The 56,445-nt window shown below is 64.2% G+C and carries 55 protein-coding genes and 1 pseudogene (1 of these 56 only partly in view); 29 read left to right on the top strand and 27 right to left on the bottom strand.

Annotated elements, in window-relative coordinates:
* From NKH06_RS28185 to NKH06_RS28145, 9 genes are all read left to right on the top strand, one after another.
* Positions 1-242: the final stretch of a polyamine ABC transporter substrate-binding protein gene (locus tag NKH06_RS28185; protein ID WP_023811192.1), read on the top strand. It extends 823 nt beyond the left edge of the window; the window shows 242 of its 1,065 coding nt (coding positions 824-1,065); the start codon falls outside the window, past its left edge; the stop codon is at positions 240-242.
* Positions 243-560: 318 nt separating this feature from the next.
* Positions 561-1,403, top strand: a complete 843-nt coding sequence (locus NKH06_RS28180) for an ABC transporter permease (RefSeq protein WP_128304146.1) — start codon at positions 561-563, stop codon at positions 1,401-1,403.
* The gene (locus tag NKH06_RS28175) at positions 1,396-2,190 is read left to right on the top strand and encodes an ABC transporter permease (protein ID WP_352894743.1); all 795 of its coding nucleotides are present in this window, start codon (positions 1,396-1,398) and stop codon (positions 2,188-2,190) included. The genes NKH06_RS28180 and NKH06_RS28175 overlap by 8 nt, the downstream gene beginning before the upstream one ends.
* On the top strand, positions 2,187-3,260 hold the full coding sequence (locus NKH06_RS28170) for an ABC transporter ATP-binding protein (RefSeq protein WP_352894742.1): 1,074 nt from the start codon (positions 2,187-2,189) through the stop codon (positions 3,258-3,260). The genes NKH06_RS28175 and NKH06_RS28170 overlap by 4 nt, the downstream gene beginning before the upstream one ends.
* 12 nt (positions 3,261-3,272) lie before the next feature.
* Positions 3,273-4,547 (top strand): glycosyltransferase, encoded by a 1,275-nt coding sequence (locus NKH06_RS28165; protein WP_352442116.1) that lies wholly within the window; start codon positions 3,273-3,275, stop codon positions 4,545-4,547.
* 231 nt (positions 4,548-4,778) lie between these two features.
* On the top strand, positions 4,779-5,129 hold the full coding sequence (locus NKH06_RS28160; protein ID WP_352442115.1) for a cupin domain-containing protein: 351 nt from the start codon (positions 4,779-4,781) through the stop codon (positions 5,127-5,129).
* Positions 5,130-5,179: 50 nt separating this feature from the next.
* Complete coding sequence (locus tag NKH06_RS28155) at positions 5,180-5,488, top strand: cupin domain-containing protein (protein WP_352894740.1); 309 nt, start codon at positions 5,180-5,182, stop codon at positions 5,486-5,488.
* Between the two features lie 23 nt (positions 5,489-5,511).
* Positions 5,512-5,856 (top strand): cupin domain-containing protein, encoded by a 345-nt coding sequence (locus NKH06_RS28150; protein WP_136618026.1) that lies wholly within the window; start codon positions 5,512-5,514, stop codon positions 5,854-5,856.
* A gap of 20 nt (positions 5,857-5,876) precedes the next feature.
* Positions 5,877-7,385 (top strand): aldehyde dehydrogenase family protein, encoded by a 1,509-nt coding sequence (locus NKH06_RS28145; RefSeq protein ID WP_352894738.1) that lies wholly within the window; start codon positions 5,877-5,879, stop codon positions 7,383-7,385.
* 119 nt (positions 7,386-7,504) lie between these two features.
* Here the strand turns inward: NKH06_RS28145 and NKH06_RS28140 are convergent, their stop codons facing one another.
* The 6 genes from NKH06_RS28140 to NKH06_RS28115 all read right to left on the bottom strand — a co-directional run bounded on the left by NKH06_RS28140 (position 7,505) and on the right by NKH06_RS28115 (position 13,372).
* Positions 7,505-8,269 carry a hypothetical protein gene (locus NKH06_RS28140; RefSeq protein ID WP_352894737.1) on the bottom strand — a complete coding sequence of 255 codons (765 nt, stop codon included), beginning with the start codon at positions 8,267-8,269 and terminating at the stop codon, positions 7,505-7,507.
* Positions 8,270-8,570: 301 nt separating this feature from the next.
* Positions 8,571-9,332: an SDR family NAD(P)-dependent oxidoreductase gene (locus NKH06_RS28135; protein WP_352555545.1), complete on the bottom strand. Its 762-nt coding sequence runs from the start codon at positions 9,330-9,332 to the stop codon at positions 8,571-8,573.
* Positions 9,333-9,342: 10 nt separating this feature from the next.
* On the bottom strand, positions 9,343-10,155 hold the full coding sequence (locus NKH06_RS28130) for an ABC transporter permease (RefSeq protein ID WP_128304128.1): 813 nt from the start codon (positions 10,153-10,155) through the stop codon (positions 9,343-9,345).
* The gene (locus tag NKH06_RS28125; RefSeq protein ID WP_352750666.1) at positions 10,155-11,018 is read right to left on the bottom strand and encodes an ABC transporter permease; all 864 of its coding nucleotides are present in this window, start codon (positions 11,016-11,018) and stop codon (positions 10,155-10,157) included. The genes NKH06_RS28130 and NKH06_RS28125 overlap by 1 nt, the downstream gene beginning before the upstream one ends.
* A gap of 73 nt (positions 11,019-11,091) precedes the next feature.
* Positions 11,092-12,255 (bottom strand): ABC transporter substrate-binding protein, encoded by a 1,164-nt coding sequence (locus NKH06_RS28120; protein WP_127296590.1) that lies wholly within the window; start codon positions 12,253-12,255, stop codon positions 11,092-11,094.
* The gene (locus tag NKH06_RS28115) at positions 12,236-13,372 is read right to left on the bottom strand and encodes an ABC transporter ATP-binding protein (protein WP_127296589.1); all 1,137 of its coding nucleotides are present in this window, start codon (positions 13,370-13,372) and stop codon (positions 12,236-12,238) included. Before NKH06_RS28115 ends, NKH06_RS28120 begins: the two co-directional genes overlap by 20 nt.
* A 114-nt stretch (positions 13,373-13,486) precedes the next feature.
* Here NKH06_RS28115 and NKH06_RS28110 point away from each other — a divergent pair, with 114 nt between their 5' ends.
* Positions 13,487-14,302 carry a helix-turn-helix transcriptional regulator gene (locus tag NKH06_RS28110; RefSeq protein ID WP_352555538.1) on the top strand — a complete coding sequence of 272 codons (816 nt, stop codon included), beginning with the start codon at positions 13,487-13,489 and terminating at the stop codon, positions 14,300-14,302.
* Here the strand turns inward: NKH06_RS28110 and NKH06_RS28105 are convergent.
* The 9 genes from NKH06_RS28105 to NKH06_RS28065 all read right to left on the bottom strand — a co-directional run bounded on the left by NKH06_RS28105 (position 14,299) and on the right by NKH06_RS28065 (position 25,429).
* A complete protein-coding gene (locus NKH06_RS28105; protein WP_352894736.1) occupies positions 14,299-16,365 on the bottom strand; it encodes a 3-hydroxyacyl-CoA dehydrogenase NAD-binding domain-containing protein in 2,067 nt (688 codons plus the stop codon). The genes NKH06_RS28110 and NKH06_RS28105 overlap by 4 nt on opposite strands.
* A 337-nt stretch (positions 16,366-16,702) precedes the next feature.
* Complete coding sequence (locus tag NKH06_RS28100; protein WP_352864664.1) at positions 16,703-17,650, bottom strand: ABC transporter permease; 948 nt, start codon at positions 17,648-17,650, stop codon at positions 16,703-16,705.
* A 3-nt stretch (positions 17,651-17,653) separates the two neighbouring features.
* Positions 17,654-18,634 (bottom strand): ABC transporter permease, encoded by a 981-nt coding sequence (locus tag NKH06_RS28095; RefSeq protein WP_352864662.1) that lies wholly within the window; start codon positions 18,632-18,634, stop codon positions 17,654-17,656.
* 1 nt (position 18,635) lies between these two features.
* The gene (locus tag NKH06_RS28090; protein WP_352864659.1) at positions 18,636-20,105 is read right to left on the bottom strand and encodes a sugar ABC transporter ATP-binding protein; all 1,470 of its coding nucleotides are present in this window, start codon (positions 20,103-20,105) and stop codon (positions 18,636-18,638) included.
* Between the two features lie 49 nt (positions 20,106-20,154).
* On the bottom strand, positions 20,155-21,168 hold the full coding sequence (locus tag NKH06_RS28085) for an ABC transporter substrate-binding protein (protein ID WP_352442103.1): 1,014 nt from the start codon (positions 21,166-21,168) through the stop codon (positions 20,155-20,157).
* A 90-nt stretch (positions 21,169-21,258) separates the two neighbouring features.
* Positions 21,259-22,152: an SMP-30/gluconolactonase/LRE family protein gene (locus NKH06_RS28080; protein ID WP_352894734.1), complete on the bottom strand. Its 894-nt coding sequence runs from the start codon at positions 22,150-22,152 to the stop codon at positions 21,259-21,261.
* Positions 22,153-22,343: 191 nt separating this feature from the next.
* On the bottom strand, positions 22,344-23,312 hold the full coding sequence (locus NKH06_RS28075) for a YihY/virulence factor BrkB family protein (RefSeq protein ID WP_352750674.1): 969 nt from the start codon (positions 23,310-23,312) through the stop codon (positions 22,344-22,346).
* Positions 23,313-23,426: 114 nt separating this feature from the next.
* Positions 23,427-24,149 carry a response regulator transcription factor gene (locus NKH06_RS28070; RefSeq protein WP_127318792.1) on the bottom strand — a complete coding sequence of 241 codons (723 nt, stop codon included), beginning with the start codon at positions 24,147-24,149 and terminating at the stop codon, positions 23,427-23,429.
* Positions 24,149-25,429: a sensor histidine kinase gene (locus NKH06_RS28065; protein WP_352797720.1), complete on the bottom strand. Its 1,281-nt coding sequence runs from the start codon at positions 25,427-25,429 to the stop codon at positions 24,149-24,151. The genes NKH06_RS28070 and NKH06_RS28065 overlap by 1 nt, the downstream gene beginning before the upstream one ends.
* A 401-nt stretch (positions 25,430-25,830) precedes the next feature.
* Here NKH06_RS28065 and NKH06_RS28060 point away from each other — a divergent pair.
* From NKH06_RS28060 to NKH06_RS28025, 8 genes and pseudogenes are all read left to right on the top strand, one after another.
* Positions 25,831-28,248: pseudogene (locus NKH06_RS28060) on the top strand (glucan 1,4-alpha-glucosidase).
* A 49-nt stretch (positions 28,249-28,297) separates the two neighbouring features.
* Positions 28,298-29,311 (top strand): phosphogluconate dehydrogenase (NAD(+)-dependent, decarboxylating), encoded by a 1,014-nt coding sequence (gene gnd, locus NKH06_RS28055; protein ID WP_352894732.1) that lies wholly within the window; start codon positions 28,298-28,300, stop codon positions 29,309-29,311.
* A 22-nt stretch (positions 29,312-29,333) separates the two neighbouring features.
* A complete protein-coding gene (gene zwf, locus NKH06_RS28050) occupies positions 29,334-30,710 on the top strand; it encodes a glucose-6-phosphate dehydrogenase (protein WP_023811218.1) in 1,377 nt (458 codons plus the stop codon).
* A gap of 12 nt (positions 30,711-30,722) precedes the next feature.
* Positions 30,723-31,442 carry an ROK family protein gene (locus NKH06_RS28045; RefSeq protein ID WP_352894731.1) on the top strand — a complete coding sequence of 240 codons (720 nt, stop codon included), beginning with the start codon at positions 30,723-30,725 and terminating at the stop codon, positions 31,440-31,442.
* Positions 31,443-31,657: 215 nt separating this feature from the next.
* Positions 31,658-32,119 (top strand): Ros/MucR family transcriptional regulator, encoded by a 462-nt coding sequence (locus NKH06_RS28040; RefSeq protein WP_023811220.1) that lies wholly within the window; start codon positions 31,658-31,660, stop codon positions 32,117-32,119.
* Between the two features lie 180 nt (positions 32,120-32,299).
* A complete protein-coding gene (locus tag NKH06_RS28035) occupies positions 32,300-33,400 on the top strand; it encodes an aminotransferase class I/II-fold pyridoxal phosphate-dependent enzyme (RefSeq protein WP_352894729.1) in 1,101 nt (366 codons plus the stop codon).
* Positions 33,401-33,562: 162 nt separating this feature from the next.
* The gene (locus NKH06_RS28030) at positions 33,563-34,801 is read left to right on the top strand and encodes an MFS transporter (RefSeq protein ID WP_352894727.1); all 1,239 of its coding nucleotides are present in this window, start codon (positions 33,563-33,565) and stop codon (positions 34,799-34,801) included.
* Between the two features lie 49 nt (positions 34,802-34,850).
* Positions 34,851-35,066 carry an NIPSNAP family protein gene (locus NKH06_RS28025; protein WP_352894725.1) on the top strand — a complete coding sequence of 72 codons (216 nt, stop codon included), beginning with the start codon at positions 34,851-34,853 and terminating at the stop codon, positions 35,064-35,066.
* A gap of 96 nt (positions 35,067-35,162) precedes the next feature.
* Here NKH06_RS28025 and NKH06_RS28020 read toward each other — a convergent pair whose 3' ends face one another.
* The 6 genes from NKH06_RS28020 to hemC all read right to left on the bottom strand — a co-directional run bounded on the left by NKH06_RS28020 (position 35,163) and on the right by hemC (position 41,255).
* Positions 35,163-35,879 (bottom strand): glutamine amidotransferase, encoded by a 717-nt coding sequence (locus NKH06_RS28020; protein WP_128304138.1) that lies wholly within the window; start codon positions 35,877-35,879, stop codon positions 35,163-35,165.
* A gap of 14 nt (positions 35,880-35,893) precedes the next feature.
* Entirely contained in the window at positions 35,894-36,373 is a 480-nt protein-coding gene (locus NKH06_RS28015) for a tellurite resistance TerB family protein (protein ID WP_127268697.1), read from the bottom strand.
* 36 nt (positions 36,374-36,409) lie between these two features.
* The gene (locus NKH06_RS28010; protein ID WP_352442094.1) at positions 36,410-38,014 is read right to left on the bottom strand and encodes a heme biosynthesis protein HemY; all 1,605 of its coding nucleotides are present in this window, start codon (positions 38,012-38,014) and stop codon (positions 36,410-36,412) included.
* 10 nt (positions 38,015-38,024) lie between these two features.
* Positions 38,025-39,500 carry a COG4223 family protein gene (locus NKH06_RS28005; RefSeq protein WP_352797735.1) on the bottom strand — a complete coding sequence of 492 codons (1,476 nt, stop codon included), beginning with the start codon at positions 39,498-39,500 and terminating at the stop codon, positions 38,025-38,027.
* Between the two features lie 110 nt (positions 39,501-39,610).
* Positions 39,611-40,327 carry a uroporphyrinogen-III synthase gene (locus NKH06_RS28000; protein WP_352894723.1) on the bottom strand — a complete coding sequence of 239 codons (717 nt, stop codon included), beginning with the start codon at positions 40,325-40,327 and terminating at the stop codon, positions 39,611-39,613.
* Position 40,328: 1 nt separating this feature from the next.
* Positions 40,329-41,255 (bottom strand): hydroxymethylbilane synthase, encoded by a 927-nt coding sequence (gene hemC, locus NKH06_RS27995; protein ID WP_352797740.1) that lies wholly within the window; start codon positions 41,253-41,255, stop codon positions 40,329-40,331.
* 101 nt (positions 41,256-41,356) lie between these two features.
* Here hemC and tsaD point away from each other — a divergent pair, with 101 nt between their 5' ends.
* Genes tsaD through NKH06_RS27965 form a run of 6 tightly spaced genes read left to right on the top strand, consistent with a single transcriptional unit; the run spans position 41,357 to position 45,373 of the window.
* Positions 41,357-42,442, top strand: a complete 1,086-nt coding sequence (tsaD, locus tag NKH06_RS27990) for a tRNA (adenosine(37)-N6)-threonylcarbamoyltransferase complex transferase subunit TsaD (protein ID WP_196815327.1) — start codon at positions 41,357-41,359, stop codon at positions 42,440-42,442.
* A complete protein-coding gene (locus NKH06_RS27985; protein WP_352555151.1) occupies positions 42,439-43,458 on the top strand; it encodes an NAD(P)H-dependent glycerol-3-phosphate dehydrogenase in 1,020 nt (339 codons plus the stop codon). The genes tsaD and NKH06_RS27985 overlap by 4 nt, the downstream gene beginning before the upstream one ends.
* 36 nt (positions 43,459-43,494) lie before the next feature.
* Entirely contained in the window at positions 43,495-43,791 is a 297-nt protein-coding gene (locus NKH06_RS27980) for a YciI-like protein (RefSeq protein WP_127296565.1), read from the top strand.
* Between the two features lie 36 nt (positions 43,792-43,827).
* The gene (locus tag NKH06_RS27975) at positions 43,828-44,253 is read left to right on the top strand and encodes an EVE domain-containing protein (RefSeq protein WP_352797744.1); all 426 of its coding nucleotides are present in this window, start codon (positions 43,828-43,830) and stop codon (positions 44,251-44,253) included.
* Positions 44,208-44,906, top strand: coding sequence for a class I SAM-dependent methyltransferase (locus NKH06_RS27970; RefSeq protein WP_352797747.1), 699 nt, complete (start codon positions 44,208-44,210; stop codon positions 44,904-44,906). Before NKH06_RS27975 ends, NKH06_RS27970 begins: the two co-directional genes overlap by 46 nt.
* 50 nt (positions 44,907-44,956) lie before the next feature.
* Positions 44,957-45,373: a DUF1761 domain-containing protein gene (locus NKH06_RS27965; protein WP_352612990.1), complete on the top strand. Its 417-nt coding sequence runs from the start codon at positions 44,957-44,959 to the stop codon at positions 45,371-45,373.
* Between the two features lie 120 nt (positions 45,374-45,493).
* Here NKH06_RS27965 and gcvA read toward each other — a convergent pair whose 3' ends face one another.
* Positions 45,494-46,429, bottom strand: a complete 936-nt coding sequence (gene gcvA / locus NKH06_RS27960) for a transcriptional regulator GcvA (protein WP_023811236.1) — start codon at positions 46,427-46,429, stop codon at positions 45,494-45,496.
* 131 nt (positions 46,430-46,560) lie between these two features.
* Between gcvA and NKH06_RS27955 the strand changes: the two genes are divergently transcribed.
* The gene (locus NKH06_RS27955) at positions 46,561-46,827 is read left to right on the top strand and encodes a hypothetical protein (protein WP_023811237.1); all 267 of its coding nucleotides are present in this window, start codon (positions 46,561-46,563) and stop codon (positions 46,825-46,827) included.
* Positions 46,828-46,899: 72 nt separating this feature from the next.
* Here NKH06_RS27955 and NKH06_RS27950 read toward each other — a convergent pair whose 3' ends face one another.
* Positions 46,900-47,436 carry a L,D-transpeptidase family protein gene (locus NKH06_RS27950; RefSeq protein ID WP_206638052.1) on the bottom strand — a complete coding sequence of 179 codons (537 nt, stop codon included), beginning with the start codon at positions 47,434-47,436 and terminating at the stop codon, positions 46,900-46,902.
* Positions 47,437-47,580: 144 nt separating this feature from the next.
* Here NKH06_RS27950 and NKH06_RS27945 point away from each other — a divergent pair, with 144 nt between their 5' ends.
* The 4 genes from NKH06_RS27945 to NKH06_RS27930 all read left to right on the top strand — a co-directional run bounded on the left by NKH06_RS27945 (position 47,581) and on the right by NKH06_RS27930 (position 51,079).
* A complete protein-coding gene (locus tag NKH06_RS27945; protein WP_013528898.1) occupies positions 47,581-48,264 on the top strand; it encodes a response regulator transcription factor in 684 nt (227 codons plus the stop codon).
* Positions 48,265-48,384: 120 nt separating this feature from the next.
* Positions 48,385-48,840, top strand: a complete 456-nt coding sequence (locus NKH06_RS27940) for a cyclic nucleotide-binding domain-containing protein (RefSeq protein ID WP_023811239.1) — start codon at positions 48,385-48,387, stop codon at positions 48,838-48,840.
* A gap of 254 nt (positions 48,841-49,094) precedes the next feature.
* Complete coding sequence (locus tag NKH06_RS27935; protein WP_352894720.1) at positions 49,095-50,177, top strand: glycosyltransferase family 9 protein; 1,083 nt, start codon at positions 49,095-49,097, stop codon at positions 50,175-50,177.
* A 122-nt stretch (positions 50,178-50,299) separates the two neighbouring features.
* Complete coding sequence (locus NKH06_RS27930) at positions 50,300-51,079, top strand: DUF8692 domain-containing protein (RefSeq protein WP_164892947.1); 780 nt, start codon at positions 50,300-50,302, stop codon at positions 51,077-51,079.
* Between the two features lie 29 nt (positions 51,080-51,108).
* Here the strand turns inward: NKH06_RS27930 and NKH06_RS27925 are convergent, their stop codons facing one another.
* From NKH06_RS27925 to NKH06_RS27910, 4 genes are all read right to left on the bottom strand, one after another.
* Complete coding sequence (locus NKH06_RS27925; protein ID WP_128304241.1) at positions 51,109-51,915, bottom strand: exodeoxyribonuclease III; 807 nt, start codon at positions 51,913-51,915, stop codon at positions 51,109-51,111.
* A gap of 235 nt (positions 51,916-52,150) precedes the next feature.
* Complete coding sequence (locus NKH06_RS27920) at positions 52,151-52,834, bottom strand: outer-membrane lipoprotein carrier protein LolA (protein WP_128304317.1); 684 nt, start codon at positions 52,832-52,834, stop codon at positions 52,151-52,153.
* 151 nt (positions 52,835-52,985) lie between these two features.
* Positions 52,986-55,655 (bottom strand): DNA translocase FtsK, encoded by a 2,670-nt coding sequence (locus tag NKH06_RS27915; RefSeq protein ID WP_352772631.1) that lies wholly within the window; start codon positions 55,653-55,655, stop codon positions 52,986-52,988.
* Between the two features lie 261 nt (positions 55,656-55,916).
* Entirely contained in the window at positions 55,917-56,192 is a 276-nt protein-coding gene (locus NKH06_RS27910) for a hypothetical protein (protein WP_013528891.1), read from the bottom strand.
* Between the last annotated feature and the right edge of the window lie 253 nt (positions 56,193-56,445).

Here is a 56,445-nt window from a genome sequence, read left to right as displayed (position 1 = left end):
CCGCCTTCCAGTTCATCAACTTCATGCTCGACGCCAAGAACCACGCCTGGGCAGCGCAGAACATCGACTACAAGGTGCCGAACAAGCCGGCCATGGAAAGCCTGCCTGCCGATTTCCTGGCCAAATTCCCCAACATGGCGATGCCGGTGGCCGACCTCGTCAAGTTCGAGCAATTGCGTGACGTCGGCGACGCCCAGCGCGACTATTCGAAGATCGTCAGCGAGATCAAGGCGGCGCAGTAGGGACTGTTCCAGCAGCATCTTGGAATCAAGCTTGCGTTCCGTGTCGCCCCCCTCTGGCCTGCCGGCCATCTCCCCCTCAAGGGGGGAGATTGGCTGTGGCATTGCTTTCGCCAATCTTCGATTTTTCAAAGTAAGCGAAAGGTTGGAACTGCCGATCTCCTCCCTTGAAGGGGGTGAGAAGTGGTCCGCGCAACGGACGGAAAGCCAATTGCTTGGCTTTCCGAACGACGAACGCCCGAAGCGAAAGCGAAAGGCCGGGTCCGGCAGGGCAGAGGGGGGCACTTCGTGAAGCACCTACCCTCTCGCTCCTCCTTGCTGATGGCCCCGGCGCTGGTCTGGCTGACCGCACTGATGGTGGTGCCGTGCGCGCTGGTGCTGGCGCTCGCCTTCTTCCGGCGCGGTATCTATGGCGGCATCGAATACACCTTTACGCTGGAGAATTTCGGGCTGGTCTTCGACCCGCTCTATGCCGGCATCTTCCTCAACTCGGCGCGCATCGCCGGCACCGCGACGCTGATCGCGGTGGTGATCGGCTACGCCGCCGCCTATGCGATATCAGCGGCACCCCGCCGGCTGCAGCCGGTGTTCCTGTTCTTCGCCGTGTTGCCCTTCTGGTCCAACTACCTGATCCGCACCTATGCCTGGATCGTGCTGCTCAACCGCGAAGGATTGATCACCCAGTTGCTGCGCTGGTTCGGCTACACCGGCGAGCCACCGTCGATGCTCTACACCGAAGGCGCCGTTATCGCCGGCCTGATCTACAACTATTTGCCCTTTGTCATCCTCGCCTGCTACGCGCCACTGTCTCGCCTCAACCCGGAACTCGCCGAGGCCTCGCGCGACCTCGGCGCCTCCGCCATGACCACATTCCGCCGTGTCATCCTGCCGCTGACCGTGCCCGGCATTGCTGCCGGCGCGGTGTTCGTCTTCGTGCTGTCGATCGGCAATTTCGTCACGCCCGCGCTGCTCGGCGGCGGCCGCTTCCAGATGATCGGCAACCTCGTCTACGACCAGTTCCTGACCGCCAACGACTGGCCGTTCGGCGCCGCGCTCGCGATGGCGCTGATCGCAATCATGCTTCTGGTGCTGATGGCGCAGGCGCTCGCCGCCAATCGCGCCTCGGGGCACACCGCGCAAGCCGGCGGAGGCACCGATGGCTGAGCGATCCCCAGCGACGCGGCGTATGCTCTGGCTCGTGCTCAGCCTCGTCTTCGCTTTCCTTTACATCCCGATCGCCGTGCTGGTGACGCTGTCCTTCAACGAAGGCGGCCTGCCGACGGCATGGTCGGGCTTTTCGCTGAAATGGTATGCCTCGCTGGCCGGCAATTCGGCGATCCTGTCCGCTGCGCTCAACACGCTGATCGTGGCGCTGGTCTCGACCGCGATCGCCACTCTGCTCGGCACGCTGCTGGCGATCGGCATCGAGATGCGCCGGCAATATGGCAAGGGACTCGAAGCGCTGATCTTCGCACCGATGATCATTCCCGACATCGTCCTGGCGATCGCGCTGCTTTCGTTCTTCTCCATGCTCAACCTGACCATGGGCCTGCACACCATCATCCTCGCCCATGTCGTCTTCAACCTTGCCTTTGTCTGCTCGGTGGTGCGCGCCAGGCTGAAGAGTTTTGATTGGTCGATCGTCGAGGCTTCCGCCGATCTCGGCGCCTCCGCGCTCACCACCTTCAGGCGGGTGACATTGCCGGTCATCGCGCCGGCGGTGATCGCAGGCGCGCTGCTCGCCTTCACGCTCTCGGTCGACGAGTTCATCATCGCCTTCTTCACCGCAGGTGCCGGCCGCGCTTCGACAACGCTGCCGATGCAGATCTACGCCATGATACGCTTTGGCATCACGCCGGAGATCAATGCGCTGGCGACCATCGTCATGGCGGTCTCGATCACCGCACTGACGCTGTCGCAGCGGCTCAACCGTGGGATCATAGGCCAATGAGCGAACCCCGCACGCTTCTGGCCATCGATCATGTGTCGAAAAATTTCGGCCGGGTAACCGCCGTCGATGGCATCTCGCTCGACATCCGCGAGAATGAGTTCTTCGCGCTGCTCGGCCCGTCGGGCTGCGGCAAGACCACGCTGCTGCGCATGCTGGCCGGCTTCGAGACGCCCAATGACGGACGCATCCTGCTCGACGGTCGCGACATTGCCAAAACCCCGCCCAACAAGCGGCCGGTCAATCTGATGTTCCAGTCCTATGCGCTGTTTCCACATATGAGCGTCCGCGCCAATGTCTCCTACGGCCTGGAGATGGAGCGTTTGCCAGCGGCCGAGATTCGCGTGCGCGTCGATGCCATCCTCGCCACCACGGAGCTTGTCGCCTTTGCCGACCGCAAGCCGGAGCAATTGTCGGGCGGCCAGAAGCAGCGCGTCGCGCTGGCGCGCGCCCTGGTCAAGCGGCCGCGGCTGCTGCTGCTCGACGAGCCGCTTGGAGCGCTCGACAAGAAGCTGCGCGGCGCCATGCAGCTGGAATTGAAGCGCCTGCAGCATGAGGTCGGCATCACCTTCGTCATCGTCACCCACGACCAGGAAGAATCGCTTGTGATGGCCGACCGCATGGCGGTGCTCAAGGACGGCAAGCTGCTGCAATGCGACACGCCGCACGCGATCTATGAGCATCCGGCCGACCGTTTCGTCGCCGACTTCATCGGCGTGATGAATTTTGTGCCGGGCAAGGCCGCCACCGATGGGGTTGTCGCCGCGAATGGCGCGCGAATATCCGGCAAGGTTCCAGCAACGCTCTCGCCCGGCGCATCCGCTGTCGCTTCGGTGCGGCCGGAGCGCATCCGGCTGTTCCCGGAGGCTCAGACCGCCAACCGCACCACCGGCACGGTCGAGGCGCTGGCCTATCAGGGGCTCGACCTGCAGCTGCATGTCCGCACACCCCTGTCGCCAAAGCCGTTCCTGGTGCGCGTCACCGCTGATGCCGCCGACCGCCGGCCGGTCGCGTCGGGAGATCAGGTCGAACTCGGCTGGGACGCCGCCGATGTCAGAGTTTTCGCAGAATAAAGGAGAGGCCTGATGGCGCAGAAGACGATCGCGTTTTTTCCAGAAGCAGCTTATGGCCCGGCGCTCAATTCCGTCGGCATCGCCCAGGCGGTCGAGGCACGCGGCCACAAAGCGGTGTTCCTGTCAGATCCCGGCTTCGTCGACGTCTACAAGGGCTACGGCTTCGAGGCCCATCCGGTGAACCTGTCCGAGCCGATGCCGCCAGAGCAGATGGCCAAATTCTGGGAGGATTTCATCAACGGCCACATCCCCAACTTCCGCAAATCGCCCTACGACCAGGTCGACAATTACGTCAAGGATTGCTGGACGGCGATCGTCGACAGCGCCAAATGGGCGCAGAAGGATCTGCCGCACGTTCTCTCAGCCATCAAGCCGGATGTGATCTGCGTCGACAACGTCATCCTGTTCCCGGCTATCAAGCAGTACGGCAAGCCGTGGGTGCGGGTCATTTCCTGCTCGGAAAACGAAATCGAGGACGAGGACATCCCGCCGCATCTCTCCGGCTGCGGCGAAAACGACCATGCCGGGCATCAGCGCTACCGCGACCATTTCAACGCGGTGATCGAGCCGATCCATGAGGACTTCAACGCCTTCCTGACTGCCAACAACGAGGCGTCCTATCCGATCGGCCAGTTCTTTGAGGCCTCGCCCCATCTGAACCTGCTGCTCTATCCCGAAGCGGCAAAGTTCAAGCGCCGCCATCCACTCGACCCGGCCAAGTTTCAGTACCTGGAAGGCTGCGTGCGGCAGGAGAAGCCTTACACGGTGCCGACCTTCGCTGAAAATAACGACGGGCCGCTGCTCTATGTCTCCTTCGGCAGTCTCGGCGCCGGCGATGTCGAGCTGCTGAAGCGCATCATCGCGACGCTGGGCATGACGCGCTACCGGGCGCTGGTCAATGTCGGCGGCTACAAAGACCAGTACACGGACGTGCCCGGCAATGTCATCGTCGAGAGCTGGTTCCCGCAGCCTTCGGTCATCCCGCAGGTCGACGCTGTTATTCACCACGGCGGCAACAACTCGTTCACAGAGTGCCTCTATTTCGGCAAGTCGGCGATCATCATGCCCTATGTCTGGGACGGTCACGATAACGCCACCCGCGTCGAGGAGACCGGCCACGGCTTCGGCATGCCGCGCTACGACTGGACCGATGCCGAGCTGGTTGCCATGATCGAGGCCTGTCTGACCGACCCGAAGATGAAGGCAAAGCTGGCCAAGACATCGGCACAGATGCAGGGGCAGAATGGGCCGGAAAAGGCGGCGGGTTTGTTGGAGGCGCTGCTGTGATTGAAGTCGTTGATACGCCGAGCCTGAGCACCCCCCTCTGGCCTGCCGGCCATCTCCCCCGCAAGGGGGGAGATTGGCAGCTTCGCCACAGGGTCTCACTCTGCAATCCCGGTGATTGGCGAAAGTCGAGACGACATCCGATCTCCACCCCTGCGGGGGAGATGGCCGGCAGGCCAGAGGGGGTGCCCTGGCGCAGCATATGAATAGCAACCATCGCGCAGAAGCCTCCGCATGACCTCCTCCGCACCACACCTCCACCACGCCTCCACCCGAACCGATCTCGTCGACTGGGGCGCCCAACCCGACGCATTGTCAGGCACTTCGCACTCGACCGGCAGGCTCGTGCACAAGGGCCCGAACAACCAGCCGGAATCCGGCATTTGGGTGTGCACGCCGGGGCGCTGGCGCCTCAATATCCCGCGCGACGAATTGTGCCATTTCGTCACCGGCCGCGCGACCTACCGGTCAGATGTCGGTGAGCTGATAGAAATCTCCGCCGGGACTGTGGTCATGTTCCCGGCTGGCTGGACAGGCGAATGCACCGTGCATGAGACCATGCGCAACGTCTACATGCTGGCCTGACCACGGAGCTTAACGACATTCCGACACCGCACTGGCCGAAGGCCTCGAGCGTGGAACTGGAGGACTGGGGCGCGGGCAGCAACACGCTCTCCGGTTCGCCGCGCGCCTCGGGCAGGATCCTGTCCCAGAACCCGGACGGATCGAGCGAATGCGGCCTGTGGTCGTGTACGCCGGGCACGCGCAAGGTCACGTTTGGCGCCGACGAGTTCTGCCATTTCCTCTCAGGCCGTGGCAGCTATATCCATGACGACGGCGAAGAGATCCCGGTCGAGGCCGGCACGCTTGTGTTCTTTCCCGCCGGCTGGACCGGCATCTCCATCATCACGCAAACGCTGACCAAGGCCTTCATGTGCCGGTGAGCCCCCTTTTCAAGGAAATCGATATGACCACACCCATCATGAAATCCCCGCTCACTATTACCGACCTCGTCGACTGGGGTGTCATCCCGACCATGATCGAGGGCCAGTCCCACACATCGGGCAAGCTGCTGCACAAGGGGCCGGAGGGCCGCTCCGAATGCGGGCTTTGGGTCTGCACACCAGGCAAATGGCATTGCCATGTCACCCGCGACGAGTTCTGCCACTTCCTCGAAGGGCGCTGCACCTATGTGCATGAATCCGGCGAAGTCATCGAGATCGAACCGGACACGGCGGCCTTCTTCCCGCAGGACTGGAAGGGCGTCTGCACCGTCCATGAGACGATCAAGAAGGTCTACATGATCCGCTGAGCGGATCCGAGAGGATGTCCATGGATTTCTCCCCTGACCGGCCGACCTTCTTCGTCAATCCGGATTACCAGCCGATGGCCGGCGCGAGCAAACCGGTGATCGATCCGGCGACGCTGGAAACCGTCGGGGCGATCGCTGCGGCCACCGACGGCGAGATCGATGCCGCGCTCACGGCGGCGACCAGGGCGCAGGCCGCCTGGAAAAAGTTCGACGCCAAGAGCCGCGCCAAGCACCTGCATGCCGTCGCCAACGCCATCGAGGCGGCGGACTTCACCCGCTGCGCCGAACTGATGGTGCGCGAGATGGGCAAGCCCTACCCCGAAGCGATCGGCGAGATCGCCAACTGCGCGCCGATCTTCCGCTACTACGCCGAGATGGCGCGCGACGATGCCGGCAAGATCGCGGGCACGACACAGGCCGGTTCGTTCCAGTATGCGCGCTACGAGCCCTATGGCGTATCCGTCCACATCATGCCCTACAACTTCCCGATCCTGCTGATGTGCTGGACGGTCGCCGCCTCGCTCGCCGCCGGCAATGCCTGCATCATCAAGCCGGCCGAGGCGACGACGCTGTCGACGCTGGACTACATGACCGTGTTCCGCTCGCTGCCGGAGGGGCTGGTCTCCTGCCTGCCCGGCGGCGCTGCCACGGCACAGGCGCTGATCGCCTCCGACCGCACCCATGCGGTTGCCTTCACCGGCTCGGTCGCGGCCGGCAAGGCGGTGGCGGTGGCCTGCGCCGAGCGTATGAAACCGTGCGTCATCGAGGCCGGCGGCAGCGATCCGCTGATCGTCAGCCAATACGCGCCACTGGAGATCGCGGCGGCCGGCAGCGTCACCGCCGCCTTCCACCTTACCGGCCAGGTCTGCACCTCGGCCGAGCGCTTCTTCGTCGTCGATGCCGTGCATGATCGCTTCGTCGAGCTGTTCGCCGAAAGGACGCGGGCGCTGCGCATCGGCAACGGCATGGACAAGACCGAGATCGGACCGCTGGTCAGCGAAAGCGCGCGGACCAAAGTCATGCGTCTTGTCGACGATGCCATCGCCCACGGCGCCGAGGCGGTCACCGGCGGACGCATCCCTCCGGCACACAACACCGGCTGGTTCTACGAGCCGACGATCCTGACCGGCGTCACCCCGGACATGGCAATCGTGCGCGAGGAATGCTTTGGACCGGTCGCCGCCATCTGCCGGGTCAGGGATTTCGACGAGGCGATCCGGCTTGCCAATGACAGCCCGTTCGGGCTCGGCGCCTCTGTCTTCACCACCGATCTGGCCGAAGCCCACGAGGCGGCTGAACGGCTCGAAGCCGGAATGGTCTGGGTCAACAACCCGCTGATCGACAATGATGCCTTGCCCTTCGGCGGCTGGAAGGCCTCGGGCCTCGGCCGCGAGCTCGGACGCCAGGGGCTCGACGCCTTCCGCCGCTCCAAAATGGTGATCATCGACCACAAGCCGACAATCCAGGAATGGTGGTATCCCTATCCCGACAGCTGGTTCCGCGAGACCGGCGGCCGAAAGCACGTCTGAGTGTTTCGAACCTCGCCAGCTCCGGATAGCCAGTCCATGGCCGGGAAAAAGCAATGCCGCCGGGCGGGGCCCGGCGGCATCTTTCATCGATTGGCTACTGCCGTTTCGACGGCAAGTCGTTACGGCGTCGTTTCTGCTTCCATCGCGGCGGCCGTCTGGTCGATCTTGTCGGCAAGGACGCCCTGAGCCCAGGACGTGACCGCAGCGTCGACCGGCTTGTTGGCCATGTCCGTCAGCGCCGCGTCGAGCGATGCATCATCGGTGCCGACCTCTGCCGCGGCAGCCGCCTCATTGGCGGCGGTGACCTCTGCCTCCTGGGCAGTGATTTCGGCCTCCAGATCCGTTATCTTCCCAGGCAAGGCCGCCTGATCTTCGGGCGTCATGGCCGCAATCTGCTCGGGCGTCAGCGATGTCAGCGCGCTCAACTGCGAATTCAGCGCATCCAGCTTCTCCTGGGCCGCTTCAGCGGCGGCCTGAGCGACCTTGGCTTTGGCGGACTGCGTCACGAAGGCCTGGATGGCAGCGAACTTCTTGCTCTTCGAGTTCATATAGGCGTTGATGTTGCGCTGAAGCGAGTTCAGCCGGCCGAGCTTGGCGTGGATGTTCTTCTCCTTGGGAACCGACGAGACCTTTGTGGTCTTGTCGACCGTGGTGTCGTCCGTTTTGGCCTTTGCCACCTGCCCCCGAGCCGACGAAGACTTGCCGTGCGAAGCGCCGCTCTTGCCATTGCTATTGCCGCCGTTACCGCCGGCATTGCCCCCGCCGTTGCCGTTGCCACCGCCATTGCCGCCGCCGTGGCCATTGCCGCCGGCTCCGGCGAGCGCCGGAGATGCCAGAAGCGCCAATGCGGCAAGCGCCGCGAACAGAGTTTTTCGGTTTGTCATGGTAATCTCCTCGGGGAAACGCCGCCCTTCGCCACCGCTAGGCGACCGTCGTATGAGGAATTACTAATTGTACAGAGTAAACTTTAGACAAATGTTGTCTCAATACGCGATCTGACAACCCGCCGGCACCATAACTAGTTGATATTAAACACAAATCAACGCTCTTGATCGGCCATGGCACTGAAGTCCCATGCCGGCCGGACCATAGTCCTATCTGCCGACCAGCGGCACCAGGAAGGTCGTAGAGCAGTGTATTGGAAAGGCGCTGAAATAAAGGAGGTTGATGACGAAAGCATAGGTCTCAGCCGATGCTTTCGCCGCCATCGATCACCAGCGCCTGACCGGTCATGAAGGATGAGCGGTCGGAGACGAGGAACAGGATCGCTTCGGCGATCTCATCGGCGCTGGCCCAGCGCCCCATCGGAATCTTGGTGCGGACATAGGTTTCGATCGCCTCGCGTCCGCCCATCTGGGCGATGAACGGTTCGTTGAACGGCGTGTCGACCCAGCCCGGACAGAGCGCGTTGACGCGGACATTGTGCCGGGCATAGTCGAGCGACATCTGCCGCGTCATTGCCACCACCGCATGTTTGGAGGTGGCGTAGGCAATCATCTCGCGGTCGTAGAACACACCCGAATTGGAGGCGGTGTTCAGGATGACGCCGTTGCCTCGTGCGATCATCGACGGCATGACCATCCTGGCCGCCAGGAACTGCGCCCGCACATTGACCCGCCATGACGCGTCCATGCCGCCGACCTCGACCTCGGTCAGCGTTCCGCCGACTTGGATGCCGGCGTGATTGTGCAGGATGTCGATGCGACCATGCCTGTCCAGCGTGCCGGCAATGAGTTGCTCGACCGCTGCGTCATCAGCGACATCGGTGGCGATTGCCTCGGCTTGGCCACCCACTGCCCTTATGTCCAAAGCCGTTGCTTCGCCGGCGGCCTCATCCCTGTCGGCGATGACGACCACCGCGCCTTCCCTGCCCATGATCATGGCGCCGGCGCGCCCGATGCCGGAGCCGGCGCCTGTCACCACGGCGATGCGGTCTTTGAGGATCATGATGCGACTTTCAGTTCGACGGCTTGCGCCGGCGCAATTGCCATTGGGCAAGCACCACGAGCAGCACGGAGGCGACGAGCACGATCGTCGCGATGGCATTGATCTCCGGCGTCACGCCGCGCCGGATCGACGCGAAGACATAGATCGGCAGCGTCGTCTGCGCGCCGGCGACGAAGAAGGCGATGATGAAATCGTCGAAGGAAAAGGTGAAGGCGAGCAGGAAGCCGGCAACGATGGCCGGCATGATCTGCGGCAGCACGATCGAGCGGAACGTCGTCAACGGCGTGGCGTAGAGATCGCTCGACGCCTCGACCAGATTGCGGTCGAGGCTGCCTAGCCGCGTGCCGACGATCATCGTCACCAGCGCCATGGAGAACAGGCCGTGCGCTGCGATGATCGAGCCGTAGCCGAGCGCCAGGCGCGGCGGCTGGTCGTCGGGCCAGATCGAGGCGAGGAACGGATTGACGACCGTGAACAGCTGGACGAGCGCGACCAGTGTCGAAATGCCGATGACGACGCCCGGAACGACGATCGCGGCGCCCAGAAGCGCATCGAAGACCGCGCGTGTTCTGATGCCGACACGCGCCAGGCCGAGTGCCGCCGCAGTGCCGCAGAACGCCGCCAGCAAGGCGCTGGTGGTGGCGATGAACAGGCTGTTCTTCAGCGCTTCGACCAGGAACGGGTTCGCCAGCGCCTTGCCGTACCATTGCACCGAAAAGCCGGTGAACTCGCTGGCATGGTGGCCGGCGTTGAAGGAGAACAGCACGACCAGGGCGATCGGCAGATAGAGGAAGGCGAAGACGGCAATGACGAAGGTGCGCATCAGATCAGATCCACCCGGCGGGCGCCCGAAACCCGGGTCGAAATGCGATTGGCGGCAATCAGCACCACCACCGAAACCAGCACCAGCGTGATCGCGATGGCCGAACCGAACGGCCAGTTGCGCGATTGCAGGAACAGGTCGACCAGCGCATTGCCGATAAAGAACACCTTGCCGCCGCCAAGCAGCGTCGGGATCAGATATTCGCCCAGCAGCAGGATCATGACCAGCGAGAAGCCGGTCATCACGCCCGGCAACGACAGTTTCAGGGTCACGCCGAGGAAGGTCGAGAGCGGCGTCGCGCCGAGATCGGCGGAGGCTTCCAGCAGCCTGCGGTCGAGCCGCTCGAGGCTGACATAGATCGGCAGGATCATCAGCGGCAAGTAGCCATAGACGATGCCGAGCAGCACCGCGCCCGGCGTGTTGATCAGCCTGATATCCTCGAAACCGATATAGGACAGCAGAGCCGGGATGCCGCGCCCGCCCAGGATATACATCCAGGCATAGGTCCGCATCAGGAGGCTGGTCCAGAACGGGATGACGACCAGCGCCAGCAGGATCAGCCGCCAGCGCTGCGGTGCGCGCAAGGCGAGATAATAGGCAACGGGATAAGCGACGAGCAGACAGGCGAGCGCCCCTATCGGCGCCAGCACCATCGTGTTCCAGAAGGCGGTCGCCCGCGCTGGAAGATTGGCATATTGCGCGAAGGTAAAAGCCGCCTGATAGCCGCCTTCCGGCGCCCGCTCCCCGACGCTGAACACGGCGATGGCGATGAATGGCAGCACCAGAAACACCACCAGCCACGCGGTCGCCGGACCGAGCAGCATGGCGGTCAGAAAATTCCTGCGAAGACGGCTGCCGTGCATGGAGAGATTTGCCCCGTGCCGGCGGGTATGAACCCGCCGGTCAACTTATCCGAAAAGAATTCGAGGCCGTCGCTCAGGCCGACTTGAAGCGCGCCATCAATTCGGCGCGGCCGGGATCCGTCAGCGTTGCCGCCGCGCCGAATTCCAGCGGCGTCAACAGGTCGGCCGCCGGATAGAGGATCGGATTGTCGAGCACTTCCTTGGGCAGCAGCTTGTTGACCCGCGCATCGGTGGACGGCGCACCATTGGCCAGGTGCTCCTTCACCGCCACCTGCGGATTCATCAGATAGTTGAGCAGGGCGTAGCCGGCCGGCTTGTTCGGCGCATCCTTCGGAATGGCGTAGAAATCGGTCCAGATCTCGCCGCCTTCCTTGCCCAGCACATAGGCGATCTCCGGAATGTCGCGATGCAGCTGCGCGCCATCGTTCGTCCAGCACATCGTCATCCAGGCGTCGCCGGCGCGCATGCCCGGCTGGTAGTCGGAGGAGACCGCGAACAGATGCGGCTTGACCTTCAGCAGCAGTTCCTCCGCCTTGGCCAGTTCGTCCTGCTTGAGCGAGTTGAACGAGTAGCCGTAATATTTCAGCGCATTGCCGATCGTGGTCAGCTGGTAGTCATGCACCATGGTGCGGCTGTCGCCTTCCGCCATGGCAGTGTCCCAGAACTCCTTCCAGCTGGTCATCGGCTTGGTCAGCTTCTTGGTGTTGACGGCAAAGCCGGTGGTGCCCCAGTTCTTCGGCACCGCATAGGTCACCCCTTCGATCGTGCCTTCCCCGGTAAACCGCGGATCCTCCTGCGAGCCATCGAAATTCGGCAGTTTCGCCATCTCCAGCGGCTCGATGATGCCGAGTTTCTTGTAAGTCGAGATCGTGTAGTTGGTCGGTACGAACAGGCTCCAGCCCGAGGCGCCGGCCTGCAATTTGGCCAGCATCTCCTCATTGGAGCCGAAGACATTGACCTCGACGGCGACGCCGGTGTCCTTCTTGAAGTTCTCGAAGGTCGCCGGGTCATGATAGTTCGGCCAGGTGGCGATCGACATGCGGTCGCCAAGGCTTTCCGCGGCAAAGGCCGGTGTCGGCATGATGCCGATCTCGCGCGCCATCACCGCAGTCGCAATGCCAAGGCCGGTGAGGCCGAGGAAGTCGCGGCGGCCGATCGAGCCGCGCTTGAGGCGCATCAACTGGTCGACGAATTTCTCGGAGCTTATCGGCAGTCCGTCACGATATGATTTCGACATGTTTATCTACCCTCTGGTTGGCCCCGTTGTTCTTGGTCTCCGCAAACGCCAGCGGCGTTCCGGAGGCAAAGCCGATGGCGACGGGTTCACCCGGCTTGAAGAGATTGCCGTGGCCGATCAGGTGATCGGCCTTGGCCAGCAGCGTTCCGATGCCCTGGACCTCGATCGCGTATTCCGCCGTCGAGCCCAGGAAGATCCGGTTGCGGACGACGCCTTTGAATGGGCCGCCTGTCTGAGCGCCGAGACTGAGCGATTCAGGACGCAGGCTGACCGACACGGCCTCGCCCTGCTGCAAGGCGGTTCGTTTGCGCGCTGCAATGACGGTGCCATTCGCGAGCGCCACCTCCACCAGATCGCCCGAATGTCCGGCGACGGTACCGCTCAAGAGATTGGTCTTGCCGACGAAATCGGCGACGAACAAATCGGCCGGTTCGTCATAGATCTCGCTTGGCTGTCCGAGCTGGACGATGCGGCCGCCATTCATGACGCAGACGAAATCGCTCATCGACAGCGCTTCCTCCTGGTCGTGGGTGACCAGCACGAAGGTGATACCGATCTCGCGCTGCAGGTTCTGCAGCTCGATCTGCATATCGGTGCGGAGCTTCTTGTCTAGCGCCGCCAGTGGCTCGTCGAGCAACAGCACGGCCGGCTTGTTGACCAGCGCACGGGCCAGCGCGACACGCTGCTGCTGGCCACCGGACAGTTCATGGATCTTGCGGCGGCCATAGCCGGCGAGCCGCACCATTTCGAGCGCTTCGCCCGCCCTTGAAGCGATCTCGCGCGACGACAGCCTTGGCCGCGCCTGACGCAGCCCGTAGGCGACGTTGTCCTCGACATCGAGATGCGGAAACAGCGCGTATTGCTGGAACACCATGTTGACCGGCCGCCTGTAGGGCGGCGTGCCGGCCATGTCCTGGCCGCGAATGAACACCTGGCCTTCGCTCGGCTGTTCGAAACCGCCAATCATGCGCAGGCAGGTCGTCTTGCCGCAGCCGGATGGTCCAAGCAAGGCGACAAAGGCGGAGGGCGGGACAGCGAGATCGATGCCGCTGACCGCGGTCACCGCGCCATAGCGCTTGGTGACGCCGCGAAACTCGATGTCGGGCACTGCGGTCAAGGCTGATGGCTCCAGCAACAGGGCAATATCGGGACGCTACCAGAGCCAATGGCGGCTAGTATATACCTCTGAGGTGGTATATCTGATCTATTTTCTCGTTTAAGGGGGTATAGATTGTCCCGCAGCGACGAATACAGCCAGCTCGCCACACTCGTCGCGGCGACGCGGGAGACCAGCGGCGACCTGTTCGGCAATGCGCTGGTCGATTGGCTGCGGCTCCATGTCAGCTTCGACCACTGCGTGGTGTTCGGCTATCGCGGCGCGGCGCGCCCGCCGCTGCTGTTCGAAACCTTCTCGCCGGCCGAAAGCCACGTCTTCGTCGCGCTCTATCAGGAGGGGCCGTATCTGCTCGACCCGTTCCACCACGCTGCGGTCGAGCGCAAGGAAGGGTTCTGGCGCATGCGCGAACTGGCGCCGGACCGTTTCTATGCCAGCGAGTATTTCCGCTCCTACTACAGCCAGACCAGGCTGGCCGAGGAGGTCGGCTTCTTCGTGCCGTTGCCGGGCAAGGATGCGCTGGTGCTGTCGCTGATGCGGCTGCGCGCCTCGGGCCCGTTCGGCACCGCCGATGCCAGGTTGCTGCGCGACATGGCGCCGGCGGTGATCAGCTTCGCCAGGCTGCGCTGGCCTATCCTTCCGACCGACGAACCGGCAGAGGCGCAGCAGGACGAGACGACCGCTCCAGTCAACGAGTTCGACCGCGCCCATATCTGGCAAAGCCTGTCGCTGACGCCACGCGAAAAGCATGTCGTTGACCTGGTGCTGCAAGGGCATTCGACGGAATCGATCGCCAGGGCCATGCGCATCGTGCCGGGCACCGTGAAGGTCCATCGGCGCAACATCTATCGCAAGCTCAAGATCAAGTCGCAGGCCGGCCTGTTCGCACGTTTCGTCGAGATCATCGACGCGCGGATCCGGCAGGCTCCCTAACCGCCGGCTTCCCACGATCCGGTCTCGGCCATCCGCTTCAGCAACGGCGCTGGCTTGAACACATCCTTGCCCGTCCGCTGATGCCAGTATTCGAGCCGCTCGATGATCCTGGCCGGGCCTTCAAGGCCAGCCCAGAACAGCGGTCCGCCCTTGCCCACGGGAAAGCCGTAGCCATTGACCCAGACGACATCGATGTCGGACGCACGGGCCGCTATGCCTTCCTCCAGGATCTTGGCGCCCTCGTTGATCAGGGGGTAAAGCGTGCGCTCGATGATTTCTTCCGCACTGATCGCACGCGGCGCGATGCCCCTCTCGGCGGCCTTGTCGCGGATCAGCACCTCGACCTCCGGATCCGGGGCCGGGGTACGCGAACCGTTCTCGTAGAGATAGAACCCCCAGCCGGTCTTCTGGCCGAAACGCCCTTGTTCGCACAGCGTATCGGCGATGACGGCCGTCTGACCGCGCGCCTTGCGGTTGCGCCAGCCGATGTCGAGGCCGGCGAGATCACCCATCTGGAACGGACCCATCGGCCAGCCGAAATCGGTGAATGCCTGGTCGATCTGGCTGGGTGTCGCGCCTTCCAGCAGCAGCGCCTCGGATTCGGCGCCACGCGCGGCCAGCATTCGATTGCCGACGAAGCCGTGGCAGACGCCGACGACGACCGCCACCTTGCCGATCCGCCGCGCCAGATCGACGACGGTGGCCAGCGCATCGGGCGCGGTCACCTCGGCACGCACGATCTCCAAGAGCTTCATGACATTGGCCGGCGAGAAGAAATGCAGACCGAGCACATCCTGCGGCCGCGAGGTCGAGGCGGCGATTTCGTTGATGTCGAGATAGGAGGTGTTGGTGGCGAGGATCGCGCCCGGTTTGGCCACGGCATCGAGCTTGCCGAACACCTCCTTCTTGACCGCCATGTCTTCGAACACCGCCTCGACGATCAGGTCGCAATCGGCGAGATCGGCATAGTCGGTGGAGCCCTTGAACAGGGCGAGGCGCTCGCGCTTGGCATCTGCCGTCAGCGAGCCGCGCGTGACGGACACCGAGTAGTTCTTGTCGATGGTCGCCAGCCCGCGCTGCAGCGCCTCATGGCTGGTTTCCAGCATGGTGACGGGGTAGCCGCCATTGGCGAAGGCCATGGCGATGCCGCCGCCCATCGTACCGGCGCCGATGACGCCGACGCGGGCGATCCTGCGCTTGACGATGTCTTTTCCGGGAAGCTTTGCCGCCTCACGTTCGGCGAAGAACACATGGCGCTGCGCCCGCGACTGGTCGCTGGCGACCAGCTTGACGAACAGCGCACGCTCCGCCGCCAGCGCCGCATCGAAGGGCAGCATGACGGCATTGCGCACCGACAGCGCACAGGCGATCGGCGCCTCGAGCCCGCGCGCTTTCCTGGCAAGATCCGCAGCCTCGGCGTCGAAAGCCGCGAGGTCGGTCTCCTTGAGCCCCTCATTGCGATCACGCACCGGCGTAAAGGGACCACCCTTGCGGGCTATTTCCCTGGCGAAGTTCACGGCATGCGTGGTCAGACCGCCTTCGAAGACGGCATCGACCAGACCGGCGGCATGCGCCTCGGTCGCACCGACCGGTGAACCGGAAACGACCATCTTCAAGGCCTTCAGCGCGCCGACCAGGCGCGGCAACCGCACCGTGCCGCCACCGCCCGGCAGCAGGCCGAGCTTGACCTCCGGCAGGCCGAGCTTGGCGCCGGCATCGGCGACGCGGAAATGGCAGCCGAGCGCCAGCTCCAGCCCGCCGCCGAGCGCGGTGCCGTGGATGGCGGCGACCGTCGGCTTGGCGATGGTCTCCAGCGTCGCCACGATGGCGCGCAGCTCGGGCTGCTGCATCGGCTTGCCGAATTCGGTGATGTCGGCGCCGGCGACAAAGGTCCGGCCGGCGCATGCAATGACGATGGCGGCAACCGAAGCATCATCCCGCAGCTCAACCAGCGCCTGCATCAGCGGTTCGCGGACATGAAAGCTCAGCGCGTTGACCGGCGGGTTGTCGATAGTGACGACGGCGACGTCGCCGTCGCGGCTGACCTTCACAAAATCGGACACGCAAACCTCCGGACAATGGTGAACGGCCTGCAGCCGCGCGATTGGATTTACAGCGCTATGACGTGGATGGAAACCAGAGGGAGGCCTGGCACAATGATTAGCGGCTCGAGGTGCCCGGCCGCCATCATCGCCGAAGTAGAGATCCTTCACACCCCCCTCTGCCCTGCCGGGCATCTCCCCCGCAAGGGGGGAGATTGGACGTCACGACGGCCTTCGTCAATTTTCAACGCTGGAGGGCGGGCGAAACGGCGAAGCTGCCGATCTCCCTCCTTGCGGGGGAGATGGCCGGCAGGCCAGAGGGGGGTGCTGTCCCGCCAGCGTCGGCGTCTTGTTCCCGCTACCGCGGCGCTTTCTGCCCGCCCGCCGCCGTGATCACCCCGACAATGATCAGCCCCGTGAGCAGCAATCGCACCCCGGCACTCACCCCAAACGTGTTGAGCATGGTCAAAAGCAGCACCAGGAACAGCGCCGCGCCCCAGACGCCGGGCACATTGGCCTTGCCGCCGGCGACCGACGTGCCGCCGATGACGACGACGGCGATCGAGGCCAGCAGATATTCATTGCCGATATCGACATTGGCGCCGCGGAAATAGCCGGCGAGCAACGCGCCGTCGATGCCGCCGAGCGCACCCGATAGCGTGTAGGTGAGGAAGCGGATGCGGCCGACATTGACGCCGGCGAGCCAGGCGGCGCGAATGTTCTGGCCGATCGCCAGCACCGAGCGGCCATAGATCATACGCTGCAGGGCGATGGCCGCCCCGATGGTGAACAGCACGGTGAGGATCGCCAGCACCGGAACGCCCAGTACCTGCCAGTTGGCGAAATCGGCGAAGCCCGGCGGCGGCTTGATCTGCAGCCCGCGGCCGTAGCTGATGTCGATCGACTGGATGATGAAGCTGGCCGACAAAGTGGCGATGATCGGCGGGATGCGCAGCGCCCAGATCAGCAGATAGTTGACGGCGCCGATCGCCGCCCCGCAGGCAAGCGCCGCCAGCAGCCCGACCGCGATCATGGAATCGTTGCCGTCCATCACCTTCATCGCGACGGCACTGGCAAGGCCGATATTGGCCGGCAGCGACAGGTCGACATTGCCCGGGCCCAGTGTGATGACGAACATCTGGCCGACGCCAACAATGACGGTGAACACCGCCAGCGACAGGGCCGCCGTCACCATGCCGCCGGCGCCATAGCCGCCGGTGAAGGCGATCGTCGCCAGCCAGACAAGCACGGCGCCAATGAACGACCAGATCCAGGGTTTGGTGAGCAGCGATTTCACCGAGGCCATCGCTCACCTCTCCCTGCGGCTGATCAGCACCCGCGCCGCCAGCACGATGATCAGGATGGCGCCGTTGGCGGCCACCTGCCAGTCGGGCGGGATGTGCATGAAGGTGAGCAGCGGCGAGGCAGCCAGCGCCAGCGTCAGCGCGCCGATCACAGCACCTATCGGCGATACGCGGCCGCCGACGAATTCGCCTCCGCCGAGGATGACGCCGGCGATCGCCAGCAGCGTATAGCCATTGCCGATATTGGCATCGGCCGAGGTGGTGATGCCGATCAGCGCCATGCCGGACAGCACGCCGAACAGGCCGGCGAGCGCAAACAGCACGATCTTGGTCTTGAGCAGCGACCAGCCGGCGCGCCCGAGTGCCGCCGGATTGCCGCCGGAGCCGCGCAGGATCACGCCATAGGAGGTGCGCATCAGGCCAAAATGGACGATGAGGCCGATCAGCAGCGCCGCGATGATCGGAAAGGGCACGAAAGGCGGCTTGAACGCCATCAGCCCGAGCAGCCAGTCCGGCGCCTTGCCGCCCGGTTTGGGCAAAACGAGAATCGCGAGCCCCTGCCAGACGAAGCTCATGCCGAGCGTCACCACGATGGACGGCAGATTGCGCAGATGGATCAGCGCGCCGAGCAGCGCATAGACGCCGATCGATCCAAGCAGGATGACGGCACCGATGAGCGGCGCGTCCTTCAGCCAGGTCGCCGTGACGCAGCCGACGAAGCCGACAAAGGTGCCTATCGACAGGTCGAGCTCGTTTCCGGCGATGACGAACATCTGCGCGATGGTCGCCAGCGCGATCGGGATCGCCAGGTTCAGCATCAGGCTGAAGCCGAAATAGCTGATGGCGCGCGGGTTGAGCCAGGCGATGGCGAGCAGCACCAGCGCCAGCGACAGCGCCGGCAGCAGCCCGCGCAGCAGGCGGGCACGGGCCAGCGCGCCACGTTCGGCGGATGTCCTGGCAGCGGTGTCGAGGCTGGCGGTCGTCATCTCAGGCCGCATCGCCGAAGGAAGACTGGATGATCTTCTCTTCCGTCAGTTCGTCGCGGCGCAGATTGGCGACGATGCGGCCGTTCTTGAAGACATAGATGTGGTCGCAATTGTCGAGCTCTTCGGTTTCCGTGGTGTACCAGAGGAAGGTGCGGCCTCGGGCGGCCTCTTCGCGCACGAGGTCGTAGACCTCCAGCTTGGTGCCGATGTCGACGCCGCGCATCGGGTCGTCCATCAGCACGATCTGCGCGTCCGAGCCGAGCGCACGCGCAAACAGCGCCTTCTGCTGGTTGCCGCCCGACAGTGAAAAGATGTTGTTGTTCATATCCGGCGTGCGGATGCCGATCTTCTTTTGCCAGAATGCAGCAAGCTCCGCCTCGCGCTGCGGCGAGATCAACAGCCCGCTGCGCAGCCGCGCCAGCGAGCGGATGCCGATATTCTCAGCAATCGACCATTGCGGGAAAATGCCGTCCGACTGGCGGTCGCCGGCGACCAGCGCCACCGGTGCCGTCACCTCGATGCCGGTTCGGGCCCGCGACGCCGCAGCGAAGATCGTCAGCAGCAGGTCAGTCTGGCCGTGGCCAGCCAGCCCGGCAAGGCCGATGATCTCCCCGGCACAGGCGACAAGGTCGGTGCCGTCCTTCTGCGCGGCGGGCCGCGCCCGAACCCGCAGCGGACTGGCGCCGGGCTTGGCGGCAGCGATTTGCGCCGCGATCTTCTGGCGCGCTTCCGCGCCGCCCATCGCCGTCACCAGCCGGTCGCGGTCGAAGGCACTGGCGGCGTCGGCGACAACCACCTTGCCGTCGCGCATCACCACGATGCGGTCGGCGTTGCGCAGCACCTCGCCCAGCACATGCGAGATCAGGATGCAGCTTTTGCCGCCGGCAACGAAACGGCGCACGAAGGCCAGCAATTGGCCCGCCGTATGCGCGTCGAGCGACGAGGTCGGCTCGTCGAGGATGACGAGGTCGAGACGATCCTGGGTGACGGTGAAGGCGCGCGCCACCTCCACCATCTGGCGTCGGCCGATCGACAGGTCGCCGACAATGTCGGACGCCGAGATGCTGTGGCCCGGAAATATCTCGTCGAGCTTGGCGGCGATCAGCTCGGCCGCCTTGCGCCGCCAGCCGAAGCCACGCAGCGAAGCGTGGTTGATGCGCGTGTTCTCGGCGACGCTGAGATTGGGGCACAGCGACAATTCCTGGAACACGCAGCGTATGCCGAGTTGCTGCGCCCGTGCCACCGAGTAATTGTCCTCGGTGTCGCCATGCACGCCGATCTGCCCGCTGTCGGGCACCAGCGTGCCCGCCACCATGTGCATCAGCGTCGATTTGCCGGCGCCATTATGGCCGACAAGACCGACGCACTCGCCGGGACCGACGTGAAAATCGACGCCGCCCAGTGCGCGAACGGCGCCGAAATGCTTTTCGGCGCCGTTCAGTCTGATGATGTCAGCGTTCCCTTCAGGCATGCTCAACGATATCCGCTCGGCGATACGGACGGCAACGCTGCCGTTATGCTCACTTGATGTTGGCTTTAATGGCCGCGATCGCGTCTTCCTGCGTGTATTCGTGGCTGGCGACGCCGCCCTTGGGGATCTTCGGCAGCTCGGCCTCGAAATCGTCCTGTGTGAAGGCCAGGTACGGCACCAGCAGATCGTGCGGAATGTCGGTGCGGCCGTCGAGCACCTGCTGCGCCACCCAGAAGGCGAGCGACGAGACGCCGGGCGCGATCGAGGCCGACCAGGTCTGGTAGCCGTCCTTGTCCTTCTGTTCCTTCCACCACTGCAGCTCGTCCTGGCGGTTGCCCATGATGATGGTCGGACGCGGCTTGCCGGCGGCGGCGAAGGCCTGGGCCGCACCGTAACCGTCACCGCCCTGGTCGACGACGCCGACGATGTCGGGCAGCGACGGCAGGATGGTCGCCACCGCCTTTTGCGCCGTCGTCTGGTCCCAGTCGCCGGTCACCGAACCGACGATCTTGAACTCGGGATGGGCGGCGACGCCTTCGAGGATGCCGGCATGGATGGCATCGTCGATCGAGGTCCCGGCAAGCCCACGGATTTCCAGAAGATTGCCGCCCTTGGGCTGGAATTTGGCCATCTGCTCGACTTCCTGCTTGCCCATGTCCTTGAAGTCGACGACGACGCGGTAGGCGCAAGGCTCGGTCACCGTGCCGTCGAAGGAGACGACGACGATGCCGGCATCGCAAGCCTGTTTGATGGCGCCGTTGAGCGCATCCGGCGAGGCGGCGTTGATGACGATCGCGTCATAGCCCTGCAGGATCAGGTTCTGCACCTGTGCTGCCTGCGTCGGCACCTCCTTGTCGGCGGTGGTGAAGATGTCGGCCGCGCCGACGATCTTGTCGGCGACCGCCTTCTTGGTGACGATGCCATAGCTGTCGAGCATCGCCTGCCGCCAGGAATTGCCGGCATAATTGTTGGAAAAAGCGATCTTCTTGCCACTGGTGTCGGCCAGCGCCGTGCCCGAGGCGAGCATTGCGGCCAGAGCGCCCAGAACGAACAGTTTCTTCATGTCGTTATCCTCCCAGATGTGTTGACTGCTGCATTCCCACCGGCTTTGACCCCGGCCTCAACTCTGATTTGAGCACGGATTGTCGCGAGCTCAAAACAGTCTCAATCCCGGCACGCGCACCCTGAGCCGGTACAGCGACGTCGACGCGGTAATGTAGAGGCTTTGCAAATCGTCGTCACCGAAGGTGAAATTCGCGCAATCTTCAGGCGCCCGGATGACGCCAAGAATGGCGCCCGACGCGTCGAAAATGTGGATGCCGCCCGGGCCGGTGCAGTAGAGATTGCCGCGGCTGTCGATCTTCATGCCGTCGGGCGCTCCCGGCCCCTCGCCCTCGGTTACTGCCCACACCGCGCCGCCATTGAGGTCGCCATTGGCTTCCACGCCGAACACCCTGATGTGCCCGCGTTCGGTGTCGTTGATGAACAGCCGCGACTCGTCCAGCGAAAAGCACAGCCCGTTCGGCTGCCCGAAATCGTCGGCCAGCAATGTCAGCCGGGCGCCGTCGCCATCGATGCGGTAGACGCCCTGGAACGGCAGGTCCTGCGGGCGTGGCACGCCATAGAATTCCTTCCGGCCATAGCCCGGATCGGTGAAGTAGATAGATCCGCCGGTGGCGACGACGATGTCGTTCGGGCTGTTGAGCTGCTTGCCCTGATGGTGCGTGGCAAGCACCGTCGCGCTGCCGTTGGGCTCGGCGCGGATCACCCGGCTCGTCGCATGCTCGCAGGTGACCAGCCGCCCCTGGCGGTCCAGCGTGTTGCCATTGGCCTTGTGGCTCGGCGCGCGGAACAGCTCGATCTCGCCCTCGGCATTGCGGCGATACATCCGGCTTTCCGGAATGTCGGAGAAGACCAGCCATTTTTCGTAGGGGTGCCAGACCGGCCCTTCGAGGAAGCCGAAGCCGCTCGCCAGCGTCTCAATGGTCGCATCGCCGACGACATCGTCGAAGCCGGAATGGCGCGCACGCGCCGACACCGACATCATCGGCTCCCGGCGCGAACAGCCGTGCTACTCCGCATGGTGACGAATGGCATGAGCGCTTCCCGATACAGTCTTCTTGTTGGAGCAGAGCGTAGGCGCGGTCCCGACGAGCCGATACGGGTCAAAGCGCAGGGCTGACTGTGCGTTTGCACAGTCGGCCCTGCCTATCGAGCATAGAATAGGGCGACGCCAGATCAGGGCCGGCGAACACGCCGCAAAAGCGCGGTCAGGGTTGCGCTCGCGCAAGCTACGGCCACAAGCACGACCACGCCGGCAGCGTTGGATTTTTGCCCTGCGCGAAATGGGTCTTGCTGCGTGGGTTGAGGGCTGTGAACCAAGGTGTTCAGATCGGACCGGCTGCCGTGCCGAACGGAATAGGCCCGCGTGAACTCGGCACCGAGGAGGAAAATTTCCGACGAGTAGTAAACCCAGAGCAATATGACGAGCAGGCCGCCGGCGGCGCCATACGAGGACGCAATCGCGCTGGTGCCGATGTACCAGCCGATAAGCGATTTTCCCAATGTGAACAGGGCCGCGGTCCCGACAGCGCCAATTGCCACATCGCGCCATTCCAGGGTTCGATCCGGCAAAACTTTGTAAATGGCGGCAAACATCACGGAGATAAGCGCAAACGAAACGACGCCATTGATCCCGCTGAGTATGATCGTTCCGAACGGCAGATAGGCGTTGATGAAAGCGCCCAGTGCCGAAATCGCGGCGCTTGCGATGAGAGAGACCAGCAACAGGAACCCGAGTGCGGCCACCAACCCCAGACTGGCGGCCCGCGCCCGCACCAGACGCGACAGGGAGTTGCCTTGCGGTTCGATCTTCCAGATTGTGTTCAACGACTGCTGCATTTCGCCGAAGACACCAGACGCGGCCACCAGCAAGGTGACCAGCCCTATGATCGCGGCCCAGGTGCCGTACAGACTGTCGGATGCACTTTCCAGCGCAGTCTTCAGGAGATCGGCGCTTTCCGGTCCCATCAGCCCTGATATCTGCGCGGACAAGGCCAATTGTGCGGCATCGTGGCCGAAGACGAGACCAGCAATCGCAACCACGATCAGCAAGATCGGCGCCAGCGAGGTGGTGGCATAGAAAGCCATCGCCGCACCATGACTAAGCGCATTATCGTTGATGAAGCCGACTATGCTTTCACGCACCAGGTGCCATGAATCTGTGATTGAGGGTCGCACTTCGGGTCCGCAGGCATCGAGTTGGCGTTCACTAGCAATGCGCCGGACCTTCCGAAGTTCCGGGGCGTGGCCGCCGCTGTTTCAGTGCTCCGCCAGCCAGGCATCGAGCCGGTCCTGTTCGCGGCGCAGTGCGTCGATGTTGATCAGGCCACGCGCCATGGCGAGATAGATCGCCCGCGTCCGCGAGTTGAACACGGAAGCATCGCCGGCGCCGTCCTCCGCCGGCACGATGCCGAGCTTGTCGTAGCAGTGCTTGATGCGGCTCTGCGCACCACGGATCGACAGGCCGCGCCGCGCCGCGATCGCCCGGTCGGTCAGGCCGAGCGCGATGTCGATAAGGCTCTCATATTCGCCGTCGGTGATGCCCTCGAACTTGTCCTGCACGCGGTGCTGGATGCCGCGGATCTCGCGGTCGATGATGCAGTGGCCTTCGCGGAAAACCCCGCGCAGGGCGGACCGCATGCCCTCCTCCGTCGCCGATTTGAGCACATAGCCGTAGACCGAGCCGGGCGGCACGATGCGCGCCACGCCGCGCACATAGGCTTCGTCGGCGAAATTCGACCAGAACAGGATGTGCGTGCCGGCGCGGCGGTTCCAGATCGCCTTGGCAACTTCGATTCCCGTCGCCTTCGGCATCTGCAAATCGAGCACGACATGCAGTGGCTCGCGTTCGGCCGCCAGGTTGATGGCGTCCTCGCCGTCACTCGCTTCGATGACCTCGACGTCGCCGGGCCACAACTGCTCCACCGTTCGCCGCGCGAAGCTACGGTGCAGCCCGTCATTCTCGGCTATCATCACAAGCATCACATGGCCTCCGATACGGCGAGCTCGCCAGGAACCGCTGCAGCCGCCGCCAGGTCTCGCGACGGCTGGCGGTCGATCTCGACGACGACACGGGTGCCGCCGTTCTTGCGGCCGGCCTGGCCGATACGCAGCCGCGCCCCGATAAGGGCTGCCCGCGTGTGCATATGGCCGATGCCGCCATACGCGGCCGGATCAACAGCGCCGCAGCCCTGGCCGTCATCCGTCACGATCACCCGCAGCACGCTCGCGGTCGACGCCAGCAGCACGTCGATGCGGTGCGGCGCGGCATGGCGCACGGCATTGTTGATCGCTTCCTGCACGATCCGGTAGAGCGCGGTCCGCACTGGCTCGGACAGGCTGTCGGCGCCACCGTCGCTGGTGTCGGCGATGCGCACGGCGATCGGCGGCTTGGCCCTGGCGACGCTGCGGTTGAGATGCGCCTCGACCGCGTCGCGCAGGCCGAACAGTTCGAGCACACTCGGCCGCATGTCGTCGACGATGTGGCGCAGTTCCGTCAGGCAGCCGGCGACCTCCTTTTCGAGATCGGCAAGCTGTGCTGCCCGCGCCACGCCCTGGCCGCGAAGCGCCGAAAGCTGGCGCGCGATGCGGGCGAGATCGGCAAGCGTCTGGTCGTGCAGATCCATGGCCATGCGCCGCCGTTCGCGCTCCATGCCTTCGGTCAATTGCGAGGCGCCGACGCGCAGCAGTTCGACACGGTTGCGCGCCTCGCTCTCGGCCAGCATGGCGCGGCGCGCCTCCTCGGTCTGGATCAGCGCGAAGATGTAGGGCGCGATCAGGTCCGCGCATTGCTGGGCGACCGCGACATCGGCAAGCGTGTAGCAGTCGACCTCGTGCCGGCTGATGTTGAGCGCGCCAATGATGCCGCCGCGCGCCCTGAGCGGCACGACGATGCGGCTGCGCAGCCTGGCGGCGAAGATCGGGCCGTCGATAGCGGTGGCGAAATGGAACCGCTCGTCGCTCAACGCGTCGTCGGCGAGCAGATAGGGGACTTCGCCCCACAGCACCGAGCGGATCGGGCTGACTTCGGTCGGCAGCGGATGCTGGGCAAGCTCGCTCCAGCTGGTGTGGAAGCCGGCTTCGTAACAGGCGTGCCGGCGGCCGTCATGCGACAGCACCGCCAGATCCATGTGATCGTGCGGAATGAGCGAGCCGATCTCGATGGCTGTCGCGCGGAACGCCGTGCCGGGATCGATATGGCCGCCAAGCGCCCGCGATATCGCCAGCAGCCGGTCGATCAGGACCAGGGACACTTCCGCCATTGTTTTCACGATCCTCCCGTGCCGCGAAATAGTGGACGCATGCCGCCGCCGCTGTCAACGACGACCCGTTGGCCATAGGGCCCCGCACTCAGCTTGACAAAGAGCTGACGACAGCTCGGCGGTGTCGGCAGCCTTGTGGCGGTAATAGGAATTTTTTCTTGACTCGGTGCCCTCAGCTATGGTACATTTTTGTCCATGGTGCTGATTTGCGCCTATGACCCGCCGCACAGGCGGGTTTTTCGTTTGATGCTCCGTCAGTCAATGCGCGGGCGAAGGCTCCGAAGAAACCCGTCAGCCCGAATTCGTTGCCCTGCCGTTGGCCCGCCCGATCAACTTGCGGTGCAATGATTGTAAAGGGTTCGCGTCCTGGTCTAGGGAGGAGGCCAGGAGACCGAAACAGAATGCCAGTGACGCAAAACGTTGCTCCGGGCGCCCCGGGAATCCCGGCGCGCTGGACATCAAGCGCCAAGAGTGGCGTCGGAACGTCGCTTTCGCCGGCCGGCCGGATCTGGTTCACGATCAGCCACGGCATCCTCAACGAAGTCTACTATCCGCGCGTCGACAGCGCCTGCACCCGCGACCTCGGCTTGATCGTCACCGGCCCCGGCGGCTATTTTTCGGAAGAGAAACGCGATGCCGTGCATACGATCGAACCGTTCGAGGACGGCGTGCCCGCCTACCGGCTGGTCAATACGACGAGCGACGGCGCCTGGCGGATCGAGAAGCGCATCCTCGCCGACCCGGCGCGCCCGGCGCTGCTGCAGGAAATCACCTTCACGGCGCTGAAAGGGGTGCCCGGTGACTACCGCGTCTACGCGCTTCTGGCGCCGCATCTGGTCAATGCCGGCATGGGCAACACCGCATGGTTCGGCGAGCACGAGGGAAAGCCCGTGCTGTTCGCCTCGGGACGCGGCTCTTGCCTGGCTCTGGCCTCGTCGCTGCCCTGGCGAACCGGTTCGGCCGGCTATGTCGGCTTTTCCGACGGTTGGCAGCAACTCCACAACACCGGAGAACTCGATCGGGCTTGCCAGCGGGCCGAGGACGGCAATGTCGCGCTGACGGGCGAGATCGGCTTTTCCGCCACCGAGACCAAGGCCTTGCTGGCGCTGGGGTTTGGAGCGACGCCGGACGAGGCGGCGGAACATGCTTTCGCCAGCCTGAAGCAGGGTTCTGAACCCGCGGCGAAATCCTACCTCCAGAACTGGCGCAATTGGCAAAAGGGCTTGCTGCCGCTGGACCGGCACGCGGTGCCCGGGATCAACTTCTATCGCATCTCGACGGCGGTACTGGCGACGCACCGGTCGATCGCCACACCGGGCGCCGCGGTCGCCAGCCTGTCGATCCCGTGGGGCTTCAACAAGGGTGACGACGACCTCGGCGGCTACCATCTGGTCTGGCCGCGCGATCTGGTCGAGACGGCGGGCGGCTTTCTTGCTGCCGGCGATGCTGCCTCGGCTCTGCAAATCCTCGATTACCTCAGCTCCATCCAGCAGCCGGACGGCCATTGGCCGCAGAACGCCTGGCTCGACGGATCGGCCTATTGGCCCGGCATCCAGATGGACGAATGCGCCTTTCCGCTGCTGCTGGCCGATGCTTTGCGCCGCGCCGGCCATTTGCCGCGCGCCAGGCTCATGACCTTCCTGCCGATGATCGAGCGCGCCGCCGGCTATGTCGTGCGCAACGGACCCGTCACCGCCGAGGACCGCTGGGAAGAGGATGCCGGCTACAGCCCGTTCACGCTGGCGGTCGAAATCGCCGCAATGCTTGCCGCGGCAGACCTGCTCGACGCCTGCGGCAAGACAGACGCCGCGACCTATCTGCGCGAGACATCAGACGTCTGGAACGATCAGGTCGAGCGCTGGACATACGTCACCGGCACGGCGACCTGCAGTCAAGTCGGCGTCGACGGTTACTATGTCCGCATCGCGTCGCCCGATAGCGCCGAGGCCGGTTCGCCGAAGGACGGCTATGTCCCGATCAAGAACCGGCCGCCCGGCGACACGGATCGGCCCGCCAAGGAGATCGTCAGCCCGGATGCGCTGGCACTTGTCCGCTTCGGTCTGCGGGCAGCCGACGATCCGCGCATGGCAGACACGGTCAAGGTCATCGACGCGCAATTGCGCTGCGATCTGCCGCAAGGGCCGCTCTGGTATCGCTACAATGGTGACGGCTAGGGCGAGCACGAAGACGGCGCACCCTTCGATGGCACCGGCCAGGGTCGCCCCTGGCCGCTGCTGGCCGGCGAACGCGCCCACTATGAGCTGGCGGCTGGACACGAGGAAAAGGCAGCCAGCCTGCTGGCAGCGCTGGAAGGCTCGGCCGGATCGGGCGGCCTGTTGCCGGAGCAGGTCTGGGACGGCGCCGATCTGCCGGAACGCGAACTGCTGCACGGCCGCCCCTCGGGCAGCGCCATGCCGCTGGTCTGGGCGCATTCGGAGCATATCAAGCTGCTGCGCTCGCTGCGCGACGGCGCGGTCTTCGACATGCCGCCGCAAGGCGTCAAGCGCTATATCGAGGACAAGACCGTATCGCCGTTCAGAACCTGGCGGTTCAACAACAAGATCCGCACCATGCCGGAGGGCAAGACGCTGCGTGTCGAAGTGTTGGACCCGGCTACAGTCCACTGGAGCACCGACAACTGGGCAACCGCCCATGACAGCCAGACGGTGGAGAACGCCTTCGGCATCCATCTTGCCGATCTGCCTGCGGCAAGCCTCTCCGAGGGAAGCACGCTGATCTTCACTTTTTTCTGGCCCGCAACCGGCGATTGGGAGAATGTCGACTTCTCCGTCATATCAGGCGAGCAGGGCAGCCAGTAGACCTTCCCTCGATAACCCCGCAAATCTCTTAGGAAACAGGGACGAAACCATGCAGATCGGAATGATGGGACTGGGCCGGATGGGCGCCAACATGGTCCGGCGCCTGATGCGCGACGGCCACGAATGCGTCGTCTACGACATCAACCCGGCCAGCGTCGCCGCCCTGGTGACCGACGGCGCGTCAGGGGCGGCCTCGATGGAAGAATTCGTCGGCAAGCTGGCCAAGCCGCGCTGTGTGTGGCTGATGCTGCCGGCGGCGATCACCGGCAGGATCATCGACCAGGTGGCGGCCCTGATGGAGCCCGGCGACATCGTCATCGACGGCGGCAATTCCTATTACCACGACGCCGTCGACCAGGCCGCGAAACTGGCCGGCAAGGGTATCCATCTTGTCGATGTCGGCACCAGTGGCGGCGTCTGGGGCCTGGAACGTGGCTACTGCCTGATGATCGGCGGCCCCGACGTGGCGGTGCAACACCTCGATTCGATCTTCGCCACGCTGGCGCCGGGCGCCGATGCCGGCTCCAATCCGCCTGCGGATGCCGGGACTGCACCCTTCGGCTATCTGCATTGCGGACCGAGCGGTGCCGGCCACTTCGTCAAGATGGTGCACAACGGCATCGAATATGGCGTCATGGCCGCCTATGCCGAAGGCATGAACATCCTGAAGTCGGCCAATGCCGGCAAGCGGCAACGGACGGCGGACGCCGAGACCAGTCCGCTGGAAAACCCGCAATATTATCAGTTCGACATCGACCTTCCGCAGGTGGCCGAGGTCTGGCGGCATGGCAGCGTTATCGGCTCCTGGCTGCTCGACCTGACGGCCGGCGCCTTGAAAAGCGATCCGGGCCTGGTGAATTTCGGCGGCCGCGTCTCGGATTCCGGCGAAGGCCGCTGGACGCTGAAGGCGGCTATCGACACCGGCGTGCCGGCTCCGGTGCTGTCCTCGGCGCTGTTCGACCGCTTCTCCTCGCAGGGCGAATCCGAATTCGCCGACAAGCTGCTCTCCGCCATGCGCTATGCCTTTGGCGGCCATGTCGAGAAGCCGAAGGCCGGCAAGTGACGACACGGGGAAAGACACGCGCATGAGCCAGGAACGATCCGACACGCTGGTGCTCTTCGGGGCAACCGGCGACCTCGCCCACAAGAAGATATTTCCAGCCCTTTACCAGATGGTCGCCAAGGGCACGCTCACCGAACCGGTGATCGGCGTCGCCTTCGATGCCTGGGACCTCAAGCAGTTGCAGGCGCGCGCCCGTGACGGCATCGTCAATGCGCTCGGCAAGATCGACGAGAAAGCGTTCGCCAAATTCGCCTCGCTGCTGCGCTACGTCAGCGGTGACTACCGCGATGGAGCGACGTTCGAGAAACTGAAGAGCGCGCTCGGCACCGCACAGCGGCCGCTGCACTACATGGCGGTGCCGCCGACCATGTTCGAGACCGTCGTCCAGGGGCTGGAGCAATCAGGCACCGCGCATGGCGCGCGACTGATGGTGGAAAAGCCGTTCGGCCACGACCTGCAATCGGCGCGCTGGCTGAACCGCGTCCTGCATCTGGTGTTCGACGAACAGTCGATCTTCCGTATCGACCATTATCTGGGCAAGGAAGCGATCCAGAACCTGCTCTATTTCCGCTTCGCCAATTCCTTCCTCGAGCCGATCTGGAACCGCAACTACGTCGAGAGCGTGCAGATCACCATGGCCGAGGATTTCGGCGTCGAGGGACGTGGCCGCTTCTATGACGATGTCGGCTGCATCAGGGATGTCATCGAGAACCATCTGCTCAACATCCTGCTTCTGCTTGCCATGGAGCCGCCTGTCGGCCGTTCCGCCGACGATCTGATCGATGAGAAGGTGCAGGTGCTGCGCGCGATCAGGACGCTGACAAAAGACGATGTCGTGCGTGGCCAGTTCACCGGCTACCTCGCTGAGCCCGGCGTGGCGCCGAACTCGCCGGTCGAGACCTTCGCGGCGGTGCGTTTCTTCGTCGACACCTGGCGTTGGCAGGACGTGCCGTTTTTCATCCGCGCCGGCAAGAACATGCCGGTGCATGTCACCGAAGTGGTGGTGCGGCTGAAGCGGCCGCCGCTCGATGTCTTCGACCCGATCAAGCCCGCCGACCAGAACTACGTCCGCTTCCGCATCGACCCGCAGGTGGTGATCGCCATCGGAGCCCAGCGCAAGGCGCCGGGCGACGACATGATCGGCGAGCAGGTCGAACTGACGGCGCTCGACGACAGCAAAAGCGACATGCCGCCCTACGAGCGGTTGATCGGTGATGCCATGAACGGCAACGGCCAGCTGTTCACCCGCCAGGACGCCAGCGAACTGGCCTGGCGCATCGTCGGCCCGGTGCTTGGCGACACCACGCCGCCGCACCTCTACGAGCCGCTCACATGGGGACCCGCGGACGTCATGGCCGGGTTCGGACCGCCCAATGGCTGGATCGATCCGGTGAAGTGAGAGGACCACACGATGGCCAAGAAAGTGAAGCAACCAGCATCGGGCACCGAGAAGCCGGACACTGAAAAAATCGTGCTCACGATCGACATCGGTGGCTCGCACGTCAAGATCCTCACCAGCGCCGGGGGCGAGGAGCGCCGCGCCGATTCGGGGCCGGGCCTGACGCCGCGGCAGATGATCGATACGGTCAACAAGCTCGCCGAAGGCCTGTCCTACGACGTCGTCTCGATGGGCTATCCCGGCCCGGTCAATCACAACAGGCCGCTCGCCGACCCCGCCAATCTCGGCACGGGCTGGGCTGGATTCGACTTTGCGGGCGCGTTCGGCAAACCGGTGAAAGTGGTCAATGACGCGCTGATGCAGGCCATCGGCAGCTACGAGGGCGGGCGCATGCTGTTCCTCGGGCTCGGCACCGGGCTCGGTGCGGCGATGATTGCCGACAACGTCGCCCAACCGATGGAACTCGCGCATCTGCCCTACAAGAAGGGCAAGAGTTTCGAGGATTATGTCGGCGAACGCGGCCTGGAAAAGCGCGGCAAGAAGAAATGGCGCAAATACGTCTTCGACGTCGTCGACCGGCTCCGTGCCGCCATGCAGCCGGACTATGTCGTGATTGGCGGCGGCAACGTCGACAAGCTCGATGAATTGCCCGCCGACTCCAGGCGCGGCGACAACACACGCGCCTTCGAAGGCGGGTTTCGTTTGTGGCGCGACAAGGCGCTGATAGTCTGATACTGTTATTGTTTAATATAGTTGTTCAAAATAACGTGTGATATGCCATCAAGTCGTTGCAATACGCAGATTTGCCGACTAGGAATTCCGCGCTACACCAACGCCATTCGTCCCGTGGACGCACGAAGGACGCCATAGCATTTTGATTTCGCGCATGATCCTTTCCGGAAGTCGAATCCGATTTTCAGGTCATTCGCTGTAGACGGAGAAATAGAGTGACCGACGATAGCAACAGTGCCCGTAAAGACATCGATCTGCTCGAGCTGACCGCTCACATCGTGTCCGCTTACGTCGAGAAGAACCGCTTGCCCGCCTCCGGCCTGGCCGACCTCATCGCCAGCGTCAGCGCCTCGATAAACGGGCTCGGCAAGCCTGCGGTCCCGGTGGCTGCCCCCTTGGTCCCGGCGGTCAACCCCAAGAAGTCGGTGACGCCCGATTTTATCATCTGCCTCGAAGACGGCAAGAAGTTCAAATCGCTGAAGCGTCACCTGGGCGTGCATTTCGGCCTGACGCCGGACGCCTATCGCGCCAAATGGGGCTTGCCGTCGGACTATCCGATGGTCGCTCCCAACTACGCGGCCTCGCGTTCGCTGCTGGCGAAATCGATCGGCCTCGGCCGCAAGGCGGCCCCCGTGAAGGCACCCGCCAAGGGCAGGAAGGCCAAGGCCTCGGCCTGAGGCATGTCGCCCAAAAGTGCGCAGCGGTTTTGGAACAACAACCTGCCTAAAGCAAAGACCTAGTTCAGTCCTGCGCCAACAGTTAGGACGACTGGAACAGAAGCCTGCCGGCGAATCCGCCTTGGCAGGCTTCATGTTTTTATGGCTTGGATGGACGGACGGGGCCTTGGGGAGCGAGCCATGAACTACACCAGGATGGTGATCGAGAAAGAAGCGCCGGAAGAATACGGCTACGACCGTATCCGCTACAATCTTTCGGAAAGTTCGATCGCCGACCAGAAGCTCTCCGACATCGGCCTGTCGCTGCCTGATCTCACGCTTTTCTATGGCGAGCATCGCGGCGACATGCAGTTGCGTGCCCTGATCTCGGCGCAGGATGCCGGCATTTCACCGGATGATGTCCTGGTCACCGCCGGTGCCGCGGGCGCGCTGTTCATCATCTCGACCTCGCTCTTGTCGGCCAATGACCATCTCGTCGTCATCAGGCCCAACTACGCCACCAACATCGAAACCCCAAGGGCGATCGGCTGCGCCATCAGCTTTGTCGACCTGGCCTTCGAGGAAGGCTTCGCCATTGATGTCGAGCGCGTCAAGGCGGCGATGCGGCCTGACACGAAGCTGATCAGCGTCACCTGCCCGCACAACCCGACCGGCACGATGATGAGCCGAGCTGAACTCGATGCCCTGGTGGCGCTTGCCGAAAGCAGCAACTGCCGTCTGCTGGTCGACGAGACCTATCGCGACCTTTCCTACGGCCGGCGGCTGCCGACGGCTGCCTCGCTGAGCCCGAAGGCGATCAGCGTCTCGTCATTGTCCAAGGCCTTCGGCATTCCCGGTATCCGCATCGGTTGGCTGATCACCAGGGACGCTGAGCTTCAGGAAAAATTCCTCGCCGCCAAGGAGCAGATCGGCATCTGCGGCAGCGTCATCGACGAAGGCATTGCGCGCGGCATGCTCGAGCGCCGGGACGCTTTCCTGGCGACGCTGCTGCCCGAAATGGCGGGGCGCCGCGACATCGTCCAGGCCTGGATCGATCGCGAACCGCTGGTCGACTGGGTGCGGCCCGAAGGTGGCGTCGTAGGCTTCCCGCGCCTCAATGTCGAACCCGGCTTCGACCTCGACCGGTTCTATGCGGACCTGCTGGAAAACCATGGCACCTATGTCGGACCCGGCCACTGGTTCGAGATGGAGAAGCGCTTCTTCCGCGTCGGCTTCGGCTGGCCGACGGAAGCCGAATTGCGCGGCGGCCTCGACGCGATCTCCGTCGCGCTGCGGCAGTAACTCCATAGTGTGGTCGGCGGAACAGGCTGAAAATTTCTTGATCCAGCGCTGATTTTGACGCATATCCGCAGCGAACTGAGCTAAAAGTTCCGCCAGCCGGACCAGCGCCCATCGTGGAAGTGCCCCGCCAGCTGACGTCACTGCAACGGGGCCTCTTAAATCATGACAGCAGAACAGATATCGCCGGATCAGCGCTATGCCGCGTTCCGCCATCGCTCCTTCCTGAGCTATTGGGCGGCGCGTTTCCTCACCACATTCGCCACCATGATCGTGTCTGTCGCGGTCGGCTGGCAGATCTATGATTTGACGCGCGATCCCTTCGATCTCGGCATTGTCGGCATCGTCCAGTTCCTGCCGTCGCTGCTTCTGGTGCTGGTCACCGGCGTCGTCGCTGATCGCTTCGGCCGCCGCCTGATCATGGCGCTGGCGGTCGTGGTGGAGGCGATGTGCGCGCTGGCGCTGCTGTTCCTGACGCTGCGCGGCATCAGCGGGCCGCTGCCGATCTTCTGCGTGCTGGCCATGTTCGGCGTCGCCCGCGCCTTTTTCGGTCCGGCCTCCGCCTCGCTGTTCGCCAATCTGGTGCCGCCTCAGGATTTCGCCAACGCCATCGCCTGGAATTCATCGGCCTGGCAGACGGCGACCATCGTCGGCCCGGTAGCCGGCGGCCTGCTCTACGGCGTGTCGCCGGAAGCGGCCTACGGAACCGCGGCCGTCCTGATGCTCGTGTCCGGGCTGCTGATCTTCACCATCCCGAAGCCGTCGCAGCGCACCGAGTCGGACAAGCCGACGATGCAGCACCTGCTCGGCGGGTTCAGCTACATCTGGAGCGAGAAGATCGTGCTCGGCGCCATCTCGCTCGATCTGTTCGCCGTGCTCCTGTCCGGCGCCTCGGCGCTGCTGCCGGTCTATGCGCGCGACATCCTCCAGCTCGGCCCCTGGGGTCTCGGCCTGCTGCGATCGGCGCCCAGCATCGGCGCCATTTGCGTCGCCATCTGGCTGGCCGGGCATCCGCTCCGCAACCACGCGGGCATGATCATGCTGGCCGCCGCCGCCTCGTTCGGCGCCTTCACCGTGCTGTTCGGCCTTTCGACCATCACCTGGCTGTCGATCGTAGCCCTTGCCGGCCTCGGCGCCACCGATATGTTCAGCGTCTACATCAGGGAGACCCTGATCCAGCTGTGGACGCCCGACGAGGTGCGCGGCCGCGTCAACGCCGTCAACCAGGTCTTTGTCGGAGCCTCCAACGAGGTCGGCGAATTCCGCGCCGGCACGATGGCCGCACTGATCGGCACGGTGCCGGCCGTGGTGATCGGCGGCATCGGCGCCATCGCCGTCGCGGGCCTGTGGATGGTGCTGTTCCCGCAACTGCGCAAGGTGCGCCACCTCAACGGACGCAACTGATCTCTTACGGCTGACAGCCGACATGCCTCGCCTATACACAGGAGCTCCCATGATCACTTGCTACCTGAAATATGTCATCGACCCCGAGGGGGCTAACAATGTCGCTTTTGCCATGTTCAGCTTCCCGAGCCTCGCCGCCTACGAGGACTATCGCAAGCGTATGGCTGCCGACCCGGAATGCCAGGAAGTGTTTGAAATGGAAAAACGCAATCGCAGCATTCTCAGCTACGAGCGCAGCTTCCTGCGGCCGGTGCTCGAACCTTGATGCATGTCGCAAAGTGGCCCCGGTTTTGGGAGACCTACATGCATAAAGACAAAGACCTAAAGCGCGGCGCCTGAATCCGTTCAAACGCGACGCGCTTTAGCCATTGCTCGGCTTGCCGAAAATCATCCGCAAAAACTCGTCCAGCCAGCGCTTGAGATGCATGTCCCAGATCAGCCGGCCGCCGAGATGATCGCGGCCGGGCTGGGCACCGGGCAATTCGAAGCGATGCGCGCCGCGCACCACCCAGCGCTGCATCATCACCCTGGTCAGTTCGCCATGGAACTGGATGCCCCAGGCATTGTCGCCGTAACGGAAGGCCTGGTTGGGATAGGTTTCGGCGGTCGCCAGCAGCGTCGCGTCCCTGGGCAGCGAAAAACCCTCGCGGTGGAACTGGTAGACCATCTCCGGCCAGTGCATCAGTTGCTTGCCGGCTTCGGTCGCCTTCAGGGGATACCAGCCAACCTCGACCAGCCCTTCACCGTGTCCTTCGACCTTGCCGCCGAGATAGTTGACCAGCATCTGTGCGCCGAGACAGATGCCGAGACATGGCCGGTTCTCCCTCAGCGGTATTTCCAGCCAGTTGGTCTCGCGGCGAACGAACTCGTCCTCGTCATTGGCGCTCATCGGGCCGCCGAACACCACCGTGCCGGCGTGGTCGTCCAGTGTTTCGGGCAAGGCGTCGCCAAGCGGCGGCCGGCGGATATCGAGATCGAACCCTTCTTCCAGCAACATGTGTCCGACACGTCCCGGGCTCGAACTCTCCTGATGCAGCACGATCAGGATCTTTGGCTTCGAACTCGTTTGGCGCGGCATGGGAAGCGAAGATCCTATTCGTCGCTCGATGTTCCGGTGGCGCCGGGCGCGTGCGCCGCCGCCTTGCGGCGCGCCTCGACACGATCATGGCGTTCGACGCCGATCAGCTCGGCGACGCGCCAGACGGTGTTGTCCTCGAGCTCGTGCAACTCGCCATCGGCATAGACGATTTCCCACATCAGGCCGATGAAGGCCTTGCGCGCATCGGCATCGAGATGGCGCTTCAGGACACTGGTGAAGGCATAGAGATCGATCGCCTCGTTGTCGGCCCGCTCGCCGGCGGCGGCAAGCGCTTCGAGTTCCGTGCCGCTGATCGAATAGCTCTCCGCCAGCACCGCTTTGAACCGCTCCCACTCGACATCCTGGCGCACGCCATCGGCATTCATCACATGATAGAGCAGCGCCGAGGCGGCGATGCGGGGATCGTCTGTGCTGGCACGCGTGCCGGCACCGGCCGGCAAATCCCTGAGAAACGACAGAACGCGTTCAAACATAGATCCATACCCCAACGGCCTGACGGCCGGCCCAACTCAAAACAACCGAAACCGGCGCGGCGATTTCTGCGCTTCCTCGTCCGGATCGACGCCGGGATCGTCCGGCAACCGCGCAAGCTCCTCAGCCGGCTCGACACCCTCGGCATCGCTCGGCACCGCGGCGAAGGCCGCTGCCGTGATCGGCCTGACATGATCTTCTTCGCGACTTTCAGCTTGCTTGCCCGCCGACGTCTCGCCACCGGCATCATCGATCACCTCGATCGGCCTTTTTTCGCTCGTCGGCTTTGCCAATGCTTCGATGACCGGCGCCGCACCGGCTGGCATCTCATCATGGCTGTCGATCAACTGGCCAAGACGCTCCATCGGCGCACGCCACTCGAAGGCGTCGAGCCGGCCGGTGATCGGCGACACCGGCGCCCAGCGTTCCGACACCACGCCGTCTGCGACCCAGGCCGGATCGCGCGGCGCCCGCACCGCCCTGGACAGCAGCTGCCGCACCTTGCCCTGATCGCCGGTCTCGGCCTCCTCGATGTCTGCGAGCAGCAGATAGGCGCCCTCGCGGCGGTCCATCCGGATCGCCGCCTCGGCCTCGCGGCGGGCGGTCGAATAATCCTGCGCGTCGAGCGCGGCGCGCGCCACCGTCATCGAGGACTCGGCGTGGTTCTTCTTCATTTCCTGCAGCTTCTTCGCCCGGTTGAGGCGGTCGAGCACGGCGTCGCCCGGCCTTGCATGGGTATAGAGCTCGGCGACCTCCGGATGCGGCTCGGCCTTCCACGCCGCCTCGAGTATCTTCGAGCCCTTGCGCACATCGTTCTGCTTGAACAATGCGGCCGCGGCGGCAACGGCGGCAGGCGCGAAGTCGGGCCTAAGCTTGTTGGCCTCGATCGCCGCCGTCCTGGCGGCGGCGGGATCGCTGTCGGCAAGCGCCTGCGCCTTGGCGGTCAACAGCACTGCGCGGCGGCGGTTGGCGGCATCGCGCTCGATCTGCCGTGTCGATTTCTGCGCGTCGACCAGTTTCAGGGCGCCGTCCCAGTCGCCGCGCGCGGTCAGCTCTTCCAGCGTCGATTCCGCCGCCCAGGCCAGCTGCGGCGCCATCACCGCGGCACGGCCGGCATAATGCCTGGCGGCGTTGCGGTCGCCGAGCCGTTCGGCTTCCAGATAAAGCCCGCGCAAGCCCAGCAGCCGCATCTCGGGATCGTCGAGCATGCTCTCGAACTTCTGTCGCGCGCCTTCATGATCGCCTTCGAGCAGCGACGCCTGTGCTTCCAGCAGGTGGATCAGCGGCTCCTGGTCGGAACGGATCAGCTTGGCGGCTTCCTTGGTCTTCTTGCGGGCCAGCGCGCCATCCCCGGCGCCGGCGGCAATCATTCCGGTCGACAGCGCCTGATAGCCACGGTCGCGGCGGCGGACGCGGAAATAGCGCGAGATGGTGTAGGGGCTGTTCCACAGCGACTTGAGCAGCCACCACAGGATCATCACCGCGGCGACCACGGCAACGACCGCCACCGCCGCCACCATCAGGCTGACCTGGTATTGGTAGCCGTTGAAAGTGACGACCATGTCGCCCGGCCGGTCGGCCAGCCAGGCAAAGCCCAGCCCGAGCGCGAAAACGACGATGAGGAAGGCGAGCAGGCGGATCATTGTGTTGCCCTCATGCCTTCATCGCGCCCGAGATCAGCGCATCGACCTGGGTTTCGACCTCGATGCGTGCCTTCAGCTTGCCGGCAAAGTCCGCGCCAGCGGCCTTGGCGGCCTCGGGCAGCGTTTCATACTCGCTGAGTGCCTTGGCGTAGTCGCCCTGGTTGACCGCCGCCTCCATGCGCGCGACGGTTTCCGGTGCGCCGGCGCCTTCGACGGCACCGATCGGCCTGACCTTGACCAGCGATTCGGCGCTCGACAGAAGGCTCTGAACGAAGCCGGCATTCTCATCGACGGGCGTCGCGGCTGTGACCATAGCATTGGCGGCGGCATCGGCCTGCGATGCGATCTCGGCGCGGGTCGGAACGCCCTTTTCAGCATAGGGGCGCAGTGCCGCAAGCTGCGGCGCATCGGGCGAAATCGCAGCGAGGGTTTCGAGTTCGGCCGAAAACGGCCCGCCACGCTCAAGCGCCGCCTTCAAGGCCGACGCCGCGATGGCAAGCGCGATCTTCGGCTGTCCCGCCGCCGCCTCGACCTTGCCGGACAGCTGCGACACGGACTGCTCCAGCGCCGTCAGCCGGCCCTCCTGCGCCGTCGTAGCCTCGCCGGCCGACTTCACCAGCGCGTCGAGGCCTGCCAGTTTCTCGTTGAGCGGACCGAGATCGACCGGCGCCGAGCTGCCGGCCTTGCCGAGGGCGGCGACCGCCGTCTCGATCTGCGCGACCTTGTCGCCCAGTGCGGCGACCCCGGCTGCGTCGCCTGCTCCACCTTTCTCGACAGCCGATTTCAGCGCCGCCACATCGGCCTTGACCTGTTCAAGGCCCGAGGACAGGCCGACCATCTTGGCCGCTCCATCGCCGTTGCCGCCGGCGTCCTTCAAACCGGCGATTTCGGTCTTCAGCGAGGCGATGTCGCCGTTGACGCTATCGAGCGAGACGCCGGCACCGGAACCCGGCGCGCCGAGCAGGCCGGCAAATTGCAGCCCGCCGGCGCCGACCAGCGCGATGACGCCGCCGATGAAGCCGGCGGCGACGCCGTTGAGGCCGCCGCGCTTTTCCGGGGCTGGCGCCATTTTCTCGCCCCGTGTCTCGGTTTTAGCCTTGCTGCCGTCGGTCTGCGCCGCCGACGCGTCCTCGAAACTGTAGTCGAAGGTTTTGGCACGGTTGGGCGGCGCATCCGAGCCGGGATAAGGGAGCTCAGGCTCGGTGGCTTTGGCTCCGGCATCAGCCGGCGCTTGCGCCTCCGCTGCCCCTGCTGCGGCGTCGGCATGCTCCCAGGGCTCAAGATCGGTCTGGTCGGCATGAACCGGCTCTTCGGGAACCTCGGGCTGCGAAGCGTTCGCTGCTTCCTCGGCCTTCGCCTCGTCTGTCCGGGCCTCCTGCCTGGCGGCGTCCTCGTCGGCGATGCGTGAGACGGCGCCCGGCTCGAGATCGATGGTCACCGGCTCGCGGCGGCTTTTCGAGTGTCGCATCTTCGGCGTCTTGACCATGCCTGGGCTCCGCACAATTCGCTTCGTCTCAACGCCTGGCGGCGCATGATGGTTCAGAAAGGGTCTAGCACATCACCAAGCGGTGAAAAGGGGCGGTGTGATGACGCGGCTCAGCGCGGCGCCTGCAAAAGCGCCAGCAATGCGTCCTCGTCGGGTTGCGCGGCAATGCGGATCTTTTCGCTGGCGGCGTCGTCGAAGGCTGCGGCGATGCGCGTGGAAAGCGCAAAAACCCATGTTTTCTCGAAGAGACCGCGCAGAGCGGGCCGTTTTGCCAAGGTCTGCATCGCCGCCGCCGCCTTGGCTGAATAGAGCAATACCGCGTCGGCAGGTTGCCCTGACAGGCGTTCGAGGATGACGTCGTCCGGATAGCCCACCGTCAGCGTGTCATAGGTCTCGACGGCGTGGACCCGAACGCCCGCTGTCCCGAGCCTCTGTTCGAACGCCGGAAAACGCACGCGCCCGCAGAGATAGACGATCGTCTTTCCAGAAAAATCGGCAGCGAGCCTGTCGGCCAGCGCCTCCGCATCGCCCGGGCCTTCACTGACCGACAAAAACCCCGCTTCACGCGCCGCTTGCGCCGTCCTTTTGCCGACCGCATGGCAAGGCAAGGCGGCGAGCGTCGCGATGATTTCTTCCGGCGCCTGGCGCACGGCATTGGCGCTGGTGACGGCCACCGCGACGGCATTGTCCAGGGTCAGTCCGGCGGCGACAGGCAACGCCTTTGTTTCAGTCAGGGGCAAAAGAACCGGCTGAAAGCCCGTCTCCTCAAGCCGACGCGCAGTGCGCGAAGCACCCGGTTCCGGCCTGGTCACCAGGACGCGAAGCATTTCAGAGCCAGCCGTCGAAGAACTTTTCGCCGGCCTTGGCACGCACGCTCCGGGCTGCTTCACCGCCGATGCTGGCGGCGTCTTGCGCCGGTCCCTGCAGCTCGACCGTGTACGATTGCGTCCCGTCGGGCGAGATGATCAGCCCGGCAAAAGACAGCTTTCCGGCCGCGATCGCCGCATAGCCGGCGATCGGCGTGCGGCAGGAGCCATCCAGCGCCGCCAGGAAGGCACGCTCGCAGGCCAGCGCCTGGCCGGTCGGCACATCATGGACGGCTGCCAGCATCTTTTCGACATCGCGGTCGCCGATACGGGTTTCGATGCCGATCGCGCCTTGCCCCGGCGCCGGCGGGAAGACATCGAGCGGTATCAGATCGGTGACGACATGCTCGAGCCCAAGCCGCTTCAGCCCGGCATAGGCCAGGATCGTGCCCGCGGCGACGCCTTCTTCGAGCTTGCGCAGCCGCGTCTGCACATTGCCGCGGAACATCACCACGTCGAGATCCGGCCGCATCCGGCGGATCAGCGCTTGCCGCCGCAGCGACGACGAGCCGACTTTCGCCCCGCGCGGCAGTTCGGCGATCGTCTTCGCCGCCTTGCCGACAAAGGCGTCGCGTGCATCCTCGCGCGGCAGGAAGGCCGAGAGTTCGAGACCGTCGGGCAGTTGCGTCGGCATGTCCTTCGACGAATGCACGGCGATATCGATCCGGCCCGCCAGCAGCGCCTCCTCGATCTCCTTGGTGAACAGGCCCTTGCCGCCGGCTTCCGACAGCGGCCGGTCCTGGATGCGGTCGCCGCTGGTCGAGATGACGACCACCTCGAACGCCTCCGCCGGCATGCCATGCGCGGCCATCAGCCGCGCCTGTGCTTCATGCGCCTGTGCCAGCGCCAGCGGGCTGCCGCGTGTTCCGATTCTCAAGATTGTTTGCATGGCGCGCAGTCCGTGATAACCCCCCGGCAAGCGAGGCTTTTCCGGGGTTCTCCTAACGGGGAAAGCCCAATGATACAATCTTTAGGGACAGCGACGAATTGATCCGCGTGCTGGGCATAGAGACGAGTTGTGACGAGACCGCCGCCAGCGTGGTGGCCATCGACGGCGACGCCGCGCCAAAAATCCTGTCCAACATCGTGCTCAGCCAGATCGAGGAACATGCCGCGTTCGGCGGTGTCGTGCCGGAAATCGCCGCGCGTGCCCATGTCGAGGCGCTGGACGGCATCATCGAGGCAGCGCTTGCCGATTCGGGCACGGCGCTCGCCGATATCGACGCGATTGCCGCCACCGCCGGTCCCGGCCTGGTCGGCGGGCTGATCGTCGGGCTGATGACCGCCAAGGCAATCGCCGCGGCGGCGAACAAGCCGCTGATCGCCATCAACCACCTCGAAGGCCATGCGCTGACCGCAAGGCTGACCGACGGGCTCGACTTTCCCTATCTCTTGCTGCTGGTCTCCGGCGGCCATACGCAAATCGTCGCCGTGCGCGGCGTCGGCGACTACCAGCGCTGGGCAACGACCATCGACGACGCGCTCGGCGAAGCCTTCGACAAGACGGCCAAGATGCTCGGCCTGGCCTATCCCGGCGGACCGAATGTCGAGAAGGCGGCACAGGCCGGCAATGCCTCGCGCTTTGCCTTTCCGCGCCCGATGAAGGGCTCGGCCCAGCCCGACTTCTCCTTCTCCGGCCTCAAGACCGCCGTGCGCCAGGCGGCGAGCGCCATTGCGCCGCTGAGCGACCAGGACGTCGCCGACATCTGCGCTTCGTTCCAGGCAGCGGTGGCCGATGCGCTGGCCGACCGTGTCTCCCGCGCGCTGACGCGCTTTCGCGAGACATTTCCCGGCACGAAAAACCCGGCCCTCGTCGTTGCCGGTGGTGTCGCCGCCAACCGCACGATCAAGATCATGCTGGAGCGGCTCTGTGCCGAGACCGGCTTCACCTTCATTGCGCCACCGCTGAAGCTTTGCACCGACAATGCGGCGATGATCGCCTGGGCCGGCATCGAGCGGCTGCGCGCCGGCATGGCGCAGGAGAACGGCTTCGATTTCGTGCCGCGCTCGCGCTGGCCGCTGGACAGCATCTCGGCGCCGATGGTCGGCTCCGGCCGGCGCGGAGCCAAGGCATGAACGAGCTGGCAAGCGGCAACGACACCGCGCCAACCGGCTGGCGCGTTGCCGTGCTCGGCGGCGGGGCCTGGGGCACTGCCTTGGCCTTGGCCATGCTGCGCGCCGGCCATTTCGTCCGCCTTTACGCGCGCGACCCGGAGACCGTCGCCGCGATCGACCGCGGCGAAAATCCACGCTATCTGCCGGGCATTGCGCTCCAGCCCGGCATCGTGGCGACGAGCAACATCCAGGCCGCGCTCGACGGTGCCGACTGCGTGCTGGCGGTGACGCCGGCCCAGTCGCTGCGGACTACGCTGGCGGCAGCGAAGGACCAGATGCCGGCCGGTGTCCCGCTGGTTCTGTGTGCCAAGGGCATCGAAAGCGAGACCGGCGCCTTGCTGTCGGCGATCGTCGAAGAAATCCTGCCGCTAAATCCGGTTGCCGCTCTGTCGGGTCCGAGCTTCGCCACCGACGTCGCCCGCGGCCTGCCGACGGCCGTTGTGGTCGCTGCCCGCGACGAGGCATTGGCCGCCGATCTCGCCGCCCGCTTTTCCGCCGAAAACCTACGCTGCTATTCGAACGACGACCTGATCGGCGTCGAGATCGGCGGCGCCTTGAAGAACGTCTTCGCCATTGCCGCAGGTGCTGTCGCTGGCGCGGGTCTCGGCGCCAGCGCCCAGGCCGCAATGGTGACGCGCGGCTTTGTCGAGCTGCGCCGCATCGGCGCTGCCTTCGGCGCCAGGCCCGAAACGCTGATGGGGCTTTCCGGCCTTGGCGACCTGCTGCTGACCTGCTCGTCCACCCAGTCGCGCAATTTCGCCTATGGCCTGGCGCTCGGCCAAGGCAAGCCGCTTGCCGGATTGCCGCTCGCCGAAGGCGTGCCGACGGCGGCGATCGCTGCCCGCATCGCCACCGAGCGCAACATCGACGCGCCGATCATTGCCGCTGTCGCCGCCATACTGGACGGTGCCATCACCGTCCGGCAGGCTGTGACGGCCTTGATGACCCGGCCGCTGAAGACCGAAACCAACGATTGATCCCCAACCTTGAACCCGAGACCAGGAGAGAGAACCATGCTGTTTGCTGTGATTTGCAAGGACAAGCCCGGAAGCCTGCAGGTGCGCCTCGACACGCGGCCCGAGCATATCGCCTTTCTCGAAGGGTTGAACGGCGACAAGAAGCTGGCCTTCGCTGGTCCGTTCCTTGATGCCGAGGGCAAGCCCAATGGCAGCCTCGTGGTCGTCGAAGCGCCCGACCTGGCAGGTGCGCAGGCTCTGTCGGCGGCCGACCCCTACGCCAAGGCCGGGCTGTTCGAAAGCGTCGAAATCCGCCCGTGGAACTGGACGTTCAACAAGCCGGCGGCTAGTTAATCCCGGTCGCCGCGCGACTCCTAGGAGGAGAAAGACATGAACTACTGGCTGTTCAAATCCGAGCCATTCAAGTTCTCCTTCGAGATGCTGAAGGCCAAGGGCAAGGCCGGTACGCAATGGGACGGCGTGCGCAACTACGCCGCGCGCAACAACATGAAGGCCATGCGGATCGGAGATCTCGGCTTCTTCTACCATTCCAACGAAGGGCTGAACGTCGTCGGCATCGCTGAAGTCTGCGCGCTTGCCCATCCCGACACCACCTCGGACGATCCGCGCTGGGAATGCGTCGACATCCGCGCCGTAAGGGATGTGCCGAACCCGCCGACGCTGGAACAGGTCAAGGCCAATCCGAAGCTTGCCGACATGGCGCTGGTGCGGCTCGGCCGGCTTTCCGTGCAGCCGGTGACGCCGGCCGAATGGAAGGAAGTCTGCCGCATGGGCGGCTTGACGCCGGCTCCGTGACGGCGCTGACGCCCAACAGCGCGAGGCAATTCATTCTCGACAACACGGCGCTGATGGCGCCGCCGCACGTGCCGGAGATCCTGCTTCATCTTGCCGACGAAGCGCATGATTTGTGGCAGCGGACCGAGGATGAGCTGGTCGAGATCGGCCTGCCACCGCCTTTCTGGGCCTTTGCCTGGGCCGGCGGCCAGGGCCTTGCCCGCTATGTCCTGGACAATCCCGGCACGGTGCGGGGCAAGCGCGTGCTCGACTTCGCTTCCGGCTCCGGCCTCGTCGCCATCGCTGCCGCCAAGGCAGGTGCCGCCAAGGTGATCGCAACCGACATCGATCCGTTCTGTGCCACCGCGATCCGGCTCAACAGCGAGATCAACGGTGTCGGGACCGAATTCCTCGGCACGGATTGCATCGGCACCGATGCAGGTTGGGACGTGGTCCTGGCCGGTGATGTTTTCTACGACAAATCTTTCGCGGACCGGCTGATGCCATGGTTCGCAACGCTGAAGGCCCGCGGCGCCGAGATCCTCGTCGGCGATCCCGGACGGTCGTATCTGCCGAAGGCAGGGCTGGAGCCGCTTGCGGTCTATGAGGTGGCCGTCACGCGGGCGCTGGAGGATGCGCTGGTCAAGCGCACGACGGTCTGGCGGTTCGCTTGACGCGATCGCCGAACAGGCGTTCCATCACATACAAATCAGAGGGGGAGCTCATGGATTTTTCAGCAGTGAACTGGCTGGCGGTAGTCGCTGCCGCGATCGCCGCGTGGCTGTTCGGCGCCGCTTGGTACATGGGCCTGAGCAAGCCGTGGCTGAAAGCCGCCAAGCTCGATCCGGCGACGATGAAGAAATCGCCGCTGCCCTTCGTCATCAGCTTCATCGCCGAACTGGTCATGGCGTACATATTGGCGCTGGTCGTCGGCGCGATGACCGGCGGCGAGCCGACATGGATTGCCGGCCTGGTCTTCGGCTTCGTGCTCTGGCTGGGTTTCGTCGCCACGACGCTCTCGGTCAACCATCGCTACGAGAATTTCGGCTGGGACCTGACCCTCATCGACGGCGGCCACTGGCTCGGCGTGCTGCTGATCATCGGCGCCGTGATCGGCTGGTTCGGCGCGGCGGCAACCTGATCAAGAAGGGAGTAGGGCAGTAAGGCAGTAGGGGAATAGGGGCAAACGGCACCGACTGCAATCCCTACTGCCCTACTGCCCTACTGCCCTACTGCCCTACTGCCCTACTGCCCTACTGCCCTACTGCCCTTTGTCCGTGGTCCGCGTCTTGGCGACTTCCTCGAGCATCCATTCGCGAAAGGCGACGATGCGCGGATCGTCGCCGGTATTTTCGGGATAGACCAGGAAGTAGGCGAACTCGGGCGCCACCCGCAGGCCGAGTTCGAAAGGCTGCACCAGCCTGCCCAGGGAAAGGTCGTTCGCCACCATGGCGAAATCGGCGAGCGCAACGGCATTGCCGTCGAGCGCTGCCTGGACGGCATCCGTGGAGTTTCCGAAGACGACGGTCCGGCTGTCGTCGAAATCATTGATGCCGGCCGCCGCCATCCACATCCGCCAGTTGGGCCATGTCACGCCTTGCCGCGACCATTCGATATGCGCAAGCGTGTGATTGAAGAGGTCGCGCGGCTCACGCAGCGGCGGACCGGACGTCAAAAGGCTCGGGCTGCACACCGGAATGAGGATGTTGTCGAACAGCCGGTGGGTGCGAAGACCCGGATATTTCCCGGCGCCAAAACGGATGCCGACATCGATGTCATCGAGTTCGAAATCCCGCACTTCATAGGCAATGTCGAATCGCAATTCGATATCTGGGTGATGCTTGCGAAAATCGTCGACGCGTCGCATCAGCCATTTTGACGCGAACTGCGCGTCGAGCGTTACCTTCAAAAGGGCGGTGCCGCGCGCCAGCTTCTGCGCCCGCGAAACGGCCCGGCCAAGCAGGTCGAGCGCGTCGGCCGAGGCGTCGAACAGCACCGTCCCCGCCTCGGTGAGCCGGATGGTGCGGCTGGTGCGTGTGAACAGCACCAGCCCGAGTTGATCCTCGATTTCCTTGATCTGATGGCTGACGGCGGCCGGTGTCAGGCCGAGCTCGTCGGCGGCGCGGGTGAAATTGAGGTGCCGGGCCGCTGCTTCCAGCGTCCTCAAGGCACGAGTCCCGGGCAGAAGACGAGCCATCCTATCCTCAAATAAAACTTGATGATCCAGAGAAAACTACTCGTTTCTCGCAGGGATTTCAATCTGGCATGATCCCATCATCGACACATCATCAAGCCGGATTTGATATCCGGAGACAACGGATCATAACCATGTCCATCATCGTTTTGAATTCATCGACACCCCGCCCGGCCTGGCTGGCCGAAACCCTCGACTGGCTGCGCCACGCCCGGGTCGCGATACGCCTCGCCCGCCGCGACATTGCCTACCAGGACGTCGAGGATCTCTCCGATCGCCAACTGCGCGATATCGGCGGCGAGCGCCGTGACGTCGCTCGCGCAATGGACAGAGAACTTGGCCGGCTGGGCCTGCTCGACATCGGTTGGCAGAAACCTGGTCGTAGGGGAATAGGGGAATAGGGGAATAGGGGAATAGGAAAAATTAAGGCTGCGCCGGGACTGTCCCTACTCCCCTACTCCCCTACTCCCCTACTATCTTACCACCCTCACCACCGTCCGATCCGACAGCAGTGGCAGCAGTCGCGCCATCGTACGAGCCGTGACAGCCACACAGCCTTGCGTCGGCGTGAAGCCGGGGCGCGCCAGATGGAAGAAGATGGCGCTGCCGCGCCCGCGCCGGCGCGGCGACAGGTTCCAGTCGAGCACAAGACAGGCGTCGTAGAGCCGGTCGTCGCGCCGCATGCGTTCGTGGCTGGCGCCATAGGGTATCTTGACGGGCCTGTTGTAGTTGCGGTCGTCAGGCACTTCGCACCAGCCCAGATCGGGCCCGATCGGCGTCATCGCCAGACGGGTCCTGCGGCCGCTGGAGAACTGATCTCCCCGGAAATACCCCGACAGTATCCGCATCGCGGCCAGCGGCGTGGCGCCATCGCCTTCGCGCTTGCCGGCCGAGATGCCACCGCGCCCCAACGCACAGGCAAACACCGTTTTCCCGGCCTGCAGCAGGCCCTGGCTTGAATGCCCAGGCCTGGCCCGCACGGTCAGCACACGCAGCCCTTTTCGCAAAATTGCGCCGGCTGCATTGCGATCGTGTTTTTTCTTGTATGATCGTGCCACGGAACAAATCACTGTGAACGGCTGTTGCGCCGGTCAGCTTCCGCATAAACAGGCAGCGGTCAACTGAATTTTCTTTTCAAAACAACGGATTGATCCATGACTTCACGCACCATACTGATCGTCGACGATGATGATGACCTGCGCGGCACACTGGTCGAGCAATTGTCCCTTTATGAGGAATTCGACGTGCTGCAGGAATCGACTGCGGCAAAAGGTGTCGCCGCAGCGCGCGGCGGCCTCATTGATCTGCTCATCATGGACGTCGGGCTGCCCGACATGGATGGCCGCGAAGCGGTGAAGATCCTGCGCAAGGGCGGTTACAAGGCGCCCATCATCATGCTGACCGGTCACGACACCGATTCGGATACGATTCTTGGTCTCGAGGCCGGCGCCAACGACTATGTGACGAAGCCGTTCCGCTTTGCCGTGCTGCTGGCGCGCATTCGGGCGCAGCTGCGCCAGCATGAGCAGAGCGAGGACGCCACCTTCTCGGTCGGGCCCTATACTTTCAAGCCCAGCCAGAAACTGCTGCTTGACCCGCGCGGCGGCAAGGTGCGGCTGACGGAGAAGGAAGCCTCGATTATCAAATATCTTTATCGCGCCGACCAGAAGGTGGTGACGCGCGACGTGCTGCTCGAGGAGGTGTGGGGCTACAATTCCGGTGTCACCACGCACACGCTGGAAACCCATGTCTACCGGCTGCGCCAGAAGATCGAGCGCGATCCTTCCAATGCGGAAATTCTTGTGACAGAAAGCGGCGGCTACAAGCTGGTTCCTTAAACATTTCATTATCCAATGAGCGGTCGGGCGGGGCCGCTTTCGGGTACGATCCAGTTGGAGGGTGGTTTGGATCGAACTCGCAGAGGAGGAGTCGGACTGTCGGTTCGGGGACATAGCTAGATGGCGCTGGATGACGACATCCGCGTCCTGTCCGCCGTGAGGCTCTTCGAGGGCTTCACGCAGGAACAATTGCGCCTGCTCGCCTTTGGCGCCGAGAACACCAGGCTGATTGCCAACCACAAGCTTTATCGCGAGGACGATGAGGCCGATTCCGCCTATATCGTCGTCAGTGGGCGCATCGTGCTCTACCGGGAGCAGGGTGGTGAACGCATCCCAATTGGCACGGCAGGCCCCGGCACAATCCTGAGCGAACTGGCGTTGATCGCCGACACCAACCGGTTGACCAGCGCCTCGGCCGAGATCGATTCCGAAGTGATGCGGCTCAGCCGCAAGATGTTCCGCCGCATCCTGGAGGAATATCCCGAGATCGCGGTCAAGCTCCACCAGCGCATCTCGGAGGAATTTCAGGCGATGATCCGCCGCATCGAGGAACTGGCGCCGCGCTTCTCTGGCTGAAGGCTGCCCGCCTGCGAAGCTGTTGTGTCGCGGCCAAAGGCGGAAGCGCGGCAGCGCTTTTCAACGACATTGGCCGCGATGACCTGATCGTGGCGCACTGCGGCCGGAGCGGGAATCGCCAAGGTTCGTTCATCCGGACGCCCGGATCCAGGGGCAAGGGTCCGTTGACAGGCATGAGGTGAAATCCTAAAGCACCTCGAAGGCGGCCGGCACAGCAGGCGCCATCACCACCAGGCTCCTGGGGGGAGCGAGCCATGCCATCAGGGCGGTACGAGACGATTATCTTGTATTCCCGCAATGACGCGTTCGGCGACGGATTAATCCGGATTCCGGCTTTGCGCGCCGCCAGAACGGCATTCCCCGATAGTTTCATCGTCTACGGAACCACCCGGTCGTCGTCCCTTGAACATAGCCTCAATCGCCATGCCGGCCATTTGGTCGATGCGATCAATGTGCGGACGCCCCTGGCGCGCCTGATCGCCGGTCACCGCAACGGCAAGGGGCGATTGGCCGTGGTCGATTTCCGCATCTCGGCGCGTTGGCTGCTTCAAGCCTCGGCATCACTGCTCGGCCGCGGCATCGCCTATGAGGCAAACTTTCCGGCTTTCGCCCTTTCCTGGCGCCTGGGCCAAAGGCCTGAAGCACGACCCGGGCACAATGCCTGGCGCTACCACCGCCTCATCGAACGCCTTGCCGGCAAGCGGCTGCCTTTCGATCATCGGCTGGAGCCTGGCCCGGCCGCGCGAGCGGCGGCCAGGGGCCTTGCGGACGGCAAGCATGCTCCGTTGATCATTATCGCGGCGCACGGCAGCGCCAGCAAGCGCATGTCGGCGGATCAGGTTGCCGCGATCGCCGACAGCCTGATCGCCGACGGGGCGGACCTTCTCTATGTGAAAACTCCCGGCGATGGTCCCGATATGGCTGAACTGGCTCAGCGCGTACCGAAGCTGCGGCTTGTCGATTCCGCCGCGATCGAGGGTGTCGATATCGGTGACATCTTGCTGGCGCTCGGCGAGTTTGCCGATCTTTACATCGGCGCCGAAGGCGGTACCGCACATCTCATGGCAACCGTGATGACGCCGATGGTTATCCTCAGTGGCGGCGCCAACATGGCCCGTTGGAGGCCGCTTTCGAACTGCGTGGACGTGATCGAATCCCGTCTTGCAAGCCGGACCGGCCTGGTCGCCGATGTGCCTGCGTCGACAATCGTCGAAGCGGCGCAACGGATGCTGGCGACGCGCCGCCGCGACCATCCCCATCTGCCGGATCTCGCAGGCCTGTCAGTCCAGCAATTTCGCGATAACGACATGCATGAAGACTTGAAGCGCGCGGTTTGAACTTGAATTCATTTGGCGCGCTTCGAAGCGCGTTGAGATTCAGGTCGGCCATTTGCAGGCCAGCCTCACCTGAACATCGACGCCATGGTATAATGGGTTCGGTGGGGCGAAGCGCTGCAATCATGGTGACCACCGGCACAATGCAGGCGAAGTTCTCGGCGGCAAATCTGGCGGCTGTCGTACTTTGGTTCCAGTGGAGTTCCTCTCAGTCCTCAATGAGAATAGCAATGCCAGAGAACAACGCGCTGAACACAAAGCATGGCGGCGAATGGATAATAGCCTGGCGCTTGGTCGTACTGGCGGCGACGGCGATTAATGTTGCGATGCTCTTAGCCGCGCTGTTCATCGCGCAAATTCGTGGCCTGGACGCTTGGATCTTTTATCGAGATCCATCTGCAGCCGCCGAAGTCGGCTTCTATACGGGGTGGATTTCGTCCCTGGGTGCTTCGCTATGGATCGGCACCGGCGCTGCCACCCTGTTTGCTGGCCTGCTCACGCATCGATGGGATTGCACGTTTCTCGGCGGTCTTACCCTGTTCTTGGGCCTCGATGACCTGTTGTTGATCCATGAGGACGTGCTGCCCATTGTAGGGATACCGGAGATCGTTCCGATGATTGTCTACGCCGCCGCCGGGTTGTTCTGGTTCTTTCGGCTGCGACGAAAGACATTCGACGGCACGATCGTCTTTGTGGCCGCAGGCTTCCTGCTCGCGATGTCAGCATCGATTGACCAGCTCGGAGAGCTGTTTCCTACCCCTGGTTCTGCGGCCGCCATCGCCGAAGACGTCGTCAAAGAGCTTGGCATCTTCCTTTGGGCGGCAGGTGCCGTTGGGTACGCGGCGATGGTGACACGATTGGGCCGTCCGTGGGTGGATCCAGCCGACTCCACCTCTACCGACTGACTGCCGCAGGCCCCGCATCTTCAAGCAGGCTAGTCCAGATCGAACCGCGCGATCACAGGCACATGGTCCGACGGGCGCTCCCAGCCGCGCGCCGGACGCAGGATTTCGTAGCCGGAAAAGCTGGGCACCAGGTTCGGCGACGACCAGACGTGGTCGAGACGGCGGCCGCGGTTGGACAGCTCCCAATCCTGCGCGCGATAGCTCCACCAGGTGTAGAGCTTCTGCTCATGCGGCACGTTGAGCCGCATCAGGTCGACCCAGTCGCCGGCGCGCCGCATCGCCTCGAAATTTTCTGTCTCGACCGGCGTGTGGCTGACCACGTTGAGCAATTGCTTGTGCGACCAGACGTCATGCTCGAGCGGGGCGATGTTGAGGTCGCCGACCAGCACCGAGCCGGACACCTCGTCATGTTCTGCCCGGATGGCATTCATCTCGGCAACGAAGTCGAGCTTGTGCTTGAACTTCCTGTTGATGACGGGATCCGGTTCGTCGCCGCCCGCCGGAACGTAGAAATTGTGGAGCAGGATCGCCTTGCCGCCGGCCCGCACCGTGACCGAGAGGTGCCGGCTGTCCTCGATTTCGCAAAAGCGTCGCTTTTCGACCACCTCGATCGGCCGCCGCGCCACCGTCGCGACGCCGTGGTAGCCCTTCTGGCCATGGAAGGCGATGTGCTCGTAGCCGAGCTTGCGGAAAGCCTTTTCGGGAAACAGTTCGTCGGGAACCTTGGTTTCCTGCAGGCACAGCACGTCGGGCGCATGCTCGACGAGCAGGCGCTCGACGATCGGCATGCGCAGGCGAACGGAGTTGATGTTCCAGGTGGCGATGGAGAAGGGCATTGGCAATCCAGGACAGCGTGCAGCCGGCCAGAACCGATGGGGTCCCGGCGGGGAAGACGCCTTTTGACGGAGTCAGCCCGGGAAATTGCCAGCCGCGGGCCGCAAAGACAAGCCGGGCCACGCCCGACGAGGCGCGGCCCGGTGCTTTCCACAGCTATTGAGCGTTTGAAGCCAGAGCAATTCCAGGAACAAGGAGTTGGAGCGGGTCGTCGTTCCCGTGAAACGGTGAACTGCTCTAGCGCGCCTTGTTGGTGTTGAGCTCGCGGTTCGCCGTGTAGTCGATGGCGAAAGTATCCGGCGCGAAGCTGACACCTTCCTTGGTGTTGAAGATCATCACCGTCGTATCCTTGCCCTGCGCGTCGGTGATCGTCCACTGCCGCAAATCGAAGGTTTTCGGATCGAACATCATGGTGATCCTCGAATTGCCGAACACCGATTTGTCGGCGAGCTGGATGGTGGTGAGGTCATCCTCCTGCTTGACGCTTTTGACGCGATCGCCGGAGAGGTCGATCCTGGTGTCGAGCAGCAGCTTCAGGGGCGTCTTCGACAGCGGATAGAGATCGGACGTGTTGAGCCTCTTGTTCAGGATGACCACCGATTTGCCGTCTGAAATCACCCGGAAATTCGAAGAGCCGTCATAGTTGAAGCGGATCTTGCCCGGCCGTTCAAGGAAGAACTTGCCGCCGGTCTGCTCGCCCTTGGGGCCGAACTGCACGAATTCGCCGCTCATCGATTTGACCGAGGAAAAGTGGTCGGCGATCTTCTGTGCCGCGGCCGGCACGGCCGCCTGCGCCGAGGCCAGCACCTGGAAGCCGGGTACCGCGTTGAAGGCTGCCGCCCCCGCAAACGCCAGGCCGAGGCCCAGCAACTGACGCCGGGAGGGAGCAAATGTGCTGAGCGCTGAAAGATCGTTTTTCATGTCGGTCACTCTCATCTGATTCCTGAGTTGTTCTGTGCTTGGACCCCCAGTTAGGCTGAAATTTGGCGGGTCAGGCGTCCCTTGGTCGCTTCAACGCCTTGAAAGGTTCAAGGTTGCCGGACCGGGATGTCACAAGGGTCAGGCTTTCTGGTCAGAACTTGTCCTCTTCGGTCGGCACCAGGATCTCGCGCTTGCCGGCATGGTTGGCCGGGCCGACGATACCTTCCTTCTCCATCTTCTCGATGATCGAGGCGGCGCGGTTGTAGCCGATGCCCAGCCGGCGCTGGATATAGCTGGTCGAGGCCTTGCCATCGCGCAGCACCACGGAGACCGCCTGATCGTAGGGATCGTCGGAATCCTCGAAATTGCTGTTGCCGCCACCGGACCCACCCTTGCCCGACGGCTCGTCGTCGTCCTCGCCGTCATCCTCGGTGATGGCGTCGAGGTATTCCGGCACGCCCTGCAGCTTCAGGTGCGCGACGATCTTCTCGACCTCTTCATCGGCGACGAACGGGCCGTGCACGCGCTGGATACGACCGCCGCCGGCCATGTAGAGCATGTCGCCCATGCCGAGCAGCTGCTCGGCGCCCTGCTCGCCCAGAATGGTGCGGCTGTCGATCTTGGACGTCACCTGGAAGGAGATGCGGGTCGGGAAATTGGCCTTGATGGTGCCTGTGATGACGTCCACCGACGGCCGCTGCGTCGCCATGATGACATGGATGCCGGCGGCGCGCGCCATCTGCGCCAAGCGCTGCACGGCGCCTTCGATGTCCTTGCCGGCGACCATCATCAGGTCGGCCATCTCGTCGATGATGACGACGATATAGGGCATCGGCTCGAGATCGAGGTTCTCGGTCTCGTAGATCGCCTCGCCGGTCTGGCGGTCGAAGCCGGTCTGCACGGTGCGTGAGATCTTCTCGCCCTTCTTGTCCGCCTGGCTGACGCGGGCGTTGAAGCCGTCGATGTTGCGCACGCCGACCTTGGACATCTTGCGGTAGCGGTCCTCCATCTCTCGCACGGTCCATTTCAGCGCCACCACCGCCTTCTTCGGATCGGTGACGACGGGCGTGAGCAGATGCGGGATGCCGTCATAGACAGAGAGTTCCAGCATTTTCGGATCGATCATGATCAGCCGGCAATCCTGCGGCGTCAGCCGGTAGAGCAGCGACAGGATCATGGTGTTGATGGCGACCGACTTGCCCGAGCCGGTGGTGCCGGCGACAAGCACGTGCGGCATCTTGGCGATGTCGACGATGACCGCCTCGCCATTGATGGTCTTGCCCAGCGCCAGCGCCAGCTTGGCCTTCGTCGTCTCGAAATCGCGGCTGGCCAGAATCTCTCTGAGATAGACGGTTTCGCGCTTGGCGTTCGGCAGTTCGATGCCGATGGCGTTGCGGCCTGGCACCACGGCGACGCGGCAGGCAATGGCGCTCATCGAGCGGGCGATGTCGTCGGACAGGCCGATGACGCGTGACGATTTGATGCCGGGCGCCGGTTCGAGCTCATAGAGGGTGACCACCGGGCCCGGACGGACGGCGATGATCTCGCCCTTGACGCCGAAATCCTCCAGCACGCCTTCGAGCAGGCGGGCGTTCTGTTCCAGCGCGTCCTTGGACAGGCTGGCGTCGCGCACCACGTTCTTCGGTTCGGAGAGGAAGTGCAGCGACGGCATTTCGAACTTTTCCGAGCCGATCAGCGATGTCTGCGCCTCGCGCTGCACACGGGCGCCGGGCACGGGGCGCGCCGCCGGCGCCTCGACGCGGGTGGCTGCGTCGGAGCGGAACGGCTGTACCTTGGCGGTCGACGCGCCGCGGCGTTGCACGACAGGTTCATCGTCGAAATCGGCATCCTCGCCCGCATTGTCGAAGCGGTCCTCGAAGATATCGGCATCGTCGGGATCGAGCGAGACGCTGCGGTCATTGACCATGGCGGCGAAGAATTCGGGCTCGACGCGGGCGCGGCCATCCTGGCTCATCCGCTGCTCGGCAAACTCGGCCGATTCGACCCGTTCTGCGGCGCGCCGCCAAGCGGTGGAGCGCTGCTCCATCTCCGGCTCGTACTCGTCCCGCTCCTGCCTGCGGCGCACGGCGCGGCGGTGCATCCACGCGCGCAGCGACAGCCACCAATGAGTAATTGCCCCGAGTGCCAGGATGCCCTCGTCGCCCTCGTCCTCGTCATTGTCGAACAGAAGGTCGTCCTCGCGCGGATCGGCGGCGGGCTCGTCCTCCATCACGGCGAAGCCGTTCTTGCGTCCGATCAGCGCCGAGCCATGGGCGAAGAGCCACAGTGCGGGCGCGGCCAGCAGGATGGCGATGATGCTGGCGATCAGCCCGGTCGGATAGCCGCCGATGACGACGCCGGGGATCTTCAGCACCATGTCGCCGAACACACCGCCGAGGCCGGTGGGCAGCGGCCAGGTCTTGGGCGGCACAACGCAGCCGACCATCGCCGCGGCCAGCAGCGCGAAGCCGAACCAGGTCAGCCCGCGCTTGGGCAGCCTGTCGACACCGCGCGCGGAAAACAGCAGGAAGCCCCAGATGACCGTCGGAACCAGGGCCGCGACGGCGGCGAGGCCGAAGAACTGCATGGCCAGGTCGGAGAACACGGCACCCGCATAGCCCATGGCGTTGGTGACGGTGTTGTTCGTCGCGTGGGAAAAACTCGGATCGGCGACATTCCAGGTGGCAAGGCTGGCAACGCCAAAGGCGGCTAGCGCGAACAGGCCGACGCCGACCAGCCGCCCGACCTGACGCCGCGCGAACGCCTGGATGCCGTGCCCTGTACCGGCCAGCGCGAGCGGTGCTGAAGCCCCTGAACGCATGCTCTTCCCCGTCTGTCGTGGACTCGCCGGGTGCGTGGGCGCATTCCGGCAGATTCGGGTCTCAGACTATCGGTGGGAAGGTTAAGGGCGCATTAACTATAAGAGGTTGAGATGATCAAACCTCGTTACCGCCGGTTGAGCCGCTCGAGGCAATGATGGACGACGGGCCGATGGAGCTTCCATCGAACGACCAATGGCGGGCTGGCAGCCCGCCATTGGTCGTCTGGAACAAAGATCGGGTCTCGGCCCGATCGCGGCAAATCAGTTGGCGCCGCCGAGCGCCTGCACATTGGCGCAGAATTCCGCATGCGGCTTGCTCATCGCCGCATCCTGGCATTCCTTCTTCATCGCTTCCTGCTTTTCCATCGGCATGGCCATGAAGGCTGTCTTGAAATCCGCCATCGGCTTCATAGTTTTCATGCCGGAGTCCGTGAAGAACGGCGCCATGTTGTCGGGCTCATCCAGAGCACCGGCAAAAGCCACGCCGCCGATCATGGAAAGAGCAAGCGCTCCGAGGCAGATGTTCTTGAGGTTCATGAGATGGTTTCCTTCCCTGTTGTTGGCACGAGCGTCAGAACGACGATCGCCTCCACTGTTCGGAACCAGAGCGGTCGTTGTTTCCTCAAAAAACCTGATCACCCGAACGTGATTGCGTGAAGCCGGGCATTGCCGGAACGGCTTGCCAAAAAAAGAGGCCCGGACATGTGAACTGACCCCCGAAAGTTGGACACAACCTTCGGGGGTTTTGCATGTCCAAATACAGCGAGAGTTTCAAGCGCTCGGTTGTCGA

The organism is Mesorhizobium sp. M1342, assembly GCF_040317955.1.
Classification (GTDB): domain Bacteria; phylum Pseudomonadota; class Alphaproteobacteria; order Rhizobiales; family Rhizobiaceae; genus Mesorhizobium.
The sequence above is the reverse complement of the archived record's forward strand: the minus strand, read 5'-3'. Positions and strand labels throughout refer to the sequence as shown.

Excerpts from the sequence above, each read along its gene's own strand:
- NKH06_RS27955 (WP_023811237.1), top strand. The coding sequence starts at position 46,561 with ATGTCCATCATCGTTTTGAATTCATCGACACCCCGCCCGGCCTGGCTG.
- NKH06_RS28085 (WP_352442103.1), bottom strand. The coding sequence starts at position 21,168 with ATGAAGAAACTGTTCGTTCTGGGCGCTCTGGCCGCAATGCTCGCCTCG.
- NKH06_RS28150 (WP_136618026.1), top strand. The coding sequence starts at position 5,512 with ATGACCACACCCATCATGAAATCCCCGCTCACTATTACCGACCTCGTC.
- NKH06_RS28125 (WP_352750666.1), bottom strand. The coding sequence starts at position 11,018 with ATGCACGGCAGCCGTCTTCGCAGGAATTTTCTGACCGCCATGCTGCTC.
- NKH06_RS28130 (WP_128304128.1), bottom strand. The coding sequence starts at position 10,155 with ATGCGCACCTTCGTCATTGCCGTCTTCGCCTTCCTCTATCTGCCGATC.
- NKH06_RS28015 (WP_127268697.1), bottom strand. The coding sequence starts at position 36,373 with ATGTTTGAACGCGTTCTGTCGTTTCTCAGGGATTTGCCGGCCGGTGCC.
- zwf (WP_023811218.1), top strand. The coding sequence starts at position 29,334 with ATGAGCCAGGAACGATCCGACACGCTGGTGCTCTTCGGGGCAACCGGC.
- NKH06_RS28000 (WP_352894723.1), bottom strand. The coding sequence starts at position 40,327 with ATGCTTCGCGTCCTGGTGACCAGGCCGGAACCGGGTGCTTCGCGCACT.
- NKH06_RS28180 (WP_128304146.1), top strand. The coding sequence starts at position 561 with ATGGCCCCGGCGCTGGTCTGGCTGACCGCACTGATGGTGGTGCCGTGC.
- NKH06_RS28010 (WP_352442094.1), bottom strand. The coding sequence starts at position 38,014 with ATGATCCGCCTGCTCGCCTTCCTCATCGTCGTTTTCGCGCTCGGGCTG.
- NKH06_RS28080 (WP_352894734.1), bottom strand. The coding sequence starts at position 22,152 with ATGATGTCGGTGTCGGCGCGTGCGCGCCATTCCGGCTTCGACGATGTC.
- NKH06_RS28100 (WP_352864664.1), bottom strand. The coding sequence starts at position 17,650 with ATGGCCTCGGTGAAATCGCTGCTCACCAAACCCTGGATCTGGTCGTTC.
- NKH06_RS27930 (WP_164892947.1), top strand. The coding sequence starts at position 50,300 with ATGGTGACCACCGGCACAATGCAGGCGAAGTTCTCGGCGGCAAATCTG.
- NKH06_RS27965 (WP_352612990.1), top strand. The coding sequence starts at position 44,957 with ATGGATTTTTCAGCAGTGAACTGGCTGGCGGTAGTCGCTGCCGCGATC.
- NKH06_RS28175 (WP_352894743.1), top strand. The coding sequence starts at position 1,396 with ATGGCTGAGCGATCCCCAGCGACGCGGCGTATGCTCTGGCTCGTGCTC.
- NKH06_RS27940 (WP_023811239.1), top strand. The coding sequence starts at position 48,385 with ATGGCGCTGGATGACGACATCCGCGTCCTGTCCGCCGTGAGGCTCTTC.
- NKH06_RS28120 (WP_127296590.1), bottom strand. The coding sequence starts at position 12,255 with ATGTCGAAATCATATCGTGACGGACTGCCGATAAGCTCCGAGAAATTC.
- NKH06_RS28065 (WP_352797720.1), bottom strand. The coding sequence starts at position 25,429 with ATGGCGGAAGTGTCCCTGGTCCTGATCGACCGGCTGCTGGCGATATCG.
- NKH06_RS27980 (WP_127296565.1), top strand. The coding sequence starts at position 43,495 with ATGCTGTTTGCTGTGATTTGCAAGGACAAGCCCGGAAGCCTGCAGGTG.
- NKH06_RS28170 (WP_352894742.1), top strand. The coding sequence starts at position 2,187 with ATGAGCGAACCCCGCACGCTTCTGGCCATCGATCATGTGTCGAAAAAT.
- NKH06_RS28145 (WP_352894738.1), top strand. The coding sequence starts at position 5,877 with ATGGATTTCTCCCCTGACCGGCCGACCTTCTTCGTCAATCCGGATTAC.
- NKH06_RS27935 (WP_352894720.1), top strand. The coding sequence starts at position 49,095 with ATGCCATCAGGGCGGTACGAGACGATTATCTTGTATTCCCGCAATGAC.
- NKH06_RS27925 (WP_128304241.1), bottom strand. The coding sequence starts at position 51,915 with ATGCCCTTCTCCATCGCCACCTGGAACATCAACTCCGTTCGCCTGCGC.
- NKH06_RS28160 (WP_352442115.1), top strand. The coding sequence starts at position 4,779 with ATGACCTCCTCCGCACCACACCTCCACCACGCCTCCACCCGAACCGAT.
- gnd (WP_352894732.1), top strand. The coding sequence starts at position 28,298 with ATGCAGATCGGAATGATGGGACTGGGCCGGATGGGCGCCAACATGGTC.
- NKH06_RS28035 (WP_352894729.1), top strand. The coding sequence starts at position 32,300 with ATGAACTACACCAGGATGGTGATCGAGAAAGAAGCGCCGGAAGAATAC.
- NKH06_RS28020 (WP_128304138.1), bottom strand. The coding sequence starts at position 35,879 with ATGCCGCGCCAAACGAGTTCGAAGCCAAAGATCCTGATCGTGCTGCAT.
- NKH06_RS28135 (WP_352555545.1), bottom strand. The coding sequence starts at position 9,332 with ATGATCCTCAAAGACCGCATCGCCGTGGTGACAGGCGCCGGCTCCGGC.
- NKH06_RS27915 (WP_352772631.1), bottom strand. The coding sequence starts at position 55,655 with ATGCGTTCAGGGGCTTCAGCACCGCTCGCGCTGGCCGGTACAGGGCAC.
- NKH06_RS28005 (WP_352797735.1), bottom strand. The coding sequence starts at position 39,500 with ATGGTCAAGACGCCGAAGATGCGACACTCGAAAAGCCGCCGCGAGCCG.
- NKH06_RS28140 (WP_352894737.1), bottom strand. The coding sequence starts at position 8,269 with ATGACAAACCGAAAAACTCTGTTCGCGGCGCTTGCCGCATTGGCGCTT.
- NKH06_RS28030 (WP_352894727.1), top strand. The coding sequence starts at position 33,563 with ATGACAGCAGAACAGATATCGCCGGATCAGCGCTATGCCGCGTTCCGC.
- NKH06_RS28095 (WP_352864662.1), bottom strand. The coding sequence starts at position 18,634 with ATGACGACCGCCAGCCTCGACACCGCTGCCAGGACATCCGCCGAACGT.
- NKH06_RS27910 (WP_013528891.1), bottom strand. The coding sequence starts at position 56,192 with ATGAACCTCAAGAACATCTGCCTCGGAGCGCTTGCTCTTTCCATGATC.
- NKH06_RS27985 (WP_352555151.1), top strand. The coding sequence starts at position 42,439 with ATGAACGAGCTGGCAAGCGGCAACGACACCGCGCCAACCGGCTGGCGC.
- NKH06_RS28070 (WP_127318792.1), bottom strand. The coding sequence starts at position 24,149 with ATGCTTGTGATGATAGCCGAGAATGACGGGCTGCACCGTAGCTTCGCG.
- NKH06_RS28090 (WP_352864659.1), bottom strand. The coding sequence starts at position 20,105 with ATGCCTGAAGGGAACGCTGACATCATCAGACTGAACGGCGCCGAAAAG.
- NKH06_RS28025 (WP_352894725.1), top strand. The coding sequence starts at position 34,851 with ATGATCACTTGCTACCTGAAATATGTCATCGACCCCGAGGGGGCTAAC.
- hemC (WP_352797740.1), bottom strand. The coding sequence starts at position 41,255 with ATGCAAACAATCTTGAGAATCGGAACACGCGGCAGCCCGCTGGCGCTG.
- NKH06_RS27945 (WP_013528898.1), top strand. The coding sequence starts at position 47,581 with ATGACTTCACGCACCATACTGATCGTCGACGATGATGATGACCTGCGC.
- NKH06_RS27970 (WP_352797747.1), top strand. The coding sequence starts at position 44,208 with ATGGAAGGAAGTCTGCCGCATGGGCGGCTTGACGCCGGCTCCGTGACG.
- NKH06_RS28045 (WP_352894731.1), top strand. The coding sequence starts at position 30,723 with ATGGCCAAGAAAGTGAAGCAACCAGCATCGGGCACCGAGAAGCCGGAC.
- NKH06_RS27920 (WP_128304317.1), bottom strand. The coding sequence starts at position 52,834 with ATGAAAAACGATCTTTCAGCGCTCAGCACATTTGCTCCCTCCCGGCGT.
- NKH06_RS27975 (WP_352797744.1), top strand. The coding sequence starts at position 43,828 with ATGAACTACTGGCTGTTCAAATCCGAGCCATTCAAGTTCTCCTTCGAG.
- NKH06_RS28165 (WP_352442116.1), top strand. The coding sequence starts at position 3,273 with ATGGCGCAGAAGACGATCGCGTTTTTTCCAGAAGCAGCTTATGGCCCG.
- gcvA (WP_023811236.1), bottom strand. The coding sequence starts at position 46,429 with ATGGCTCGTCTTCTGCCCGGGACTCGTGCCTTGAGGACGCTGGAAGCA.